Here is a 57,671-nt window from a genome sequence, read left to right on the forward strand (position 1 = left end):
CTTAGGCACCGCGCCCAGCGGAAGCATTTAACTCAAAGTTTTTTTGCTTCGGAAAAAAGATGGTCGCCTTTAGGGCGAAATCTAAAAGATAGCAAGGCAAAGCCTTGCACAAAAAAGGTCTTAGGATTTTCCTAAGACCTTTGGGTTTTAGGTGCAAAGCCCCTGATATTTGTTTCTTTAAAAAGAAATTAGTGAAGCCTTTTACCCCCGAGCCTTGTGAAATCTCTGTAGAATTCTTTGTAGTAGTTTGGCATTGCGGAGGGTACTTTTGCTTTTATGGGGCTTAGTGCCTGCCTTGAAACCGCACACAGTGCAAATATGCTTTCGTGAAGCTTCAAGTCGTTTACAGTACCGCCCTTTAACATTTCCCTTCCTCTTATGATAAGGTCTCCTCCGAAGATGAAGCTGTCGCCTCCGACGGAGTTTATCGCGTGTACCAAGTCATTTGCTGCAAGGGTATCTTTTATGTAGATGTCCTCTACATTTTTAAGCTTGCTGGTGCCGTCGGCAACGCTCGCTATCACTGCAAGATACGGCATTAAATCGGGTACTTTGCTTATGTCTATATTAAAGGCGTTTATCCTGTTCGGTCTTGCTATTATATCTCCTTTGGGGCTTGCCAGTATGTCTATACCTATTACTTTTAAAATATCCAGAAGTTTTTTATTGTCCTGCCTGCTTTTTAGGTTCAAATCCTTAACCATTACCTTATGACCGAGAGCACTTGCTGTTATCCATACACTTGCCATGGTAAAGTCGTTTTCTATTGTTACATTACATGGTTCATATTTTGTATTTATGATATCGAACTCTTTAAAGTTTTTGTTTTTTACGTCTATTTCAAAGTCCTTTAATATTTGAATGGTTCTGTTTATATAAGCCTTATCTTTTATCTCTCCGAGGATAATCACTTTAGAGGCTCTGTAGGCTCTGGGAAGCATTGAGAGAAGTGTGGATAAACATTCCTTTTCGATGTCGGCTCTTATATAAAAAACGGATTTATCAATACTTGTCTTTATTTTTATGGGATATTCACCTTTTTCCATTTGGATTTTTGTAAATCCCTTTTCAAAAAAGAGGCTGTAGAATGAATTTAAAGGATTTTGTATGATAACATTCTTATATTTAAGATTGAATTTAGTCTTGGATATAAGTAAAATGGGCGCAAAAGTCCTAAGCAGATTTAAATTGTTCCTAAGGTCTATTTCTTTTAAATCTATATCAAAAGGATATGAACCTTTTATCCTTAAAGTCTTTCTTTTTCCCTGATATTCGTCTACGGTTATACGTGCCCCCAGCAGACTTAATATATCCAGTATCTCCTTAGTTTCTTTATCGAATAAAACATTGTTTATAATACTTGTTTCGCTCGTGAAAAGGGAACATATCAAATATCTTTTTAAGTCTTCCAAAACCGGTTTAGCGGTAACTTTTCCGTTTAAAATCCTGTTATCAAGTGTTATCTCCATTTTTACCCCATAATCCCATTTTAAGATTTTACTTAATTTTACTATTTTTAAATCAAAATATCAATTATTTAATATATTTTTAATATTTTCTCCATATCGTAATTACTTTATGTTATAATATTTTCGCAGAGTAGATAAGATGCGTTAAGTGTTAAAGGATGGGAAGTTGCCTTTAAACGAAAACGAAAGTTGCGGTATCTTGTCGCGTCCGCTGTATATTTCATTTAAATATGTCATGAATAGCGGAGCTTTGTCTAGTAATACTTAGGAGGTAAGAAGTATGAATAGAGCAAGCTCTAGTTTAGTTAGTACGAGAAAAATCGTTTTCGCGGGACTATTAATTGCAATGGGGATAGTACTGAAGATGTTTGAAATCAGTGTGACACCTAATTTCAGGATCGGATTTACTACCGTTCCAACGATTTTTTCGGGGATACTCCTTGGACCGATTTATGGTTTTGCCATAGGGTTTTTGTCTGATTTTATCCAATTCGTTATAAAGTCGGACGGAGGTGCGTTCCACCTCGGTTTTACCCTCACAAGCGCCCTATACGGACTCATTCCCGGACTTATTGCAATGATGGTAAAAAGGAAAAACATCGAACTTAGCTTAAAACATGTTGTACTTATAGTAGTACTGTGTGAAATAATATGTTCGATAATTTTAAATACCGCATTCCTGATTCAGATGTACGGTTACGCTACGATAGCTATGATACCACAAAGGTTGATAAAAGCCGTAGTCATGATTTTTCTAAACAGTGCAATAATTTATTTTCTATATAATAATACTAAGAACAAAATAAAGGTTTAAGGAGAAGGATTTAAAAATGGGTTACAAAAGTGATATTGAAATTGCTCAGGAAGCAAAGATGGAAGACATCAGAGAAGTGGCAAAGAGAATAGGTTTAAGCGAAGACGATATAGAACTTTACGGAAAATATAAAGCAAAGGTAGACTACAACGTTTTAAAGAGGACTGAAGACAAAAAAGGAAAACTTATCCTTACTACTGCTATCAACCCCACTCCTGCGGGAGAAGGGAAGACCACTACCACCATAGGTGTTGCAGACGCCATAAGAAGGTTGGGGTACAGCACTATAATGGCACTTAGAGAACCTTCTCTCGGACCGGTGTTCGGTATAAAAGGCGGAGCTGCCGGAGGCGGATATGCTCAGGTCGTTCCTATGGAAGACATCAATCTTCATTTTACCGGTGATTTACATGCTCTTACTGCGGCTAACAATCTCCTTGCGGCTATGATAGATAATCATATCCAGCAGGGCAACGAGCTTAATATCGACACGAGAAGGATAGTTTGGAGAAGAGCTATCGACATGAACGACAGACAGCTTAGGAATATCGTCTGCGGTTTAGGCGGAAAAGTAAACGGGACACCTCGTGAAGACGGATTTGATATAACCGTAGCAAGCGAAGTCATGGCTATATTCTGTCTTGCCAATAATATCACAGATTTGAAAGAAAGACTGGGTAACATAGTTGCCGCATATGATATGGAGGGTAAGCCCGTTACAGCGAGAGATCTAAAAGCCAACGGAGCTATGGCGACACTTCTAAAAGACGCTTTAAAACCTAATTTGGTACAGTCTTTGGAAGGAACTCCAGCTTTTATTCACGGAGGACCTTTTGCGAATATCGCTCACGGCTGTAACAGCGTTATCGCTACAAAAATGGCAAGGCATTTTTGTGATTATGTAGTAACGGAAGCAGGTTTCGGGGCAGACCTCGGGGCGGAAAAATTCCTTGATATAAAATGCAGGCTTGCAGACCTTAAACCCGACGCTGTAATAATAGTTGCGACGGTAAAAGCACTTAAATATAACGGTGGAGTAAGCAAGAACGACCTTGGCAAAGAGAACTTGGAAGCTCTCGAAAAGGGACTTCCTAATTTACTCAAACACGTTGATAACATAAAGAATGTGTTCGGACTTCCTTGTGTTGTTGCTATAAATAAATTCGTCAATGATACCGATGAAGAAGTAAAACTCATTGAAGACAAATGCAGTGAGCTCGGCGTAAACGTAGTATTAAGCGAAGTTTGGGAAAAAGGCGGTAAAGGCGGAGAAGACCTTGCAAAAGAAGTTATAAGGCTTTGCGATGAAGAAAATAACTTTAAATTCTCTTATGACACTGATTTAAGCATTAAAGAAAAAATTGAAACGATAGCAAAAAAAGTATACGGAGCAGAGGGCGTTGACTTCCTTCCAAAGGCTAAGAAAGAAATGGATAATTTTGAAAAATTAGGTTTTGGAAATATGCCTATCTGTATAGCTAAAACTCAGTATTCACTTTCAGACGACCCAACAAAACTCGGTAAACCGGAAGGTTTCAGAATAACCATCAAAGATATGACCGTTTCTGCGGGTGCGGGCTTTATAGTAGCACTTGCGGGGGACGTTATGAAAATGCCGGGGCTTGGAAAAGAACCCGCTGCATTTAAAATTGATGTCGACGAAAACGGAAAGATATCGGGATTATTTTAGAAGTATTGTTATAGAAAATAAAACTATATTTAAGACCGTGAAAGCGGTCTTTTTTGTTTATGATTTTAAATAATCGTGTAGTGATATTTAGAATTTAAAAATTCAAGGTTCAAAAAATTAAGCAGGTTTTGTGTTTGGATTTTATGAGAAGCAGAGTGGGATTATATGATTTATCATTAAAGGCTTTAAATATAAAAGGGGCTGAAATATTTAAATTTTAATGGGTAATATTTGATTAGAAAATTATGTTTTAAAGTAATATGGAGTATTATCGGAGGTTTGGGTAAGGTTGATTATTAAAATTGAGTTGATTGGGATTTTAACGTGAATATAGGTTGGTTAGGGGCGCGGAATCTGCCGAAGGCAGGCGTAGTGCCCCGTAAGGTAAATAAAAAAGCTCCCATATGGGAGCTTTTATTTTATCTTATCTGTCCGCTGCCGGTAATAACGTATTTTATTGTAGTAAGTTCATTAAGTCCCATAGGTCCTCTTGGAAGGGTCCTTTGAGTCGCTATACCTATTTCGCTTCCGAAACCGAATTCTTCACCGTCTGTAAATCTTGTTGAAACATTCACATAGACACATGCACTGTCTATTTTGGAAGTAAATAAATTCATGCTTTCGATATTGTTTGTAACTATGCATTCGGAGTGCTTTGTTGAATATTTATTGATATGATTTATCGCTTCCTCTATGTTTTCTACAATTTTTACTGCGATTATATAATCGTTGTATTCTGTCTTGTAATCTTCTTCGGTGGCTTTTTTTGCTTTGCTTCCGAGGATTTTTACAGTCCTTTCATCTCCTCTGAATTCCACATTATGTTCTTTGAGCTTACTATATATAAGAGGAAGGACTTCTTCTGCTTTCTTTTCATGAATTAGAAGTGTCTCCAATGAATTGCATACGCTTGGTCTTTGTGTTTTCCCATTGTCTGTCAAATCAACAGCCATATCGTTATCGGCAAATTCATCTATATATATATGACAGTTTCCCGCTCCCGTTTCGATGAATGGAACAGTTGCGATATCTTTTATAGACCTTATCAGTCCCGCACTTCCTCTTGGGATCAATACATCTATATATTCCGTAAGCTTAGCCATTTCGGATACATATTTTCTGTCCGTGTCGGAAACCAGCTGGATTACATCGTGATTGAGTCCTGCTTTTTTTACGGCACCCCTCATTACTTCTACAAGCCTTGTATTTGTATTTATCGCTTCTTTACCGCCTCTTAGGATACACGCATTACCGGATTTTAGGCATAAACATCCCGCGTCGACCGTAACGTTCGGACGTGATTCGAATATTATACCAACGACTCCGTAAGGGACTCTCTTTATTACTATCTCCATTCCGTTTGGTCTTTTGGACCCTCCGGAAATGATACCGACAGGGTCTTTTAAATTGATGACTTTGTCTATAGAATTTGCTATAGCTTTTATTCTGTCTTCGTCAAGAGTAAGCCTGTCTATCATGGACTCTTTCATCCCATTTGCTTTGGCATTTATAATATCTTCTTTGTTAGCTTTAATGATACTTTTCATGTTGCTTATGAGTTCATTTTTGATGCACTCAAGAGCTTCGTTCTTTTTGTTCGTATTCAAATCGCTTATGCTTCTGCCTGCTATCTTAGCTTTTTTGCCTAAACTGTTCATATTAAACATCTGTATTTCCTCACTTTCTTACTTTAAATAACGTTCCTTTGTTTTCTCCGTCAAAGAGACTGTATAAATCGTTAGGGTCTTTTGATGATAAAATTACCATATCAAAATTATTTTCAAAGGCTATTTGTCCCGCTTTGATCTTGGTTATCATTCCTCCGGTACCGAGGTTATTTACCGCGTCGGAACAGCAGTTTACTATATCGTCGGTTATTTCTTCAACGACTTCTATCCTCTTTGCATCTTTATTCTTACTTGGATTATCTGTGTAAAGTCCGTCTATATCCGTTAGGATAACTAATAGGTCTGCTTTTATGATTGAACTTACTATGGCAGATAATGTGTCGTTATCTCCGAATTCAAGTTCTTCCGTGCTTACCGTATCGTTTTCGTTTACTATCGGTATGACGTTGTATTTAAGCAGTTTATCAAATGTGCTGGTTATTTTAAGGATATCTTCCTTTTCTGAAATTACATCATTGGTAAGAAGGACCTGTGCTACGTTATGGTTGTATTCCGAAAATAATTTATCGTATAAATACATAAGTTCGCACTGTCCTATGGCTGCGAGAGCCTGCTTTTGAGATAAGTCCTTGGGTTTTCTGTCTATCCCGAGCTTACCCATTCCGACCCCTACCGCTCCCGAAGAAACAAGGATTATATCCCTTCCGGAATTTTTAAGGTCTGCAATTATTTTCACCAAATGCTCCACTCTTCTTATATTTATATTTCCCGTCTTATGAGTAAGAGTGGAAGTTCCTATTTTTATGACGATTTTTTTTGCTTTCACTACGTTTTTCATAATCTATCCTTAATTTTAGTTTATTTATTATTATATAATAAAACAAGCAGGATTGTAAAGAAAACTAATGTATAATAATTTAAATATAGATTAAAAAAGAAGTCTAGAAAACTAAACTTCTTTTTATTTATATTTAATTATATGTTATGTAGTTCTTTATCACATTCCCTTCATGATGGTTCATCAATGCTTCTTTTACATTTTCCAGCTTGTATTCGTTATAAAGGAAATCCTTCTCGTCTATGACTTTCATCTTTAATAGTTCAAATGCTTGATTTACATATAAAGGCGTCGTATGATAAAGTCCTTTTATTGTGATTTGAGAATAATGAAGCAGTTTTGTATCTACAGTAAGTTCTTCTCCCGCTTTTGTTCCTCCGTAAAGAAGTGCAAATCCTCCCGGACGGACCATGTTGATAGACATCTGCCATACTTTTACGCTTCCCGCTGCTTCTACGGCAGCGTCGACTCCTCTTTTTCCCGGGGTCAAATCTTTGACAGCCTGAACTTGGTCGTCGACTTCTTCTATATTTATTATATCATGAGCACCGAGCTTCTTAGCTGCTTCAAGTCTCACTTTGCTTTTGTCGCAGGCTATGACTCTTGCCCCTTTTAAATATAAAAGTCTTATAAACATAAGTCCCGACGGACCGCATCCGTTTACAGCTACGTAGTCTCCCTGTTCAACGGGTATCTCAGAAACTCCGTAAGCCGCACACGCAAAAGGTTCGAGAAGTGCCGCCTGTTTAAAGCTCATATCATCAGGGATATGGAACATATTTTGTTTTACTATTATTTCCGGTATGAGCTGATACTCGCTGAAACCTCCGTTTTTGAGCTGATTTGTAATGAGGTTTTCACACATGCAGTGTATTCCTTTTTTGCAGTAGTAACATTCGTTGCACGGAGCCGAATTATGAGCCACCACTCTGTCTCCGACTTTGAATTTAGTAACTCCTTCTCCCACTTCTGCGACTACACCGCTGCATTCGTGACCTATGTTATACGGAGGCGTATGTTTTGCATATCCTCTGATATAACTTTTTACATCTGAACCGCAGGTAAGAGAAACTTCATTTTTTATAAGTACTTCCCCTTTTCCCGCTTTCGGTCTTTCGCATTCTATGAGCCTTAAATCTCCCGGCTCGTATAACATTACCTTTCTCAATTTTTCTACCTCGCTTAATATTTTATTAAGTATAGTTTAGCACTATTTTATTTCTTTGTCATTATTTTATTTCATCATCGGGGCACTGCGCCTCACTTCGTGAGATTCCGCGCCCCGAAGCGAGGAGGATATGAATAATACTATTTTCACGTAATCAATACGATGTTTTGATTTACGGTTGTTTTATGAAATCAAAGAAAACACGGATTTCTTTAATATTGTAAAAAATTATAAAAAAACACATAAAATTGGTATAAATAACATTATATTAATATTATAAGTAAAAATGACTGTAAGGGTTTTAATTGATATTACCTGATTTATAAAAATAAAAGATATCAATGAAAAAATAAAAATATTTCACTTGAAATTTTAATTAGAAAAGAAATAAAGAATTTATTAAATATTATTTTACTTTGGATATCTGTCTGAAACATTAATTTAAAAGATGTATTATTTATGGTATATAAGATTTCTATTTGTGATTAGAATTAAGAAAATTTAAAATATTACTCCGATTTGATATAAATATATCCGAGAATAACAAATTAAACTTAAAAATAAAGACTTATACTATCAGAAAGGCATTATCTTTTGACTTAAATGATTATTCCGAAGAGCAAATGAAGATAGTATTTATCTGTATAATCGGCAGTTTAAGGAAACACCATTACGGAAATGAAATAATATTTCCGGTACATATAAAATATTTTGTCAGGCTTTTTATATTAGGGAATGATATTATGTTGTCAAGGAAGAGGACAGAAAATCAAGATTTGAAGATATACTTTTAGTATTTTTAAATCGGTTATAAAAAGAAAAAAGTTAAAGATATGTAAGATTTTGGGCGTACTAAAAAAATAAAAAAAAGTGAGATAGAAAAAATTTAAGATAAGAATACAGGAAGTAAATTTCAGGGAGTTTATAATAATAAACTTCTTTTTTTATTTTAATTACTTTGATACCTTTGTATAAAATAAAAATTTTTATTAATTATATTGTATTTCATGACATGATTTTTGTATTTTATGCAAAAAATGTAGGATAATATTGGTCTTCTGTTATATTAATGTCAGTAAAAGAAATGGTTTTATATTAAATAAAACATATAAAATTTTTTAGTGAAATAAAACAAAATCAAATTTAAGAAAGGGAGATAATTATGAAAAAAAGAATTACAGCGATGTTGGTTTCTGTTTTAATGTTGTCATCGTTAATTATATCGCCTGTTTGGGCTTCAAATATTGGTGAAGCAAAACAAGAAGTTAAAAATGAAAATGAAGCTGTAACAACTCAAACACAGCCTCAGATAAATGATAATCAAACAAAAACTGCTGAGAATGAAAAAAAGGCAGAGGATAGTATAACTAAATCTTCTGAAGATGTATATGCCAAATCGGTAGGGGATACTTTTACTGACGGAAATTTTGATTTTAAGATTTTAAAAGACGGCACAGTAAGTGTATCTAGACAATCCCGCAGTTTAGGCGGAGATATTGTTATTCCCGCAAATGTGGAGAATAATGGAATTAAATATACCGTTACCGTTATTGAAGAATATGGTTTTACAAAAAACATGTTAATGATGCAGATATAACTTCTGTTGTTATACCTGATACGGTAACAACGATTGGTTCTTTTTCATTTACATCCAGTAAAATAAAAACTATTTATATCCCTGAATCCGTAGTTTTAATGGGACAATATGTATTTTCAACTTCAAGTATTGAGACTGTTTATCACTGGTCTAAAAATTTAACGAGTATACCTAGAGAGACTTTTTCTTCCAGTAAGATAAATAATTTAGATTGGATACCGGATACGGTTACAAAGTTAGATTATGGTGCATTTGCTCGTTGTAATGAATTGAAGGGGAATATTATCATTCCCGAAAGTATAAATACATTAGGAAATTATGCTTTTGCATCATGTATTAATGCTACCTCTTTTACCGGTAATGGGGTTACCAGTGTACAAAACTGGGCTTTTGCACTGGAGTCGATAATTCCAAATGACAGTAGTTTGAAATTTGTGTCATTACCTAATTTGGAAAATATTCCTGATGAACTTATGGCTCCTAATGCTAATCGTTATATAAGTAATTTAATACTGGATAAAATAGAGTTGGCATGTAAAGTTAACGGAGAAACTGATTTGGATAACTATATACCAAATTATTTAAAGGTAATAACCTGTGACGGCAGCAAAGATGATACATATAAAAGTTTAGGTTTGTCTTTAGATGTTATCAAAACACATCTATACTCCGGATGGAAAGAAGTAAAATCTCCGATTATCGTTAAAGACGGAAATAAAAAAGTAAAAGAAGTAACTATGGAAAAAGTGTGTATCAGATGTAAAAAAAAGGAAACTAAAATCATTTATGAAAATATAAACGACAGCGAGGTTGCACCTGATAATGACAGCGGAAAGATAGATAAAAATGATTCAAACGGAGATAGCGGCAATGATAATAAAAATGCTGCAAAAACGAATAATGACGAAAATACCAAGCAAAACACCAAAACTCCGAACACCTCAGACGTCAGTAATTTACCTTTATACGGAGGAATGATCATTATAGCACTGGGCGGTATGGGATTTGTATTAAAGAGAAAATATATCTAAATAAAAATTTACTTTACGGTATAATTATATGCCTCTATTGATACTTTGATCAATAAAAGAATTATATTCTTATTTCCCCGATAAATAAATATGATGTTATCAAAAGTATCTTAGGATATAGAGAAAATCAATATTAAAAAGCTCCTGATTATAAGGGGCTTTTTAATATTGGGGAATTTTGTATATATGATATTTTGACGTTTATTTATCGAATATGATGCGGGGCGCGGTATATACGTGTATTAATATGGTCTTTAAAATAATTTACAGCCATCGACAATTTATCTAATATATACTAAATTTATATTAGATGTGGATATTAAATTAGATAGGATTAAAATCAAATAAAATTTTATAAGAGAAAAGGATGTAACATGTTTATAATGAGAATTTCTTTCATCGGTATGCTGATGTATGCAGTGTAAATGTTTTTAAGAAATAGGATATCTGACTTCCCCCCTGGGATTTATAGAAGGTATAGATATTGCTTTGATGATATTTGGAATTATACACATGATGATAAGTTTTATAAATAAAAGAAATCTATATAACGGAGAAAATATAATGCGTTGCTGAATTAAGATGTCTTTTTTAATTATCAAGAGTTGTAAAGTCTTGAATTAAAAGATATATGTAACATATGTTACGAAGTATTTAAAGGAAAAGCAGTATAATATAAACAGGAAATATATGTAAAAATAGAACTGAATAATTATTAGCTTTGATTTATAAATATAACGTGTTTTTTATAATAATACATAAAAAGTCTTTTAAAATGTCTGTAAATTTAGTATAATATTATGAATATTAAAATGGAACAAGGAGGCAGAAATGAAAAAATTTAAAAGAGTTTTAATCGCAAACCGTGGTGAAATAGCGATCAGAATTATCAGAGCCGTTCAGGAACTGGGCATGAAAGCTATTTGCATCTACTGCGAAGAAGATAAATTATCACTTTTCAGAAGCAAAGCAGACGAGGCGTATCTGATAAAAGGGATAAATTCACCTACGGATGCCTATTTGAATATAGAAGCAATAATCGAACTTGCAAAAGCCAAAAATATCGACGCTATTCATCCCGGATACGGATTTTTATCGGAAAATCCTATTTTCGCGGCTGAATGTGAAAAAGCGGGTATCAAATTTATAGGTCCCTCTTCCGATGTAATAGAACTGCTCGGAAACAAGGTAAATGCTAAGGAAGCAGCTATCGAAGCCGGGGTAAGTGTGCTTGACGGAGTAAAAGTAGAAACTCCCGAAGAAGCTAAAGAAATCAGCTCCAAAATCGGATATCCGGTAATCATAAAAGCCAGTGCAGGCGGCGGCGGCAGAGGTATGAGAGTATGCGAAAGAGAAGATGATTTAAGAAATCAATTCGAGTCTGCCGTGAGAGAAGCCAAGAAAGCCTTCAATAACGGAGAAGTATTTATCGAAAAATATGTAAGGGCTCCGAGACACGTTGAAGCTCAAATATTAGCCGATGAATACGGTCATATAGTGCATTTATTTGAAAGGGACTGTTCTATTCAAAGAAGACATCAAAAGATAATAGAATTCTCTCCTTCACAGTCTATAAGCGAAGAAACCAGAAGAGCTATCTGCGAAGAAAGCGTCAACCTTGCAAAACACGTTGGATATACGAATGCGGGTACTGTAGAATTCTTGGTCGATGAAAATGAAAAGCATTATTTCATGGAAGTAAATCCAAGGATACAAGTAGAGCATACGGTTACTGAACTTGTAACAAACGTTGACCTTGTACAGGCTCAGATACTTATTGCCGAAGGATATAAACTAACGGACGAAGAAATAAACATAAAATCTCAGGAAGATATCAAAATGAGCGGAGCTGCTATAGAGTGCAGGGTGACTACCGAAAACGTACTTAATAACTTCATGCCGGACACAGGTAAGATAGATGTTTACAAGACAGGTTCAGGTCCAGGGGTAAGACTCGACGGAGGAAACGGGTTTGTAGGTTCGGAAATAACTCCTTATTTTGATAGTCTGCTCGTTAAGACGACTACATACGCAAGAGATTTTGATAAGGCAAGAAAGAAGATGATAAGGACTTTAAAGGAACATGAAATAGAAGGTGTTTCTACAAATAAAGACTTCCTTATCAACGTTTTGGAACATGAAGACTTCAAGAAGGGGATATGTAATACGAACTTTATTGAAGATCATCCGGAACTGTTTGATATTTCCGATTTTGATAATCAAACACTTAAACTGCTTGAATATTTGGCTAAGACAACTCTTGCAAAGAATGACAGTTCAAGGGAAATGCTTCCTAAGATAGAAGTCCCTATTTATCAGGATATGCCTAAATTAAGCGGAACAAAGCAGATTTTGGACGAAAAGGGTCCTGACGGGCTTGTTCAGTGGATAAAAGACCAAAAACAGCTTTTATTCATGGATACGACCATGCGTGACGCTCAGCAGTCACTGTTTGCAACGAGAATGAGAACGAATGATTTCCTTAAGATAGCCGAAAGCGTAAGCAGATACGAAAAAGATATATATGCTTTGGAAATGTGGGGAGGAGCTACATTCGATACATCTTATCGTTTCTTAAAAGAATCTCCATGGTCAAGACTTGAACTTCTCAGAGAAATGATACCTAATATCTTATTCCAAATGCTTCTTAGAGGCTCCAATGCGGTTGGATATAAGAATTATCCGGACAATGTAATAAAAGCTTTCATCAAGCAAAGTGCCGAAAGCGGTATAGATGTATTCAGAGTATTCGACTCTCTAAACTGGTTAGACCAAATCAAGCCTTCAGTTGAAGAAGTATTGAAGCTCGGTAAGGTTGCTGAAGTAGCGATTTGTTACTCAGGAGATATCCTCGATAAGAACAAGACAAAATATACTCTTGATTATTATGTCAAGAAAGCTAAAGAAGTCGAAGCGATGGGAGCACATATCTTAGCGATAAAAGATATGTCGGGACTGCTTAAACCTGCCGCTGCAATGAGACTTGCAAAAGCACTTAAAGACGAAATAAGTATCCCTATCCATTTCCATACACACGATACTGCCGGAAACGGTGTATCAAGTATGCTGATGGCAAGTGCCGCGGGAGTTGATATCGTAGATGCAGCCGTTTCATCCATGAGCGGCACCACATCTCAGCCTTCTCTTGATTCCATAGTTGCTGCTATTGAACATACACCGAGAGAAAGCAACATCAATGTGGATGATATCCAAGTAATCAGCGATTACTACGAAAAAGCGAGAAGATATTATACCGGGTTTGAATCCGGGCTTAAGACGGGTACTACTCAGATTTACAAATACGAAGTACCGGGAGGTCAGTATTCCAATCTTAAATCTCAGGTAGAAAGTTTTGGGCTTGGTCACAGATTTACCGATGTTCTTGAAAAATATAAAGAAGCTAACGAACTTCTAAGAGACATTATAAAAGTAACGCCGACTTCAAAGGTAGTAGGTGACTTTGCTATATTCATGCTTCAAAATGATTTGGATAAAGAAAATATCTATGAAAAAGGAAAAGACTTGGCGTTCCCTGACAGCGTCGTGGATTTCTTCAAGGGTATGATAGGTCAGCCTGAATGGGGATTTGACGAAAAACTCAGAGAAGTAGTCCTTAAGGGGGCAGAGTTTGTGAATAAAAGACCGGGACTTCTTCTTCCCGATGAAGATTTTGATAAGATAAAAGCGGAATTCAAAGAAGAATTCAATATGGATCTAAATAACAAACAAGTATTATCCGCCGCTTTATATCCTAAAGTATACAAAGAATATTTAAGATTTAAAGATACTTACGGAGACCTTACTTACATGTCTTCCGACGCATTCTTCAGCGGACTTGCAAAAGGTGAAGAAACTGAAGTATTCTTCGGTGAAGGTAAGTCTCATGTTATCAAGTTGGTAAGGATAGGACGTACTCATGCCGACGGTAACAAACGTATGGTATTCGAAGTTGACGGTTTCAGACGTGCATTATACGTTGAAGACCCTAATGCGATACGTTCTCAGGTAATGAGTCAGGCTGTTGAAATGGCTGACAGCAATAATGATAAACATATCGGCTCTCCTATACCGGGTTCTGTTATCAAAGTAAACGTGGCAATAGGGGATAAAGTAGAGAAAAATCAAGCGGTCTGCGTCGTTGAAGCGATGAAGATGGAAACAGAAGTCGTTTCTCCCGTGGAAGGCGTCATAAAAGATGTTCTCGTACAGGAACTTGACAGCGTAAAAGCGGGACAGTTACTAATAGAACTTGAATAGTAAAAATATAATAGATTAATAAAAACAGCAGAGGATTTTCTTTGCTGTTTTTTAATATATTTGTATATTAATGTAATATTATATATTATTCTTGTATAAGATTAAAAAAAATAATATAATTAATATATACTTTTTAAGAGGGGAATTATATGAAAAATATAACAGAATATTTTCGTAATTCAATAATAGCAAGTTCACAAATTACCATTGATTATAAAAAAGAAAAGTTTTATAAAATTAACATAGATGAATTAAATGCCGGGAATCTTAACGAACAAGCTTCAAACTCTTTATGGTTAAAATATATAAATAATGATAAATTAAAAAAAGAAAAAGAATTTATAGATGTTATTATTGCTTTAAAAACAGTTAAAGCCAAATTTTTGGATTCTTGGAAATTAGAAAATAATATTGATGAGTTAACTTCTATTTTATTTTTGCCTGCAAGAATTGATAAATGCGGTACGTTAATGATTGCAGATGATGGGAAAATGCCTTGGATACCAAGAGAATTTTTAGAGCCAATGATAGAACCCCAATTATCCATAGGCAAGATTTCTACCTATGATTATTTTTTTGAAAGCACTACATTTGAAAGAAATAGTATTAAATCTTGGAAATCTTACTTTATATATGCTAAAAAATTATTTGAACATGTAACCCAAAGTGATTTTTCTTTAGATATAATTGAATATGGAGATAAACTGATAGAAACTGAGGGGAATGTATATATTTTTGAAGATACAACCGTTTCAGCTACTTTTCATATATTAAATTTATATAATCATTTACTTAAAAATAAAAAAGAAAATTTATTATATTCGAAATTAACAAATGGGAAAAGAGAAAGTAAAAAAGAACTGATAAAAAATACTGATATACAAAAAATGATAGAACATTTAGGGCAGATGGGAGGTGAATATGTTTTATCACCATCACAACGTGAGGCGGTCAATCATTTTAATAATATTGGCTACGGTGATATATTAGCAGTCAACGGTCCTCCAGGAACAGGGAAAACAACTCTCTTACAAAGTATTGTTGCAGATATGTATGTAAAAAAAGCAATTGCTGAAGAAAAAGCACCTATTATTGTTGCTTCATCAACAAATAATCAGGCTGTAACAAATATTATAGATTCCTTTGGAAAAATAAATAAACTTGGAATAAAAAATCTTGAAAAGAGATGGATAAAAGGTGTAAGCAGTTTTGCCACTTATTTCCCATCGTCATCAAAAATATCAGATGCAGAAAATAAGGGATATCAATATACAAACGTTAATGGTGAATTTTTTTTCGAAGAAGTAGAAAAAAAAGGTAATAAAGACGCATCATTAAATTTTTTCTTAAAGGAATTTAAGATATATTTTAATATTAATTCAAATCAAATAGATCTTGCATATTGTAAAAATACTATACTTAGAAAATTGAGAAAAATAAATTTAGAGCGAACACATTGCTTATCTTTAATGCGGAGAATTAAAAATATTATTAAAGATGAAAAATATTATGAGTATATAAATAATTTAACTAAAGAAATTTCTAATAATCAACAAGAAATAAATTTGCTTAATCAACAAATTTCTAATATAGATAAATTAACAAATAGATACTTAGAAAGATTATCAAGCTGGCAAAAGTCTTATAAAGAAATTTCCTGGTATATTAAGTTATTAAAATTCATTCCATATTTTAATAACAAGCTTATTTCTTGGACATACTCTTTTATTAATCGAGATGAATTGAGTTTTTTAAATCGTAAGATGTCAATAGACGAAATTGAATGTGCATATTATCAGAAAATTGATGAATTTGATATAAAATCTGTTGAATTAAAATCTAACTTAGATAAAATAAAAAAATATCAAGGTGATTTAACTAAACATAAATTATCATTGCAAAAGATAATGGAAGAATTTAAATATTCATTTGAAGAATTTAATATATATGGTATTGAAATACCTGACAATGAATTTTGGTATGATTTTGATATTTGTGAGATAAATAATTTATTAGATCGGATACGATATGTGGAATTTTGGATGTCGGTTCATTATTATGAATGCAGATGGCTACATGAAAAAAATGATATTACTGTTGGACAAAAACATACAACATTTGAGAATGTTTTAGATATTTTTTATCACAGACTTGCAATGATATCACCGTGTTTTGTCATGACTTTTTATATGCTTCCAAAGCAATTTTTCGCTTATGGTGGCAATAAGGATAATCATTATTATATGTATGACTACATAGATTTACTTATTATAGACGAATCTGGGCAAATATCTCCCGAAATAGCAGCTGCATCATTTTCATTAGCTAAAAAAGCATTGGTTGTCGGTGATGAAAAACAAATACCACCGGTTTGGAATACTACAAAAGCTTTAGATATTGCAATGGCAATTAATAAAAATGTAATTTCAAATAAACTTAAATTTAAATTATTAGAAGAAAATGGGCTTAACTGTTCCGAATCAAGTATTATGAAGGTTGCTGCTTTGTCGTGTGCTTATAATAAATATGATAACGGATTGTTTTTGTGTGAACATCGCAGGTGCTATAATGAAATAATTGAATACTGTAATAAGTTGGTTTATGGCGGGAATTTAGAGCCTTTAAGAGGAAGCTTTTTTGATATTGGTAATAATAATGTATTATATAATTTTCTTCCTCCGATGGGACATAAGCATATTGAAACAGAATTTTCACAAAGGGATGGTTGCAGCAGAAAAAATAATAAAGAAGCCTTATATATCATAGAATGGATAAGAGATAATTATTTAGGAATTATAGAAAAATATCAAAAGAATTATTCCGATCAAAATCTCGATCGTAAAAGTATTTTAGGTATTATTACACCATTTAAGAGTCAAAAAAAACTAATACTAAAATTAATGAAAAAAAAATTGCCTGACTATGAAAAATATATAGATGTAGGGACTGTTCATACTTTTCAAGGAGCAGAAAGAAAAATTATAATTTTTTCAAGTGTTTATGGTAGTAAAGACGGATGTTATTTTATAAATTATAATAAAAGTTTAATGAATGTTGCAGTATCTCGTGCAAAAGATTCTTTTCTTGTTTTTGGTGATAGAAACTGTCTAGTTGGTGATCTCTATTCTGCTGCATCATTGCTAAAAGAATTCACAAAACAAGAAATTTCTATATAATCCAGAGAAAATATATAATAATATAGACAATAAAAAAACCGCATTTCTGCGGTTTTCATTTTTATAACCAAAGAAGTATTATTCCGCCTTTGCCGGAATTTACGACCTTCGTAAGGGTCTTTTGGATTTTCATCTTATTATCATCTTCTATTGATATAAGTTTGTTTTGCATATTGTCGCTTATCATATTTTTCAAATTACGTCCGAAGAATTCACTTTCCCATATCTTATCCTGGTCATTTTTGTATTCATCTATAAGTTTATCATAGAACACTTGACATTCTTCTTCCGAGCCTATTGTAGGGCTTACCGCTGTTTCCACATCAGTGCATATGATATGAAGTGCCGGTGCGGAAGCTTTTATTTTCACTCCGTGACGAGATGACTTACTTATCATTTCCGGTTCTTCCAGCTTATAATCTTCAAATTCCGGCATAACTACTCCGTATCCGCTGCTTCTGGCTAAAGACAGTGCCGATGCGATTTTCTCGTATTCTCTCTTTATTTGCGTCAAATCCGATACGAGACCGAATAGGTCGGATTCTCCCTTTATTTCGATATCGTTCTTTTCGCTGAGCAGATTATAGAATGCGCTGTTTTCGACTTTTACATCTACGTCAACGATACCGCTGCTTAAATCTATATTTGTGACTTCCATATCAAACTCATCAAAGGAAGAATTTTTAACGCCGAAAATCACTTTGTTTAATGTATCGTTATCGTTACTGTTCGATTTAATGAAATCATAAATATCATTATTTATAGGATTTTCTTCTTCTACCAAATCAAGCCATAGAGGAAGAGAATAATTGACTTCTTTTATAGGGAATTCAAATAATACGTCTTTGAGAAGAGACTCTATATCGTCTAAGGTTATATTCATTACATCGAGTACGATGACCTTACACTCATACTTTTCTTCAAGTTCCTTCCCAAGGTCTCTTGTAGCTTTACTGTTAGGTGTAGTAGTATTTAAAATCGTAACAAAAGGTTTATTTATTTCTTTAAGTTCGTTTATCACCTTTTCTTCCGCTTCTATGTAGTTGTTTCTTTCGATACCGCTTATGCTCCCGTCGGTAGTCACAACTATACCTATTGTTGAATGTTTTTCAATTACTTTTTTGGTCCCGATTTCAGCCGCTTTTTTAAAAGGCATAGGACTGTCTGACCAAGGTGTCCTGATCATTCTCTCTTCGTTTTCGTCCATGTCGCCTACGGCGCCCGGGATAACATATCCCACGCAGTCTACGAGCCTTACATTTAAATTTACACCGCTGCCAAGGTTGATATTAGCTGCGGTGTTGGGTACGAACTTCGGTTCGCACGTCATGATCGTTTTGCCGGAGCCGCTTTGAGGTAGTTCATCCACTGCTCTTTCTTTTTTAAATTTATTTTCGATATTAGGTATTACTAAAACGTCCATAAATTTTTTGATAAAAGTGGATTTTCCACTTCTAACCGGTCCCACCACTCCTAGATATATATCACTTCCTGTTCTTTTTGATATATCTTCGTATATTCCTAAATTCATAAGAAAACCTCCAAACTCAAGTATCTTACTTATACTTATTCGCTTGGAGGTGAAAATATCATTAATTTTCTTGTTTTTTTCTATAAATTAATTTTATCGGGCTTCCGAGGAAGGTAAAAGCTTCCCTGATTTTATTTGTAAGGTATCTGGAATATGCGTCCTGTTCCAGTTCCGGTTCGTTTACGAATATTACGAAAGTAGGAGGTGCCGTTGAAACCTGTGAAGAATAAAATATCTTCATTCTCCTCGTTCCCTTTGACGGAGGATTATTCATCATCACCGCATCGCCCATTATTTCGTTTAAAAGTCCCGTCGTTATCCTCTTTCCGTACTCGGTAAGTACTTCTTCTATAAGAGGCATAAGCTTATGAGTCCTTTTCTTTTCCGTTGCACTGATAAATAATATAGGTGCGAAGTCAAGGAAATAAAGTGAACTCCTTACTTTCTTTTCCATGTCTTTCATGGTATTGGTTTCCTTTTCCACCAAGTCCCATTTGTTTATTACTATGATTACCGCTTTATATCTGTCTTTGATAAGTCCGGCTATCTTTACGTCCTGGTCGGTAACTCCTTCCATGGCGTCTATCATTAAAAGGCATATGTCCGCTCTTTCTATGGCACCTATGGCTCTTATGGTAGAATAATGCTCTATATCGTCGTATATCTTCGCTTTTCTTCTTATCCCCGCTGTATCTATAAGGGTATAATTCTTCCCTTCATAATTGAATATGGTATCTATGGCGTCTCTTGTCGTTCCGGAAATATTACTTACTATAACTCTGTTTTCCCCGAGAAGTGTATTGACCAGGCTGGATTTTCCCGCATTCGGTTTTCCCACAACTGCGATCTTTGTTCTCTCTTCTTCTTCGATACCTTTTTTGTTTTCGGGGAAATGTTTTACCACTTCATCCAGAAGATCTCCGAAACCCAGTGCATGCTCCGCACTTATCCCTATAGGCTCACCGAGGGCTAGGTCATAAAATTCGTATCTCAGATAATCTATATCGAAAGAATCGATTTTATTTACCGCAAGGACGCATGGTTTCCCGCTTTTTCTTATCATCGTTGCAACTTCTCTGTCGGAAGCGGTTACTCCCGCTCTTCCGTCCACTACAAGCACTATTACGTCCGCCATATCTATTGCAAGGTTTGCCTGTCTCTTCATTTGTTTTAATATAATATCGTCGCTTTTAGGCTCTATACCGCCGGTGTCTATTAGAAAGAAACTGTTTCCCGACCAAGACGTATCTGTTATTATCCTGTCTCTGGTCACTCCGGGAGTATCCTCTACTATAGAAATCCTTTTTCCGGATATTTTATTGAAAAGCGTTGATTTTCCCGTATTTGGTCTTCCTATTAATGCAACAAAAGGTTCTCTCATTTGTTTTCTCCTTAACTGCTTAGTTTATCTATCATTTTTATATCATTTTCACTCAGCGTTACTTCCACCGTTTCGTTGTTAGTGTATATCACTTTTCCTTCTTTCATCCCGCTGGGTTTCTTTACATATTTGATGTAAGCATAGTCCACGGGAACGTTTGAAGAGTTCTTGGCTTTTGAATAATATACACACAGTTTGCACGCCAGTTCCAATGCTTCATTTGAGTATGTTCCGTTATTTGTCCTTATTATAACATGAGAAGAGGGGATATCCTTGGTATGGACCCATAAATCCGTTTTAAAAGCGAATTTTCTCGTTAAATAATCGTTATCCAGTGAATTTCTTCCCACGTATATTTCATATCTGTCGCTTGTGGTAAATTTAAGCTTCTTAACCTTTTTAAGATTGTGCTTCTTCTTTTTCTTCTTTATATATCCAAGCTCTTCCATGACGCTTTTTATATCCTCTACTTCCGGATATGTCTTGGCTCTTTCCAGATAAAGAGATTGGGATTCGAGGAAATATACATTTTCTTCACCGTCTTTTATAAGTTTTTCAAGGTGTTTCTTTGAATTTTCAAGCTTTGTGTATTTCTTGAAATACTTATTTGCGTTTTCGCTGGGAGAAAGAGCGGGGTTTAGAGATATTGTAATATCTTCGTATGGTTCTTTGAAGAAGTTTTGCACGGTTATGCTTTTATCTCCTTTTTTTATAAGGTGAAGGTTAGAAAGAAGAAGCTGTCCTTTTATATTGTATTTCTCGCTTCCTTCGGCTTTTTCAAGGTCTTTTCTCCTAAGCTCCAGTTTATGCTGTTCTCTTGCAAGAGAACGGTTTATAAGGTTATAAACATCTTTATATACGACTTTTAACCTGTTTAGCCTGTCGATATCGTGATAGTACGTATCTATCATTCTTGACGGTGTATCAAAGGTCATCTTTTCCATGTCCTCGTATGAAGATATATCTATACAGACATAATCTTTATTGTTCCCGTCTTTTCTGTATAAGTTATATTTTAGTCTTTCGTCTAAACCGCTGAAATATTCTCTTATTCTCTTTATTATGTTTTCTATATCTTCTTTACTCAGTTCGTTTACTCCCGCATTATTATCTATATCGGGTACGGAAGTGATTTCGCTGAAGATTATAGGGCTTATGCCGTTGAATGTACTCATTAGCGCACTTTTTAAAGTCCTGTCGGAGTTACTTCTTATATTATCCATAGCGACGAATTCGTTGAAATCAAGAGGGTTCAGTCTGTCTTTTGTGGGATATTCATAGTCTATTTTAGGTATGACTTCTCTCATGAGTGGATTATCGGGTCTTATATGTTTTATTGAATCTATTATTTTCCCGCTTTCGTCGTCAATCAATATGAGGTTGGAATTCCTTCCCATGATTTCGGCTGTGAGCGTCAGGTTTTGATATTCTCCGAGAAGATTTATACTTTCAAAACGGATTTTTATTATCCTGTCGAATTCATATCCCTCTATATTTGTTATTACGGCTCCCGTAAGGTATTTTCTAAGCAGCATACAAAAACCGTAAGGTTCGTTCATGGAAGCGTTGTAATCTTCTATGAAGTGCACCCTGGGAGTAGAGGAACCTGCGTTTATAAGTAACATTTGTTTGTCGCCGTCGAAAGTATGCAGGACTACTTCATACTTTGTGGGCATATATATTTTACTGACTTTACTTCCTTTTAGCTTACTGTTCAATTCTTTTATGATTGCGTAAGTTGTGATAGAATCAAAAGGCATTGTTTTCTCCTTACTTTTAGCATAGTCTAAATTATATATTAAAATTAATTTTATAGCAAACTATATGAAGAAAATAATTGATAAATAATACCTTTTGTTTTATAATTGGAATACTTTGTTTAGGAGAGATTATGGGGATATTAGAATTATCATTGATTGGAATAGGGCTTGCTATGGACGCTTTCGCGGTATCCATATGCAAAGGTCTCAATATGAGAAAAATAAATTACGTTCACGGGCTTATAACTGCGATGTTTTTCGGAGTGTTTCAGGCTGTGATGCCTCTTATAGGCTTCTTCCTCGGAAGGCAATTCAGTACATATATAACCACCGTGGACCACTGGATAACTTTCATACTTCTCGCCTTTATCGGAGGCAAGATGATATACGAAGCACTCAGTGATAATGAAGAATGCGAAACTTGCTCCGCAGGGCTTGATATAAAGGAACTACTTCTTATGGCTGTCGCAACCAGTATAGACGCACTTGCCGTGGGTGTTACATTTGCATTTTTAGACGTATCCATATTTTCATCGGTTTTGATTATAGGCGTTATTACTTTCGTGATTTCTTTTATAGGCGTTATAATCGGGAATATATTCGGGAGCAAATACAAGGAAAAAGCGGAAGTGTTCGGAGGTGTCATACTTATACTAATAGGTCTTAAAATACTCTTGGAAGCTCTCTTTTTTTAGGGGAGCTTTTTTCTTGAAGAAAACCGGGTATTGATATATATCGGCAGTATAAAATCTTATTAATCGAAAGAGGGGAAATCATGAAGAAAAAGTTATTATTGTCGGTATTGGCATTGATGTTTTTACTTGTTTTTGTATCGGGCTGCGGTTCTTCGGATCAGGAAAAGCTTGCTAATGTTGAAAAATACATGAAAGAGGGTAACTATTCTGCTGCAAAGGCTGCAAAAGAAAGAAACTTTGATGATAAAGTCAATTATTATTTGGCGCAAAGTAAGTATTATATGGCACAGAATAAATATGGATATGCACTATATCAGCTTAATAAAGGAACGGAAGATACAAAGATAAAAAATGACGATGAAAAAGTCAAAAAACTGAAAGCGGAAATAAACAGTATTTTAAAAGAACATAAAAGTGAGATAGAAAAAATCAGAAAAGATGAAAGAGAATCCTATATAAAGCTAGTTAAAAAACTTGATAAAATACAAGAAAAAATAGATAAGGGGCTGGATGATTATTATAAGAGAGCTTCATCAAGAGCTAAGCTTTTAAGGCTATATAAAAACTTAAAATATGATATGCCGGGTCACTTCATCAAGTGTGAAGGATATACTGATGAGTATAGAGAAGCTGACAGATATTACAGTTATGTAAAGAAAGAACATAAGTATCTTGAAAAATTTTCTGAAAAGAATTCTTTTTTTGTGGAAGAAAAGCTTCTGAGATATCAGGAGTATGCAAAAGAACACAGAGAAAAATTTGAAGAACTAATAAAAGAAAGTCCGAAGTTATATTAAATACAAAGAACATATCATTTCCAAATAAAAGAAAGATATGTTCTTTTTGATTAGAAAAAATAACTAAATGAAGATTAATAATTGACAAGTAGTTTTAATTTTGTTACATTTATAAATGTAAAGGTTTATAAAGATTTTATTTTTTTAGTTGTGGAGGAAAATATGTACAAAGAACAAAGACAGGAAGCAATTTTGCAGTATGTATATGAAAAAAAGGAAGCAAGCGTAAAAGAATTGTCCGAAATGCTTGATGTTTCGAATGTGACCATAAGAAAAGATTTGATAGAGCTTGCAAAAATGGGAAAGGTCTTAAAGACTCACGGAGGGGCTACTTCCGTTGAAAGTATCCTTTCTACGGAAACTCCACATTATCAAAAAGACAAAACGTTCAGAGAAGAAAAAGAAAGAATAGGCAAAGCCGCAGCCAAACTCGTGGAAGAGGGGAATACCATAATAATAGACAGCGGCTCCACTCCTTATCATGTGGTTCCCAATATTTTGGATAAAGAAGTAATGGTCATCACAAACGATGTAAAAATCGCATACAAACTTGCCCTTGATTCAAAGGCAAAGGTTTTGGTCGCGGGAGGATATATTGAAAAATCGGTATTTTCACTTCTCGGTCCCACTTCGGAAAGCCTGTTTGAAAACACTCATGCCGACCTTGCTTTCATAGGTCTGGACGGAATGGATATAGAGTACGGAGCAAGCGTAAAGTCTTTTACTGAAATGCCGGTAAAACAAGCTATGATAAGGAACGCCGATAAAGTCGCGGCAGTCATGGACTCATCTAAGCTAAAGCAGAAAATGCTGGTTAAATTTGCGGAAGTAGAGGATTTTGACTACATAATAACAAATCAAATGGACGAAGAAGATAAGAAAGCCTATGAAGAAAAAGGCGTTGAGGTTATCATTGCTTAATAAAAGACCTAAAACTAGGTCTTTTTATTTATAATATTTATCGGTTAAATCCTCTAATTTATAAATAAACTTATCTATTGTTTTATTATTTCTATGGTTATACATTCTAAATTCAAGTATTTATTTCTCCGTAAAATCTTCAGTATCAGAGAAATTATAAGAAGGGCTATTTTTATATAACTGTGTCAATATAACAAAAGGTGGATTTAAAATATCTATGTTTCGGCTAATCTGTAAAAATGATTTTAATTTTAATAACTTAATAATTTTTTCAATTAAAGTACTTTTTTATAATAGTCAGTAATTTTATATCAATATTGTTTTAAAAACATTATTGATTTTATTTGATGGGTTTCTTCTTTAAATATTTATATCTTTAAGATTTTTATTTATTATATCCTAGGGGAAGCTTAAAAATAAATGTTATGTTTTACTATTTGATGAAATATCAATATCAAATTTATCATCTTAACTTTTGAGAAAATTTATAAGGTATGATATACTGATTAAAAAGGAGGTTTCTTTATGAAAAAATTTATCAATAAACCTGAGAACGTTGAAAACGAGATGTTAGACGGGATAGCGAAAATGCACCCGGAATATGTAAAGAGACTGGATGGTCTTGATGTGATAGTAAGGAGCGAAAAGAAAAAAGATAAAGTCGCTTTGATAAGTGGAGGAGGAAGCGGACATGAACCCGCACATGCGGGATATGTGGGGTATGGTATGCTCGACGGTGCGGTTGCGGGACCCGTATTCACTTCTCCTACTCCCGACCAAATCTATGAAGCGGTGAAAGCGGTGGATGACGGTAAGGGGACTTTGCTCGTAATAAAGAACTATACCGGAGATATAATGAATTTCGATATGGCGGCTGAAATGGCAGCTATGGAAGGCATAGAAGTGGAACAAGTAGTCGTAAACGACGATGTTGCCGTAAAGGACAGCCTTTATACGACAGGCAGAAGAGGAGTTGCGGGGACAGTATTCGTACATAAAATCGCGGGAGCTGCCGCAGAAGAAGGCAGAAGTTTAAAAGAAGTAAAAGAAGTTGCAGAAAAAGTTATCGCAAATGTAAGGACAATGGGCGTTGCAATCTCTCCTTGTACCGTTCCTGCGGCGGGCAAACCCGGCTTTGAAATAAACGATGATGAAATGGAAGTGGGTATAGGTATCCACGGAGAACCGGGGACACATAAAGAAAAACTTACCACTGCGGACGAAATCACAGCTCATTTGCTTGAGTGCATATTAAAGGATATAGACTTTGAAGGAAGCGAAGTGGCGGTGATGATAAACGATTCGGGAGCTACTCCTTTAATGGAACTATATATAGTAGGAAATAAAGTATCCGATATATTAAAGGAAAAGGGAATAAAGGTATATAAAAACTTTGTAGGACATTATATGACCTCCATAGAAATGGCGGGATTTTCAATAAGCTTACTAAAGCTTGATGATGAACTAAAACAATTATTGGACGCAAAAGCCGATACAGTAGGGTTCAAGACATTATAAGGAGGGTTTTATGACTAAAGAAAAACTAATTAAACTTATAAATGATATTGCGGATAAAATAGAAGAGAATAAAGATTATCTTACCGATTTGGACAGTGCCATAGCCGACGGCGACCATGGGATAAACATGGCGAGAGGATTTTCGGCGGTAAAGGAAAAACTTAGAACTGTTGAAGATAAAGACTGCGGTACTATCCTTAAAACTGTAGGTATGACGTTAGTTTCCACCGTAGGGGGAGCTGCGGGACCTTTATACGGTACGGCTTTCATGAAAGCGGGAATGGCAGTACAGGGAAAAGAAGAAATAAGCGGTGAAGATTTTATCAAGATGATGGAAGAAGCCATAAACGGAGTGAAGATGAGAGGAAAATCGGAAGCGGGAGAAAAGACTATGCTTGATTCTATGATACCTGCTTACGACGCCTTTAAGGAAGGACTTAACGGCGGAGCAAAATCGGCAATGGAAAAAGCTTTGAAAGCTTCAGCTGACGGAGTGGAATACACGAAGACCATAAAAGCCACGAAGGGAAGAGCTTCTTATATAGGAGATCGAAGCATCGGTCATCAGGACCCGGGGGCTACTTCTTTTACTTATATTATGGAATGCATAAATGATATTATTTAAAATGAGACCCCATAGTAAACTATGGGGTTATTTTTTTTGTTTTGGTATATTTTTATGTAAAATTTTATTTATAGCTTAGGTTGTTTTGATTTTTATTTATATATTTTTAATTCGGTAATTGTTCTTATTCTGATATTTGAATTGAAGAAAATAAATCAGATTTTTCTATTCTTAAAAGGATATGATTTCTATTTGGTCGATTTGTTTATAATTTTCATAGTAACGTTTTTTATAATAATAATGTGTTTATGGATATTAACGATTATTTTTATATGAGATTGAATATTATTATGTTTGGTAAGTATTTAACAATTAGGTATTTATGATATAATGATAAAAAATAATTTAGTAAACGGAGAAGAAGATATGTTAGGAATGGTAATAGTATCACACAGCGAAAAGATAGCTGAGGGAGTAAAGGAACTTGCACTTCAGATGGCAAAGGACGTAAATATAGTTCCTGCGGGGGGACTTGGTGACGGGAGTATCGGTACAGACCTTGAAAAGATAATGAATGGGATAAATGAAGCGGACAGCGGAGAGGGTGTTATCGTACTTATGGATCTCGGAAGTGCGGTGATGACGACGGAAATGGCGATAGATATGGTTGAAAATAAAGTAACTATGATAGACGGTCCCGTAGTTGAAGGTAGCATTGCCGCAGCAGTGACTATCATGAGCGGAGGAAGTATCGAAGATATAAAAAAGGCTGTGGATGAATGCAAGACTATAAGTAAGTTTTAGCTTTCTTTAATTTTTAATTTGGGATTTATATTATGATTTGTTATCAAAGACAGAGAAAAATAGAATAAAAAATATAAAGCTTAAAAAAGACCTTATGGTCTTTTTTTTATGTAATTATGCGGGGTAAAAAATAATAAATGCTGTATTGAATGATTAAGATAATGGAGTCTAAAAAGCAAATGTAAAAATTCGGGATTTGTGTCGTTCGTATTTTAATCGCGGTATTTGAGTTAGGGGCGCGGAATCTGCCGAAGGCAGGCGTAGTGCCCCGAGATAGCGGGAAGTATTGTTTTATATTTTTGTTTTAGCATATATGTTTTTTATTGTATATTATATCTAAATTTATAAAAGATGATAATTATATTATATATCGACAATTATCTTGCTTTTCTGTATACAGTATGTTAATATTTTAAAGTAAATTACAATGAAATAGACCTTATTTAGAGCGGTGGAGTGAATAGGCACTATGAAACCCGGCAACCGGCAAAGGTACGGTGCTAATACCTACGGGATTTTTCCGAATGATGAGTATTAAGATAATCTCATGGGAGAACCTATGAGAAATTTTTTTATTTAAGGTCATGGAAAGGATAGAGTAATGAATAAACATTTTTTTACGTCGGAGTCTGTAACAAAAGGACATCCGGACAAGATATGTGACCAAATAAGTGACAGCGTTTTAGACGCTATCATTGCACAGGACCCATATGCCAGGGTAGCCTGTGAGTGTGCGGTGAATACCGGGCTTGTGCTCGTAATGGGAGAGATAACCACAAGCGGTTATGTGGATATACCGAAGATAGTTCGTAAGACCATAAAGGATATCGGGTATACGAGGGCAAAATACGGATTTGACGGGAGTACCTGCGGGATAATAAGCTCCATAGACGAGCAGTCAAGCGATATAGCAATGGGAGTGAATAAGTCTTTGGACTGTGATGATAGTACCGAAGAAGAAAACGGAGCGGGAGACCAAGGGATAATGTTCGGTTTTGCATGTAACGAGACCGAAGAATACATGCCTCTACCGATATCTCTTGCAAACAAGCTTGCATTCAAGCTTACCGAAGTCAGAGAAGACGGCACTCTCGATTATTTGAGACCGGACGGTAAGACTCAGGTGACCGTTGAATACGACGGGGATAAGCCGGTAAGGGTGGATACCATAGTTATATCTACTCAGCATGATGAAAAAGTATCTCTCGATACCATAAAGGAAGATATGATAAAACATGTCGTTAAGGCCGTTATAGATGAAAGTCTCCTCGATGAAAATACAAAGTATTTTATAAATCCTACGGGAAGGTTTGTTATCGGCGGTCCTCAGGGGGACAGCGGACTTACGGGAAGAAAGATAATCGTTGATACATACGGAGGATATGCAAGACACGGCGGCGGAGCATTCTCGGGAAAAGATCCTACAAAGGTAGACAGGAGTGCTTCATATATGGCAAGGTATATCGCAAAGAACATAGTTGCAAGCGGTATATGCGATAAGATAGAAATAGAAGTCGCTTATGCCATAGGTGTGGCAAGACCGGTTTCCATATATGTAAATACGTACGGAACGAGTAAATTGAGCGACGAAAAAATAGTTGAAATAATAAACGAAAACTTTGATTTAAGACCTACAAGGATAATCGAACACCTCGATCTGAGAAGACCTATTTACAGAAAAACAGCAGCTTACGGACATTTTGGCAGGAGCGAATTTCCTTGGGAAAAACTGGATAAAGCCATAGAATTAAAAAAATATTTATAATTTAAAGTAAATGCCAAAAAAAGGTTTATTATTTTAAGCAAATGTAGTAATATGGTTTTAAGGTATCATCATATTACTACAGGAGTTCTTATTATGGATTTGATAGATAAAAAAATATTAGAGAGATTAAACGTTGACGGAAGAATAACCATGAAAAACCTTGCGACCGAGCTTAATCTATCGGCGCCTGCGGTTGCGGAGAGAGTTAAAAGGCTTGAGCAAAAAGGGATTATAACAGCTTACAAAGCTATCATAGACAGAGAAAAGCTGGGGCAGGGCATAACCGTATTTATAACTATAGATATGCCTGCGAGTAAATATGAAGAGTTTAAAGTGTTTGCAAACAAAGCAAGCGAGATAAGCGAATTCTATTATTTGACCGGTCAGTATTCTCTTATTATAAAAGCCTATGTGACAAGCACCACACACCTTGCGGAGCTTCTGGAAGGGGCTCAGCAGTTCGGTACGACGGAGACCTTCGTAGTCATGTATGCTCATGTAAAAGACAATATTTTTTAATGTAAATATATGTAAATCTATGTCAAAAAAAGTCGAAAATTGATGTTTTTCGCCTTTTTTTATTGCTATTTAAAATTTAAAGAATTATAATAAAGAATACTATTTTGGAGGATATAATGGAAACAATTAATAAACTTGGTATAGATATTGGCTCTACGACCGTTAAGGTTGCCATTATGGATACCGATGATAATATACTTTATTCAAAATATGAAAGGCATTTTGCAAACATTCAGGACACCCTTTTATCCATGATAAAGGAAGCCCTTGAAGTAATTGGGGACTGTAAGATATGCCCTGTTATCACAGGCTCGGGAGGCTTAAGTCTTTCATCGTATTTGGATATACCTTTCGTGCAGGAAGTGGTCGCCGTTTCAACTGTACTCAGAAAATTTCACCCCGATACCGACGTAGCTATTGAGATCGGCGGGGAAGATGCGAAGATAATATATTTTGAAGGAACGATAGAGCAGAGGATGAACGGTATCTGTGCGGGCGGTACGGGTTCGTTCATAGACCAAATGGCGTCATTACTAAAGACCGATGCCAACGGACTTAACGAGCTTGCAAATGGATATGAAAATATATATCCCATAGCGGCAAGGTGCGGAGTATTCGCAAAAAGCGATATCCAGCCTCTTATAAACGAAGGAGCCACTAGAGAAAACTTGGCGGCTTCCATATTTCAGGCTGTCGTTAATCAGACTATCAGCGGGCTTGCATGCGGTAAACCAATAAGAGGGAATGTAGCTTTTTTGGGCGGACCGCTTTATTTTATGAGCGAGCTTAAAGAGGCTTTTATAAGAACGCTTGGTTTAAAGGAAGAGAATGTCATCTCTCCGAAAAATCCGCATTTGTTTGCCGCCATAGGTGCTGCTTTAAGCAGTGAAGAAGAGGAAAATATAACTTTGGGTCAGCTTAAAAACAGGCTTGACAGCAAGATAAAATTAAACAGTGAAATAAAGAGGATGGAGCGTCTCTTTGAAGACAGCGAAGATTACAAGAAATTCTCTGAAGAACATGCGGTTCATACCGTTGAAAAGGATAGTTTAAAAGATTATAAGGGGAACTGTTATCTCGGGATAGACGCAGGTTCCACCACGACCAAGCTCGCTTTATGTTCCGAGGACGGGAAACTGTTATATTCTTTCTATTCAAACAACAACGGTTCCGTTTTGGAAACGACCGTAAAAGCATTGAAAGATATATATTCAAAGCTTCCAAAGGAAGCGAAGATAGTATATTCATGTTCCACGGGATATGGAGAAGATTTGGTAAAATCCGCATTTATGCTGGATGAAGGCGAAGTAGAAACCATAGCTCATTACTATGCGGCTTACTTCTTTGACCCTAAAGTCGATTGTATTTTAGATATCGGCGGTCAGGATATGAAATGCATCAAGATAAAAGACGGTTCCGTAGACAATGTACTTCTTAACGAAGCATGTTCTTCGGGGTGCGGATCATTCATAGAGACATTCGCAAAATCTCTCGGTTACAGCGTTGAGGACTTTGCAAAGGAAGCTTTGTTTGCGAAAAATCCTATAGACCTCGGGACGAGGTGTACTGTGTTTATGAACTCCAACGTAAAGCAGGCTCAGAAAGAAGGGGCTCCCGTAAGCGATATATCCGCAGGGCTTGCTTATTCCGTAATAAAGAATGCTTTATATAAGATAATAAAACTTACAAATCCAGATGACCTGGGCAGACACGTAGTCGTGCAGGGCGGAACTTTCTATAACGATGCGGTTCTTAGAGCATTTGAAAAGATTTCAGGACATTCTGCGGTAAGACCCGACATTGCGGGGATAATGGGTGCTTTCGGTGCCGCACTTATTGCCATGGAGAGGTACGAAGAAGGTAAAAAAAGTACTATGCTGGATTTGGAAGGCATAGAAAAACTTACTTATACCACAATGATGACCAGATGTAAGGGGTGTGCGAACAACTGCTATCTTACAATAAACAGTTTTGACGGCGGGAAAAGAAAATTCATAACCGGGAACAGATGTGAAAGAGGAGCGGGAATACATAAAGATAAGTCTCAGGATATAAACCTATTCGATTATAAGAATGAGATAACCTTCGGGTACGAGCCTTTAAGGGAAGAAGATGCGGTAAACGGAGTAATCGGTATACCGAGAGTCCTCAATATGTTTGAAAATTATCCTTTTTGGGCAGTTTTATTTAAAGAACTTAAATTCAGAGTGGAACTTTCACCTGTCTCCACGAGAAAGATATATGAGTACGGGATAGAGTCTATCCCCAGCGAATCGGAATGTTATCCCGCTAAGCTGACCCACGGTCATGTAACATACCTTATAAGGAAGGGGATAAAGACGATATTTTATCCTTGTATCCCTTATGAAAGGAATGAAACTCCCGATGCGGGAAATCACTATAACTGTCCGATAGTCACTTCTTATGCGGAAAACATCAAGAACAATGTGGAAGATATACATACAGAAGGTGTTAAATTCTTAAATCCTTTCCTTGCGTTTACGAATAAGGAAACCGCAAAAGAGGGTATCATAAGGGAATTTACAAAAGGCGGAGAAACCGGATTTGACTTGGATAAGAACGAAGTAGCAAAAGCCGTGGATAAAGCTTGGGATGAGCTTATTGATGTCAGACATAAGATAGCAAGAAAAGGTGAAGAAGTAGTTAAGTATCTCGACGAAACGGGTAAAAGAGGTATAGTCCTTGCGGGAAGACCTTATCATATAGACCCTGAAGTAAATCACGGTATAGATAAGATGATAAATTCATACGGGATAGCAGTCCTCACCGAAGACAGCGTATCTCACCTTGGTAAGGTTGAAAGACCTCTTATCGTAACGGACCAATGGATGTATCATTCAAGGCTTTATAAGGCGGCTAGCTTTGTAAAGACAAAGGATAATATAGATTTGGTACAGCTGAATTCCTTCGGCTGCGGGCTTGACGCGGTGACCGTAGACGGAGTAAGGGATATCTTAAATTCTGCGGGTAAGATACACACCGTCCTTAAGATAGACGAAGTAAACAATCTCGGAGCTGCCAGGATAAGGATACGTTCGCTCCTTGCGACGCTGAAGATAAGACATAGAAAGAAAATAAAGAGAAAAGTAAAAAATTCCGGTTATCAGAGAGTGGAATTTACAAAAGAGATGAAGAAGGATTATACGATTTTATCTCCTCAAATGTCTCCTATACATTTTTCTTTGTTTGAAGCAGCACTTAATTCCTGCGGTTATAAATACGAAGCACTTAAAGATGACAGCAAACATGCGGTGGATATAGGGCTTAAATATGTAAATAACGACGCTTGCTATCCTTCGCTCATAGTCGTGGGACAAATCATGGAGGCTCTCAACTCCGGTAAATACGATACCGACAAAGTAGCAATAATGATAACTCAAACAGGGGGAGGCTGCAGAGCGACTAATTACATAGGTTTTATAAGAAGGGCGCTTGAAAATGCTGGAATGGGACATATACCCGTGGTATCTCTTAATGCCAACGGTATTGAAACCAACGAAGGATTTAAGATAACTCCGAAACTTTTAAATAAAGCGCTTCAGGCCGTAGTGTACGGAGATTTGTTCATGAGGGTTTTATATAGAATGAGACCTTACGAAGTCGTTAAAGGCTCTGCGGATATGCTCCACAGAAAATGGGAAACAAAGTGTATAGCGGATCTATCAAGACCTAGGTCATCGAAGAAAGTATTTAACGATAATATCAGGAACATAATAAGGGAATTCGATGAACTTCCTATAACGAATGAGGTAAAACCAAAGGTAGGGATAGTCGGAGAGATACTCGTTAAATTTCTTCCGGGAGCAAACAATCACCTTGTTGATTTAATTGAAAAAGAAGGTGCGGAAGCCGTAATGCCGGATTTACTCGACTTCCTGTTATACTGCTTCTTCAACAACAACTTTAAATCCGAAAAGCTTGGAATGAAGAAGATGAGTGCGACCATATCAAATATAGGGATAAACTTTATAGAAACCTACAGAAAGGTATATAAAGATGAATGTCAAAAGAGCGTTCACTTTACTTCTCCAAATGAGATAAATAAACTTGCTTATTATGCAAGCGATGTCGTTTCCGTAGGCAATCAGACCGGAGAGGGCTGGTTCCTTACTGGAGAGATACTGGAACTTATCAAGACGGGAGTAAATAACATAGTATGTGCTCAGCCTTTCGGCTGTCTTCCGAACCACGTCGTGGGTAAGGGCGTAATAAAGAAGATAAGGGAGATGTATCCTATGAGCAACATCGTGGCTATAGACTACGACCCCGGAGCAAGTGAAGTAAATCAGCTCAACAGGATAAAGCTTATGCTTTCTCAGGCGAATATGAACTTGAAGGAAATCCCCGAACTTATGGAACCGGAAATGGTATAGATATAAGTAATAAAAAAGACACCTTACTTGGTGTCTTTTTTTGTATATATGATGTCAACTTTTTTATTCTTTAAATATTCTTTATTTATACTAATGAAGTATCCTCTGAATTTTAAATCCATGGTCATTTTTCCCGTTGGGATAGTTTCTTTTATATTTATGATTATTTCACTGTCATTTATAATAGGCTCTTCTATATCGTGCTTTATGGACGAGGAGGTAAACTTGAATGTTATAAAGAGTGTGTTATCTTTAAAATAATCCTCAGAGAACTTTTTAAGATAATAGTTATCTATATTATTGTTATTTACAAAATCTTTGAATTCATCGAAAGCCGTGAACTTTAGATATCCTCCGTTTTTATCCATTTGTTCCATTAATCCGTTGTCGTAATCGATAAAAGGGTCGGGGATATTCTGGACCGTTAATTTGTCATTCATATCGGTTTTCTCTTCTTTATTTGTACTGTTGCTGGAACAGCTTGAAAAAGCTGTAAGCATGATTACCACTAAGCATAATATTATATTTCTTTTCATTTCTACACCGCTATTACGAATGCCAGAGCATATTCGTCTTCGTGAGATATGGATATTTTAAAGTCTCTCAGTCCGAGAGTTTCCATGTAATCTCCGGCTTTCCCCGAAAGCTTAATATAAGGCTTGTTGTCTTTCGTTTTTAGTATGGTGATATCTCTGAAGCTGAGCTTATCCATGCCTTTGCCCAGTGTTTTCATGATAGCTTCTTTTGCTGCGAAGTATCCCGAAACGCTTTTGGGGTTATAATTATTATGCTCAAAATAAAGTATCTCTTCTTTATTGAATATTTTTCTTAAAAACAGATCTTTATGGGTACTGCCCAGTATTTTTTTTATTCTCTTTACTTTTACTATGTCCACTCCGTTGGAGAGTACTTTTTCATCTACCATATCAATATATTTCCTTTTTATACTACAAAAAGACCTTACCGGTTATAGGAAGGCCTTAAATAGTCTATATAATCATACTAACCTAAAGCATTTACTTTTTTAGCTAATTGTGCTTTTTTTCTGTCAGCAGCATTCTTATGAATGATACCTTTGCTTGCAGCCATGTCGAATTTCTTGCTTGCAACTTTGCATGCTTCCTGAGCTTTTTCTACGTCGTTAGATAAAATAGCTTGGTCGAATTCTTTTTGAGCTGTCTTTAAATTAGTCTTAATAGCTTTATTTCTAAGTCTGCTTTTTTCGTTTGTGATTGCTCTTTTCTTTGCAGATTTAATGTTTGCCACTTGCTACACCTCCACTTTAATAGTCTCGCGAATGATATTATATCATTTTAGTATATTAAATGCAAGCATTTTTTTCCTTTATTTTACGGTGTTTCGGCAAAATATATAAGAAAAATAAGTCCTGCTATACTGCGTATTGTTCTTTGTTTAAAACTACGCTGGGTTTTTTATTTAAGCTTACCGCTTTTTCCTCAGCCAATGCTTTTTGATATGCAATCAGTCCTTTATCCAAGATGTTTACCGCTTTTATAAGGTCTTCTTCTTTTAGTACATATGCTATCCTTACTTCATCAACTCCGAGTTCTTTTGTAGCGTAGAATTCGTTTGCGGGACAAAGCATTACTGTCTCGCCTTTATGGTCGTATTTTTCAAGGAGCCATTTTGAAAATTCATGTGCATTTTCAACCGGGAGTTTTACTATCATATAAAATGCTCCCGCAGGTTTCTTTACTTCTATGCCTTTTACTTTTTTAAGCCTGTTATAAATCGTGTCTCTTCTGTTTTTATATTCCTTTTTCACTGCGCTTATGTAGTCTTTGCTTGTGTTTTTGAGTACAGCGGCAGCTCCCACTTGGTCGAGGTATGGTGCACAAAGTCTTGCCTGAGCAAGCTTTAATACATGAGCCATGAATTCTTCGTTCTTTGAAGCGAGAAGTCCTATCCTTGCTCCGCATGCGGAAAATCTTTTTGAGATACTGTCTATTATTATAACTCTGTCTTCAATTCCTTTTACGCTTGAAAAGCTGATGAATTCTCCGTCGTATACGAATTCTCTGTATACTTCGTCCACTATTATGAATAGGTCATGTTCTTTGGCTATTTCGCAAAGTAAATCTATTTCGTCCCTTGTGTAAACTCTGCCCGTTGGGTTTGAAGGGTTTGTGATACAAAAAGCTCTCGTTTTATCGGTTATCTTAGCTTCGATTTCTTTCTTTTTAGGAAGTCTGAAGTTTTCTTCGGGTTTTGTCGTTATGGAAACCATGTTTACTCCCGCCTGAGTTGCAAAGATATTGTAGTTTGTATAGTAAGGTTCGAATGCTATTATCTCATCATTTTCGTTGCACAGAGTTAAAAATGCAAATGAAATAGCTTCGCTCCCGCCGTTTGTAACTATCATATCTTCTTTGGTTAAATCGGTACCGATTTCTTTATAATAATCTTCAAAAGCTTCCAAAAGAGAGGGTATACCTTTTGAATTGGTATAAGCAAGTATACTTTCATCGAAGTTATTTACCGCAGAAAAAAATTCCTTCGGGGTCACTATATCCGGCTGACCGATATTGAGCTGATAAACCTTCGTTCCTTCTTCTATTCTTTTTTCCTGAATCGGGGCAAATTCTCTGATTGGAGATTGTCCTATAGATGTTACTTTGTTTGAAAACATAACCTTCTCCTTGACTGTCTTTGATTTACTAGATATATACTATCATAAAATAAGGTATAATGCAAGTATTTATTTAGTAAATTAACTATAATTTATTACTTACATTATTATAATATGTAAAAATAAAAAATATGTTAATAAAATAAATAATAATAAAGTTATACCGATATATCCTTAAAATAATAAAGTAAATCATAAAAAAAATTTTATTTTAATCTGTTTATTGAAAAAGATTACAACAGATGATATACTATGTTAGTTAAAACTAACCTAAGTAAAATGTCTTAAATATTGAAATTTTGCTTTGATTGGTATAAAATAGTAATATTTTAAAAAGAAAGAAGGGTATATATGACAAACGTAGATATCATTTCAGGATTTTTGGGTGCAGGAAAGACGACCTTTATAAAAAAACTTATAAATGAAGTTTTTAAGGGTGAAAAAATCGTACTTATAGAAAATGAATTCGGAGAGATAGGCATAGACGGAGGTTTCCTAAAGGATGCTGGCATAGAGATAACGGAGATGAACTCCGGATGTATCTGCTGTTCTTTGGTAGGGGACTTCAGCAAGTCTTTAAAAGAAGTAATAGAGAAATTTTCTCCCGACAGGATAATCATAGAACCGTCGGGGGTAGGTAAATTATCCGACGTGGAAAAGGCTATTTTGGACGTGAAAGATGAGCTTGATATAGTCCTTGACAGCAAGATAACCGTAGTGGACGGAAAGAAAGCAAAGATGTATATGAAGAATTTCGGAGAGTTCTTCAACAATCAGGTTGAGAGTGCAAATGTCATAGTAATGAGCAGGACTCAGGATATAACGAAAGAAAAGATAGAGGAATGTCTTGAGCTGTTAAAGGAACATAATAAGGAAGCTAACATTATAACCACACCTTGGGACGAGCTTGAAAAGGACGCGGTATTAAATGCGGTGACAAAGTTTAACGAAGAAAACGAACTTTTGGAAGAAGTTTTAAAATCACAACATGAGCATGAACATCATCATAAGCATGAAGAAGAGTGTGATTGCGGACATGAATATCACCACGAACATGGGGAAAACTGCGAATGCGAACACGAACACCACCACGAACATCATCATGAACATGAAGAAGAATGTGAATGTGGACATCATCACGATGAACATCATAAACATAAACACGATGAAACCTGCGAGTGCGGACATCGCCACAATGATGAGCATAGAGAACATGAAAAACATGAACATCATCATCACCACGAGCATGAGTGTGAATTGGGACATCGCCACCATAAGCATGATAAAGAATGCGAATGCGGTCATGAACATTATCACGAAGAACATAAACACCCCCATGACCATGAACATCACCATGAACACGGTGAAGGGTGCAGCTGCGGGTGCGGGCACGACCACGGTCATGACCACGACGCAGACGAAGTATTTACAAGCTTCGGCATTGAGACGGTTCATAAATTCAATAAAAGAGATTTAGAAGAGGTACTTGAAATCTTATCCGACGGCAGTAAGTACGGAGCGGTACTTAGAGCCAAGGGTGTAGTCGAAGGAGAAGATGATAAATGGTACGAATTCGATTTGGTTCCCGGAGAATACGAAATAAGGGAAAGAAAAGCGGATTATACCGGAAAAGTTTGTGTCATAGGCACAGAACTTAAAAAAGATAAACTGGAAAAAATATTTAAATAAGAGGTGAGATGATGAAGACTCCTGTATTTGTTATATCGGGACTTTTGGAAAGCGGGAAGACCACACTGATAAAGAACATGTTTCTTTCTCCCGAATTTAAAGCGGGCGGACCTACTCTTTTGATACTCTGCGAAGAGGGTGAAGAAGAATACGAAAGAGAGTTTTTAATAAAGGCTAATATAACCAAAGTCGTGGTAGAGGGAAGAGAAAAATTCACTCCTTCTTTACTAAAGAATTACGAGGCATTATATCACCCAAGACAGGTAGTGATAGAGTATAACGGTACATGGGAGATGAGTGTGCTTTTAGATACCGAGCCTCCGTCTAACTGGGAACTTGCGAGTATTTATTCTCTCGTCAATTCAAAGACGGCAGAACTTTATTTGACGAATATGAGGTCTATGTTCATGGAGCAGATATCGCTCTCAAGCCTTATCATATTCAACAGGTGTGATGATAATGTGAACAGAGGAATGCTCAGAAGAAACATAAAGGCACTGAATATGGGTGCACAGATAGTCTTTGAAAGGGAAGACGGGAGCATTGTGGAAGAGACTATAGAAGACCTTCCTTTTGATGTAAGTAAGAATGTGATAGAGATATCCGACGAAGACTACGGCGTATGGTTCATAGATACTCTTGACAACCCGGAAAACTACTCGGGAAAGAAAGTTAAGTTCAAGGCTCAGGTATTTTTGGACCCAAATCTTCCGAAGAAGACTTTTGTTCCGGGAAGATTTGCAATGACTTGCTGTGCGGACGATATCCAGTTTCTGGGTCACGACTGCAGATATGAAATGAAGAAGCTTGGTTTTAAGACGAAAGACTGGGTGGACGTGGAAGCGAGGATAGAGTATGAATTCAGCGCGGAATACGGAGAGGACGTACCTATACTTTGCCTTGAAAACATTAAAAAGGCGATGAAAGCAAAGGACGAAATAGTATATTTTATGTAAAGATAAAGGTATATATAAGAAAATTATATGTCCTTTTTTAGTGATTTCCCTTGTCGAAATTATGATAAATTTCTTAAAAGAGGGTTAAAAATGTTGAGTTATTTCACAATACAAGATATAATTTAGTATATGTTAAAAGGAGAGGGCATATGGAGAAAAAGAAAAGAGCAGTAAAAGTAAAAAAGAGTATGAAAAAACCTACTATAAAAAAGACCAAAGTAAAGGAAGAAAAAAGCCCCAAAGATAATAAAATGAAGGTAAGGAACAATAAAAAGAAGAATTTGTTCATGATTATAGGAGGGGTAGTCGTTGTACTCATAGCGGGTATGATACTTACTTATAATATAATGCTGGGAGCCGTGGATAAGGCTAACGGACAGACGAAGGAATTTTTGATAGAAGAGGGATCTTCACTTAGCGGTATAACCGATGCACTTAAGGAAAATAACCTTATAAAGAACGAGACCGCATTTAAGATATATGTTAAACTGACAGGTAAATCAAACGATTTGAAGGCGGGATATTATTCCCTTTCTCAAAAGCTTCCCGCAAGTGAGATAGTTAAATCTCTCGTTAAGGGCGGGACCAGCAAGACTACCTCTATAACGATAAAAGAGGGTCTTGACCTTAACAGGATAGGAAACGAATTCGAGAAAAAGGGTATATTCACGAAAGTCGAATTTCTTAAGGAGATAAAGGACAATGCGGATTACTACAGAAAAAATTACGATTTCTTAAATAGTGTACCTAAGGACAGAGAGTATATCCTAGAGGGATATTTATTTGCGGATACATATAATGTATACGTAAAAGCGGTGCCAAGGGATATAATAACGAAGATGTTAGACAGGTTCGATCAGGAGTATACAGACGCGTACAAACAAAGGACAAAGGAAATGGGCAAGACCATTGATGAAATAGTCACAATGGCGTCTGTAGTGGAAAGGGAAGGCATTTTAGATTCGGAACTTCCTACCATTGCGGGAGTATTCTATAACAGACTTGATAAAGGTATGATGTTACAGTCATGTGCAACGCTTCAGTATATATATAAGGATTATCAGTTCTCTTTCACGGAGTCACAGAAGAACATAGATTCTCCTTATAATACTTATAAGTACACGGGACTTCCTGCGGGACCTATATCCAACTTCAGAGCTTCTGCTCTAAAGGCTGCGTTATATCCGGAAAAGACGAAATATATATACTTCTGTACAAAGAATGACGGAACGGGAGCCAGTGCATTTGCAGAGACTTTGGCTCAGCATGAAAAGAATATTCAAAAATACAGCGGGAACTGGGATTAAAAATGATAGACGAAATAACTAAAGAATATTTGAATGGTTTACTTCACTTAAAGGGTGAAGTAAGCCTTTTGTCAGGTTTCAGAAAAGAAGCAAAAGAAAACAGGATACCTATAATAACGGAAGATGTAGAGAGGCTCATTGAAATAATATTAAAATCTCACGGAGCGAAGAAGCTCTTTGAAGTCGGTGCGGCGGTTGGTTATTCCGCCTGTGTCTTTGCGGATATAATGGGTGAAGGAAGCTTCGTAAAGACTGTTGAAAGAGACGAGATAAGATATATAGAGGCAAAGAACAACATAAAGAAGTATGGTTACGATGATAATATAAAGCTTATCATGGACGATGCGGGGGAAGTATTAAAAAGAGAAGAATATATGTACGACGTGGTATTCCTTGACGGCAACAAAGGACATTATATCCATATGCTTGAAGACTGTAAGAGGATACTGAAACCCGGCGGGCTTTTGATATGCGATAACGTACTCTTCAGAGGCATGATAGATAAAAGTTCTCCTCTTATCAGGAGAAAGATAACCATAGTAAAAAGGCTTAGGATGTTTTTGGACGCAATAAGCGAAGACAGCGAACTTACTACCTCCGTTCTGCCTATAGGGGACGGGTTAAGCATAAGTATAAAAAAATAATATTTTATTAAAATTTTACTAGTAATTTATTAATCTTATGTTATAATTGAGTTAATATTGATAAAGATAAAAATTAGGAGGAACTATATAATGTATTCAAAAAATGTAACAATTACAAATCCTACAGGACTTCACGCAAGACCAGCATCTCAATTCGTTCAAACTGCTGCTAAATTCGCATCTGAAATTCTTTTAGTAAAGAACGGTAACGAAATCAACGCTAAATCAATAATGGGCGTTATGGCAGGCGGATTATCTCAAGGAACAGAAATCGAAATCAGAGCTAACGGTGCTGACGAACAAGAAGCTGTAGATACATTAGCTGCATTGATCGAAAACGGATTTGGTGAATAATTAAGTTTTACTTATATAAAAAAGACACATTAGTGTCTTTTTTTATTGTTTATTTACTGATATTTTTATAATGTTTGATGAAAATTTATATGACCGTAGCTTTTAATATAATAAAAGTATAATTAAATACATTATTATTTATTAACGAACATTCTGATTTGATTATTGCAGGTAATAAATATTTATATTTGGATTTATACCAAATGAAACAGCGATTTTTGTTTATTTTAAGTTTTAATGATTACACTTTTTTATTTATTCAAATACCTTTTTGTATACTGATTTTTTAATTTTTTTTATCATAGACTTTTAATTATCATTTAGAAGTCTATTGATACTATATACTTAAATTCAACGAGGAATGTCTGTACATTTGTTTTAAAAGGTTATCACATTAAAATAGGTATGCGTAAATATCCTTTTTTAATGTGCTGATATCAGAAAAAGAAATATCAGTATTTATATTCCTTTATATAGTGTTCAAGCTGTTCTATATATTTTTTCGCGGGGATACTAAGGCTCACATTCTTATGTTTTATATATCCCAGCCTTATCACTTCGTCACTTTCCAGAGGTATGGAAACCAGATTGCTCCCGTTCAGTTCGACGCTTAGTATACCCGTGGTTATGGTATAGCCGTGAAGTCCGATGAGTAAATTTGAAAGAGTAGCTCTGTCGCTTACAAGGAGATTTTTCTTATGAGATAGGGTACTGAGTATCTCTTCGGAAAAGTAAAAAGAGTTGTAAGTCCCCTGTTCAAAGGATACTCTCGGATATGGTTCCAAGTCTTCTATTTTGATAGATTTTTTCTTTGCAAGGGGATTATCTATACTCAAAAATATATGAGGTCTTGCATCGAAGAGATGAGTAAAAGTCAGTTCGTTGTCTTTTAGTATCTTGTTGATGACCTTTTCGTTAAAATCGTTGAGGTAGATTACCCCCACTTCACTCCTAAGGTTCTTGACGTCTTCAATGATTTCGTGGGTCTTCGTTTCTCTGAGGGCGAATTCGTACTCGTCCTGATCGAATTCTTTGACGAGATTTACAAAGGCATTTACTGAAAAGGCGTAGTGCTGAGTGGAAACGGAAAAGAGCCTTTTTGAAGGAGTCTTATTTAAGTATCTTTGTTCCAAAAGTTCCGACTGCTCGACTACCTGTCTCGCGTATCCGAGAAACTCCGCACCGTCTGCGCTGAGGGATATACCTCTGTTTGAACGTATGAATATTTCTATACCAAGTTCGTTTTCAAGCTCCTTTACGGATTTTGAAAGGCTGGGTTGAGTTATGAATAGCCTGCTTGCTGCTTCGTTTATGGAACCGCAGTTTACTATTTCTATTATGTATTTTAGCTGCTGAAGTGTCATGATTTCTTTACCTTTATTTTACGTATTTTTAATTTGTATCTAATAAGTTTATTTTATATTATAACATATTACTCAAAATTTGAAGATAAAATATATTTGGGAAATGTTTATAAATAGGGAGAAGATTATTGGAAGAAAGTTTGATAGGAATAATAAATGCGTACGGTTATCTGGGGATAATGTTTTTGATACTCATAGAAAATGTATTCCCGCCCATACCCTCGGAAGTCGTTTTGCTCTTTGGGGGATATTTGACTGCAAAGGCAGGCATGAACCTCATACTAGTGATACTCGCGGCTACGATAGGAGCAATGCTCGGTGCGGTGATCTTATATTCTTTGGGTTATATTTTAAAGAGAGAAAAGTTAAGGAGTCTGTTTTCGGGAAAGTTCGGCAGGGTAATGCATTTGAAACCTGAATATATAGATTTAAGCTATAAGTGGTTTTTAAGGTATGAAAAGAAAGCGGTTCTGATTTGCAGGTGTATACCCGTAGCAAGGAGCCTTATTTCAATACCTGCTGGGATATCTAAAATGAAGTTTTCTTCATTTATAGTACTGAGTATCATAGGTACTCTCGTATGGAACAGCCTGCTGGTAAGTCTTGGGAACATCATGGGGGAAGCATGGGAAGCCTGCCTTCCGTACTTAAAAGGTTACTCCGAGATTGTTATTATCGGAGGGATAATAATAGGTGCGGTATATGTGACGATGTATATGAGAAGGAGAAAAAGAAGAGAAAAAAAGGTCAGTGATACAAGTGTGCATAATGGGAATGAAGATGTAAATGATGAGTATGATGATGATATTTCTTTTATAGAAAAAATATAGAAGATACTGATATGGAGGATTGAAGAACAGAAATTTAAGATATTTAATTAAGGGGAAATATCATATATGTAAGAAATTTATTTTAAAATACTCATAAAAACATAAAAAAGCATTATTTAAATTGATTGAATATTCAGTAATCTTGACAAATTTCTCGATTTAATATAAAATATTTAAAAGGTACTATAAGTAGATATAGTACCTTGATTTTTATATGTAAGTATTTTAAGGAATTACATTTATATATTAAGGAGAAATTGTTATGGAAACCAATCAAATCGGCATTTTGCTGGTAATAATCATTTACCTCTTGGGAATGATCGTTATAGGCGCGATGTTTTCAAAGAAAAATGAAACTGCAAATGATTTTTATCTTGGGGGCAGAAGGCTCGGACCTTTTGTGACCGCAATGAGTGCGGAAGCTTCGGATATGAGCAGTTATTTACTTATGGGTATACCGGGTCTTGCTTATATTTCGGGTATCGCGGATGCGGGTTGGACGGCTATAGGTCTTGCTATAGGTACATATGTAAACTGGCTTTTGGTCGCTAAAAGGATAAGGATATACACGGCAGTGTGCAAGGATTCCTTTACTCTTCCTGCGTTCTTTTCAAACAGATACAGGGATAACAAGAATTTATTGATGCTTCTGGCTTCCTTGGTCATTATCATTTTCTTTATCCCTTATACAGGTTCGGGATTTGCCGCATGCGGAAAATTATTCTCCAGTCTTTTCGGAGTGGATTATACTTTGGCTATGGTGGTAAGTGCGGTGATAATCATTTTATATACGGCTCTGGGAGGTTTCCTCGCTGCCAGTACCACGGACTTTATTCAAAGTATAATAATGTCGATTGCGCTGATCGTTATATTTGTCTTCGGTATCGGTGCCGCAGGGGGTATGGATGCGGTAATAGACAATGCGAAAGCTCTTCAGGGTTATTTGAGCATGTCTGCCACACATGATATGGCAAGCGGAGCATCCTCGCCTTACGGATTTTTAAGTATCTTTTCTACTCTTGCTTGGGGGCTTGGATATTTCGGTATGCCTCATATACTCCTTCGTTTTATGGCTATCGAAGACGAACAAAAATTAAAAATATCGAGAAGGATAGCTTCGGTTTGGGTAGTTATATCAATGGGTATTGCGGTATTCATAGGTATAATCGGTTACGGTATGTCAAAAGCAGGAGTGATACCAATGCTTGAAGGGGCAAATTCAGAGACCGTCATCGTACAGATATCACATTATTTAAGTACGCACGGATTTATATTCGCTGTCCTTGCGGGGATAGTGCTCTCGGGTATCATCGCGTCGACCATGTCTACCGCTGATTCACAGCTCCTTGCTGCGTCTTCCAGCGTTTCCGAAAATATAATAGGCGGATTTTTTGGCAAAGAGCTTGATGATAAAAAGAGGATGATAGTTGCGAGAAGCTGTCTTGTTATAATTGCACTTATCGGTATGTTCATTGCAAGAGACCCTAACAGTTCCGTGTTCGGGATAGTATCCTTTGCCTGGGCAGGCTTCGGTGCGGCTTTCGGTCCTGTTGTACTGTTCGCACTTTTCTGGAGAAGAAGTAATAAGTACGGAGCCCTTGCTTCCATGTTATCAGGGGGAGTAATGGTATTTGTATGGAAATATTTGGTAAGACCTCTGGGCGGAGCATTCAATATTTATGAACTTCTTCCCGCTTTTATAGTGGCTTGTGTATTTATGGTAGTGGTAAGCCTCATTACCGAAAAGCCCGATAAAGAAATCACGGATGAGTTTGATGAAGTTCAGAGGCTTTTAAAATAACATAGTAAAATAAAAAAGACCCTTTAGGGTCTTTTTTTGTTGACGGGGCGCGGAATCTGCCGAAGGCAGGCGTAGTGCCCCGTGATGTTTATTATATGTAGTTGTTTTTTTATTTCTTTATGCCCGGACATTAAAATATTTATATTATGAGTGATATAAGCTTTTTTTATCTTAAACGGATATTGATTTCTACCGCTAGGGGCACTACGCCTGCCTTCGGCAGATTCCGCGCCCCTGTTTATTATTTAATACAATTATTAAATTTTGAATATCTTTCTTTATGTTTAAGCCAAAAGTCTCTTACTAAGAAAGTCTTTATCAGTTAAAATTTTTAAGAAATTGTCAAAAAAGGTATAATTTTTGTGACAAATGTGGTATATTAAAACTAATGCGGTATATTTAAGAAAAAAACAAGAAATATATCATAATAAATAATAATATGTATTAATTTATCTTATAATTAAATCTTTTTTTATTGTTACACAAGGTATAGTATTTGTTTATGATAAGGAAGAGGAAAATAATCCGATAAATCCAACTCCGGTAAATCCTACGAGACCAACTACACCTCAATCCACACCTCCTTCTTCAGGAACAACGACCACAAATACAACTACAGTTAATGGCGGAGGAACACCGATAGCAGCTCCTGCTGTTAATGCACCTGCAGCTAATAATCCTGCTACAACGATAGATGACGCTGTAACTCCTCTTGATAACGGAGGGACTGTAGATATTCCTGATGATAAAATTCCTTTGGCAGAAGGGAACTCAAGCTGGGCATTGATCAATCTGTTATGTACTATTTTCTCAGTGTTATCAGGATTAATGCTTCTAATATTTGCAAGAAAGAAAAAAGAAGAATACTACGCAGAAGAATATTATGAAGCAGAATATGCTGATGCAGACGAATATTTACAAGAAAATAAGAAGAGAAGATTCTTTACAAAGATACTTGCAGCGATTGACGGAGTGATAGCACTTATCGTATTTATCTTAACGGAAGATATGAGTTTGCCTATGGCTCTAATAGATAAGTGGACTATATTTATGGTTGTATTTGCATTGATATCTTCAGTGACATTATTAATGGGATATAAAAATGCAAATGACGAAGCGGAAGAAGAAACAGTCGAAGCTTAAGTGTAAATAATAAAGCATTGATAATAAAAAAAGACCTTGATTTTAAGGTCTTTTTTTATTAGAATTATAAATAACAAACAAAACTCTCCAATTGTAACTGGTGTGTAACTGAGTTATGATATTATACTAATATAAAAGAAGTAATTCTAAGAAAGAGGGTTTTTGATATGGCACTAACACCTACAAAATTTATTCCCAACGAAATGAAAACAAGCATTGTTAAAATATATGCTTATGATAATAATAATCTTATTGGAACTTTATATAATCCATATTTAAAGGTTGAAAAAAAGTTTTTGTCTACCTTTAACTTATTAAACCTTATAGAAGAAACTATGGATGATATGGATTATCCTCAAGCTATCAATGAATGCAGAACATTTGTAGATAATAAAGAAAACAAAGAAGAACTGTCTATAGAAGAGATTAAGGAAAAAGAAATTTTGGCTACATTTAATATAAAAGTTTTATTTAGACAAAATGCTACATGGCAAGGTTCTATTGTATGGGTCGAAGATAATACGGTGAGTCAGTTCAGAAGTGTTTTTGAACTATTGGTATTGATGGATAGTGTACTTAAATAATAAACTTAAATCAAAATTTTATAATTTTTAAAGAAAAAACCTATGAGGTATTTTACTTGATAGGTTTTTTCCTTATCGGGGAAGGAAATAAAATGGAGAATTCATTAAGCTTATTGCCTGTCGGCGTTTTAAAAGTTGCGATTTTAGATGAAAATACTATAAAATTTGAAGAAGGAAACGATAATTTTTATGATATTGTATCTATAAATAAAGAGGCAATAAATAATACAGAGATAAAAAATATTATATTTGAATTATGCGGAAAAGAAATATTTAATAAAGAAAAAGCTAATATTTTTAAGGCTCTCAAATTAAATCAAGAGTATTCCAGCGAATTTGAAGTCAAATTAAAAGTGAATAATGATAAATGGGTTTTAGTAAGACTAAAGCTGGCATATGAAGAAAGTGGTTCCAAGATTATTTTTGTTTTGGTAGATATAAATAAACAAAAGCAAGTAGTCAATAGACTTGTATCTAAAATAGAAACAGCAAAATTGATCGATTCTATTTCTAAAGATGTACAATTTGAATATGATTGTTTTTTTGATACTATTACTATTCCTTTTGATGAAGCCGGAGAAAAAGATATTCCTGCTGTTACTTCCGATTTCATAAAATATAATATAGATAGACATGTTCATCCCGATTATATACATAAATTCAAAGAAATTTTCGAAGGCAAAAGCAAAAATGATAAGGGAAGTTTTGAATATAGAGGAAGCAGATTAAATAGTTCTGAATTCTTTTGGCTGAAAATTAGTTATTTTTATTTAAGAGATAGTAATGGTAATTTAAACAAGATTATAGGTAGATTTTCGGTTATAGAAAGTGAAAAGCAAGCTAGGATAAAACTTGAAAAGCAATTAAGCCTTGATCCGCTAACAGGTTTACTAAATAAAGTTGCCAGTGAAGCAATTATCAAAGAACTTATTGAAAATTCAAGTGAAAAAGAAAATAAACATGGATTATTGGTTATAGATGTAGATGACTTTAAAAATATCAATGATTCTTACGGACATAAAAAAGGAGACAGCGTAATAACTCTGATTGCCAAAACACTTGATAATACTTTTCGTTCTACAGATATCATTGGAAGAATAGGCGGGGATGAGTTTATTGTTTTTTTGAAGAATGTAGATAACGATATTATAATAAGAAAAGGCAACGAATTAAAAGATAAATTATTGAACAATCCTTTCCCTGTAAGTGTCAGTATTGGAATAAGTATATATCCTGATGACGGCAAAGACTATATAGCTTTGTTTTCTAAAGCAGATATCGCAATGTATCAGGCTAAACTTAATAAAAATGAAAAGGTGATTTGTTATAGCGGAAATGAGCCTAAGAGAGAAGAAAATATAGAGAAAATAAAAAAAGAAATTAAAAAGAGAGAAAGTATCTTAATTGTTGATGACGAAGAGTTAAACAGAGAAATACTAAGAACTGCTCTCGAAGATGAATATAATATATTAATGGCTTCTAACGGAGAAGAGGCATTAAAAGTATTTGATAAGAATAAAAATAAAGTAGTTCTTATTTTACTTGACATAGTTATGCCAAAAATGGATGGCGTTCAATTTCTAACAATACTTCGTAATGAGCTCAATGAAAAAGATATCCCTGTTATCGTTATTTCAGCAGGTGTGTCGGAAAATATGAATGATATGATTTATCAAATAGGTGTTGAGGATATAATGAGAAAGCCTTTTGATAATTTTGAAGTCAAGAATAGAGCTAAGAATTTAATAGATTTATTTAAATATCGTAATCATTTGGTAAATTTAGTTGACGAGCAAAAAGAAAAAATAGATAGGCAGATGAAATCTCTTCAGGAAAGTCAGTCAAGGATATTATCCAATTTAAGTACTTTAATTGAATTTAGAAGTTTAAAGAGCGGCGGACATGTAAATAGAATAAAAAAATATGTTAATATTTTATTAAAAGCACTTGTAAAAATAAACAATTCAAAGTACGATATAAGTAAAGAAGAAATAGATGTAATAACAGAAGCTGCGGCACTTCATGATTTGGGCAAAATAGCAGTACCTGACAACATAATTAAAAAGGGTTCAATTTTAAATTATGAAGAAAATGAGATAATGAAGACACATACTATTCAAGGTGCTAAATTTTTATCTAAAATTTTAGAGATAAAAGATGAATATTATATAGCAAGCAGAGATATAGCTTTATATCATCATGAAAGATATGACGGCAAAGGTTACCCTTATGGTTTAAAAGGAGATAACATTCCTGTGTCTGCTCAAGTGGTTGGTTTGATAGATGTTTATGACGCACTTACTATGGGAACTCCTAACGGAAATCCTATTTCTCATTCGAAAGCTTCTGAACTGATAATAAACGGAGAATGCGGGGCTTTTTCTGATGATTTGATATCAGCATTCATTGCAGTATTGGAACAATTTGAAAAAGTAGACAAAAGTAAAAGTTAAGCGAGAGGATGTATAAGTTATGAATGGTGTTTTAAATGAATTGAATGAATATGGCGTAGATATAAAATCTGTAATTGAAAGATTTGCCGGAAATGAAGAACTATGTACAAAGTTTATTCTTAAATTTGTGGATGATAAGAGTTTTAATGAGGCAAAAGAAGCTTTAATAGAAAAGGATTTTGAGCAAGTATTGGTCGGTGTACATACATTAAAAGGTGTAAGTGCTAATTTAGGTATGACTGATTTATATAAAGAATGCGATAATGTTGTAATAAAAATCAGAGCAAACGATTATGAAATAGAGCCTGACATGCAAAAGATAGAAGATGAATATAACAGGATCGTAAATATAATAAAAAAATATAAATAAAAAAGACCATTAGGTCTTTTTTGTTTCGGGGCACTACGCCTCACTTCGTGAGATTCCGCGCCCCGAATATCCTAAGTATCTGCTTACTTATAATCACCATTTAATATTTCAATTGCTTTTTTATATCTTTCATTTCTTTTTATATCTTTATTTGTTATTTTTTCGAGTCTCGTTAAATCCATATTATGTTTTAAATCAAGTAACTTGATTTTTCGTGCAAGATCATTTTTCTTTACTTTGTAAATATAATCAAAATAATCGTCTTGCTTTTTTGTTAAAGTATCAATAGCTTCGATTATATCAGTACTGAACCCTTCATTCAGTAAATCTTCTTTTGTAAGATTGCTGTCCTCCAGTGTGTCGTGTAAAAGTGCGGTAATGATTTCATCCTCTTCATTTAGTTTACTTTCTATATAAAAAGGATGCATTATATATGCCATGCCGCCTTTATCTGTTTGTCCTTCATGTGCATTAAAAGCAAGATTAATAGCCTTTTTTATCATAGGTGAATTTATATCCATAGATTTTTCTTCCAATATAATTTTTTTTATTATATCATATTATTACTTTAAATCGTAATAAAGTATATATGTTGACAAGATCCTAACATTATATTTTTAATTGCATATAATAAACAGATGTGATAGACTTTTCTTTGGTTATCACATTATATTTTATAGCAAGTATCAAACTAGGAGGAATATTAATGAAATTTGCAAAAAGAATGGATATGTTCACAGAAGGGATTTTTTCTAAACTTGCTAATTTAAAAGAAGAAAAAATAAAAGAAGGGATACATGTAGTTGACTTGAGCGTGGGTACGCCCAATATACCTCCGGCAGCTCATATTATTGATGCTTTGACCAAACAAGCTAAGGATTTGAACAGCTATTTGTATCCGTTAAACGATAAAGAGGATTTAAAAGCGGCAGTGGCAATATGGTATAAAAATCGTTACGGCGTTGATTTAGACCCCGATACAGAAGTCCAGTCTTTGCTTGGGTCTCAGGAAGGGCTTGCTCATATAGCGCTTTCCGTCATTGATCCCGGGGATATCGTATTGGTTCCCGACCCTTGTTACCCTGTCTTTGCCGACGGTCCGAAACTTGCAGGGGCAGAACTTTATTATATGCCTCAAAGAGAAGAGAATGGTTATGTAATAGACCTTGATGAAATACCGGAAGATATAAGACAAAAAGCTAAATTTATGATAGTTTCCTATCCAAACAATCCTACAACAGCAATGGCACCAGACAGCTTTTACAAGGATTTGATAGACTTTGCCAAGAAATATGATATTATCGTACTTCACGATAATGCGTACAGCGATTTGGTATTTGACGGCAAAAAATGCGGAAGTTTTCTTAGGTTTGAAGGTGCTAAAGATGTCGGGGTAGAATTCAACTCCTTATCTAAGACTTACGGGCTGGCAGGTGCAAGAGTAGGTTTTTGTGTGGGAAATAAAGATGTGGTAAGTAATCTGAATAAATTAAAATCAAATATGGATTATGGTATGTTTCTTCCCGTTCAAAAAGCTGCCATAGCCGCCATAACAGGAGATCAGTCATGTGTCGAGGTTACGAGAAAGGCTTATGAAAAGAGAAGAAATATCCTTTGTGACGGACTTAACAGTATAGGCTGGGATATTAAAAGATGTTCATCAACAATGTTTGTTTGGGCAAAAATCCCTAAAAAGTATTCTTCTTCAGAGAAATTCTGCTTTGACCTTTTAGATAAAACCGGAGTATTGGTTACACCCGGAAGTGCTTTTGGTCCTTCGGGAGAAGGGCATGTAAGGATGGCGCTTGTTCAGGATGAAGAAGAAATATTAAAAGCTATTGATAGTATAGATAAATCAAATATTTTAAAATAAATAAGGCTCGGTTTTACCGAGCTTTTTTGATTTGAACAAATGCTTATTTATATTAAAAGAATATTAAATTATTTTAAAACCCGAGTTTTGGTGGTATAATAAAAAATATTTTATATGGAGGCATTATGTATAATAGCGGACTTATATTGGAAGGCGGCGGGATGAGAGGGATTTATACTGCCGGTGTACTTGATTTTTTTATTGATAAAGATATTTATTTTGAAAACAATTATGGCGTTTCGGCAGGGATATGTCATGCTTGTTCTTATATTTCAAAACAAAGAGACAGAGCTTACAGAGTGAATGTAGATTATCTTGATGATAAGAGATATGCAAGTTTTTATAGCTTAGTCACTACCGGGGATTATTTCGGTGCTGATATGTTATATAATAAAATTCCAAATGAATTATATCCTTTTGATTTTAAAACTTATGATGAATTTAAAGGAAATTTATATGCGGTCATTACCAATATAGAAACCGGAAAAGCAGAATACATTAAGCTTAATGATATGAATGAAGATATTATATATGTTAGAGCTTCCAGCTCACTTCCTCTTTTATCAAGGAATGTACTTATTAACAAAAAAGAATATCTTGACGGAGGCATTACCGACTCTATCCCGATTAGGAAATCTATTGAAGACGGTAATAAAAAAAATGTAGTAGTTCTTACGCAGCCTGAAGGCTATCAAAAAAGTAAAAATAAACTCCTTCCTATGATAAAAATAAAATATAGAAAGTATCCCGAATTTGTAAATGCTACTGCTAACAGACATATCAACTATAATGAATCCCTTAATGTTATAGATAAAGAAGTAAATAACGGCAACGCTTTTGTTATAAGACCCAGCAAAAATATGAATATAGGAAGGTTGGAGAAAGACAGGGATAAACTGAAAGCACTGTATGATTTGGGTTATAAAGACGCGAAAAACAGTTATGATGATTTGATTGGTTTCTTATCAAATTAGGTTATTTATCGAAATGAGCCGGTTAAAGGGACTTTTATTTATTTTAATAGATTGTTAATTATTATTAATACATAATTAAAAGCTGTTAATAAATAAAAAATTATTTTTAATATTATCTTAAACGGGGCTTCAAGATTAAATTGAATAAAAAATATATAATAATATCAAATTTAGTAGTTAATATTAAATTTGATATTTTTTTATAAATAAAATCTTTGCAAAGTATTTAATTTAGTTTTAAAAATAATTTTTAGGAAGTGATAAAATGAGAAAATCAGTATTGGTAATTTTCGGAGGTAATTCACCTGAGTACGATGTATCTCTTAAATCTGCATACTCTGTAATTAGATCTATAAATAAAGATTTATATGAAATTAAACTAATCGGGATTAGCCGAAGTGGGGATTTTTATTTATATGAAGGTGATATTGAAAAGATAAATAATGATACTTGGCATTTAGATGAGAATTGTTTTGATGCTATGATATCGGGAAATAAGTCAGAGCATGGTATTGTTGTTATTAAAAACGGTGAAGTAATAAAAATACATATAGATGCTGCTTTTCCTATATTACATGGGAAAAACGGAGAAGACGGGACTATACAAGGTCTGTTCGAGCTAGTAAGTATACCTATAATTGGCTGCGGGATATTGTCTTCGGCTTTATGTATGGATAAATACAGAGCTCATAAATTAGTTGAAAGCATGGGTATTAAAGTACCTAAATCTGTTTTGATTGATAAAAATATAAAGGATCTCAGTAAGCACATTAAATATTTAGGACTACCGATATTTGTAAAACCATTAAAAGCAGGTTCATCTTTTGGCATTACTAAAGTTGAAGATAAAAAAGACTTATTTAAAGCGGTCGATAAGGCTTTTGAATACGATGATAAAGTAATACTGGAAGAAAATATCGATGGATTTGAAGTCGGATGTGCGGTGATTGGTAATGACAACCCGATAATCGGCGAAGTAGATGAAATAGAACTTTCCAAGGGCTTTTTTGATTATATTGAAAAGTATAATTTAAAAACTTCTAAGATACACATGCCTGCAAGGATAACCAAAGAAGAATCAAACACTATAAAGGAAACCGCTGTAAAAATTTATAAGATTTTAAACTGCAAAGATTTTGCCAGAGTGGATATGTTTATAACTGAGAACAGAGAAATAGTATTCAATGAAGTAAATACTATACCGGGATTTACAGAGCACAGCAGATTTCCCAATATGCTTAAAGGTATAGGAATGGATTTTGAGGATATCGTAAATACATTGATTTCTTTGGCGGTGTAATCATGAAAAGATTGTGTTTAGATAAAAATCAGGTATATAGCGGGGAACTGATATTGGTAAATGGGGATAATCCTATTAAAAAAATGATATCTAATAAAAATATAAGTTTAGTAGATAAAAAAAGTAATGTTTATTTAAATAAAACTGTCGATTATATGTTAAAAGAATTGCTATTCGAAATTGGCAGCAGAGATGAGATCGTATATGTAAGCGGATATAGGACACTTGGGGAACAAATAAAAATATATAATGATTCTATTGTTAAAAATGGTGAGTTTTTTACTGATAAATATGTTGCTCTTCCAAATCATAGTGAACATCAAACCGGGTTAGCTATTGATTTGGCGAAAAATGATGTAAATATTGATTTTATCCGACCCGATTTTCCACTTGACGGAATATATAAAGAGTTCAGAGAAAAAGCTCCCCATTATGGTTTTATAGAAAGATACTTAAAAGATAAAGAAAATATAACAAAAATATCAGCGGAACCTTGGCACTTTAGATATGTAGGCTTTCCTCATTCTGAGATAATCTCCCGAAATAACTTTGTTTTGGAAGAATATATAGAATATATAAAGGATTTTAAATATAGCAAAAAGCCGCTTACTGTTAAAGATAAAAATTTAAATATTGAAATATCATATATATGCTGTGAAAATGAAAAAATTGGGTAGACATTCCGGATAATGCTCCATATGTTGTTTCAGGAAATAATGTAGACGGTTATATATTGACGTTATGGAGGACTTGACATGAAAGTCTTTAAATATAATGGTATAGATTATTTTAGAATGATAGCCGCATTTTTAATCATTGCCATACACATAGGACCTCTTAGCAGTATAAATATTACATTGGATTTTGGTTTTACATATGTTTTATGCAGGATAGCTGTTCCTTTCTTTTTGATGACTACGGGATACTTTGTTTTGTATCCCGTAGTCATCAATAATGATGATACCTTAAATTTATTTAAATTTTTGAAGAAGACATTATTTTTATATCTTATTGCCATAATAATATATCTTCCGATCAATATTTATGCGGGAGAATTTTATTCGAATATTGGTATTATAGGTATTATAAGAATAATATTTTTAGACGGTACATTTTATCATTTATGGTATCTTCCGGCTGTAATCGTGGGATGTATATTTGTATTTTTATTAAGTAAAAAGTTTAGTATCAAAAAGATATTCATTATTTCTTTATTGTTATATATATTTGGTTTAATGGGAGATAGTTATTACGGACTTATAAAGAATATTTATTTTATAAATGAATTTTATGATGTTATTTTTAAATTGACTTCTTTTACACGAAACGGTATTTTTTATGCTCCGATATTTTTGATTATGGGGGTACTTATTAGAAAAATATCATTCAAAGCTGAAGCAAAAGAAGATATGATTTATTTTGTTATTTCAATGGTATGTATGCTTATTGAAGGTTTGATACTTCATCATTTTGATATCCAAAGACATACCAGTATGTATATATTTTTACTGCCTTCAATGTTTTTCTTCTTTCAAATTCTTTTGAGTATTAAAGGGGAACAAAATAAAGGTTTTAGAAATATTTCAATGTATATTTATATAATCCACCCAATATTTATATTGGCTGTACGAATGGCTGTGAAAGTATTTGATTTTATGAGTATTTTTACTGAGAATTCTGTTTTAAATTATATAACTGTCAGTATTTTATCTTATACATGTGCAGTATTAATAAATATTTTCTTTATTAAATATAAGGAGAATAAAAATGTATGATAAAGGCAGGGCTTGGATAGAACTGGATATAGATAATTTGAAACATAATGTGAATGAGTTTAAAAGAGTACTGCCTAAGGGATGTGAATTAATGCCTGCAGTAAAAGCTAATGCTTACGGACATGGTGATGTAGAAATTGCGAAAGCTTTAAATGAAATGGGTGTTTTATATTTTTGTGTGGCAACGGTATTTGAAGGTATAAAGCTTAGAAAATCAGGGATAAGGGGAGAAATACTTATACTGGGGTACACTCATTTAAAAAATATATACTTAATCAAAGATTACGACTTGACTCAAACAATAATTAATTATGAGTATGCAAGTTTAATAAATGAATGTGGTTTAAATATAAAGGTTCATATAAAAATAGATACGGGAATGCATAGGCTGGGAGAACATTTTGAAAATATAACAAAAATAATAAGGATATTGAGTTTTAAAAATATAGATGTCAATGGGGTATTTAGTCATTTATGTGTAAGTGACAGTTTGGATAAAAATGATATAGAGTTTACAAAACTTCAAATAAATCATTTTAATAATATAGTAAAAGTACTAAAAGAAAACGGTTATTTAAATTTAAAATTTCATCTTCAGGGAAGTTATGGAGTTCTCAATTACCCCGATTTAAAATATGATTACGTTAGAGTAGGTATCGCACTTTATGGTGTATTAAGCAATAAAAATGATATAACTGTGCTTGATTTAACATTAAAACCCGTTTTGTCATTAAAGGCGAGGGTAGAGGTAGTAAGGACGCTTTTAAAAGATGAAGCTATAGGTTACGGACTGGATTTTAAAGCGAAGAAAAAAAGTAAGATAGCTGTTGTATCCATTGGGTATGCCGATGGTATTTCAAGAAGGCTATCAAATAAAAAGGGAAGTGTATTGATAAAAGGTATTAAAGTTCCCATAATCGCAAGGATATGTATGGACCAATTATTTATAGATGTCACAAACGTTGAAGATGTAAAAAGAGATGACGAAGTCATATTTATAGGAAAATCAGGGAATAGGGAAATCAGCGTAGCGGATATGGCTTGTAGCATTGATACTATAACCAATGAAGTACTAAGCAGGCTGGGTGAAAGGCTTGAGAGGGTATATAAATAATGATTATGGTTTATTTATTTCACTCAATTTGTACTAAAAATCAATATTAAATGTATAAAAATAAGCATAATGGTGCTATAATGTATAGAAAATGTATATTTTTATAATTAAAGAGGTATTGATATGAGTGAATGTTCACATGATTGTTCAACATGTTCTGCTAATTGTTCTT

Annotated in this window: 47 protein-coding genes and 2 riboswitches (1 of these 49 running past the window's edge); of the genes, 33 read left to right on the plus strand and 14 right to left on the minus strand. The window is 34.7% G+C overall.

The features are described from left to right. Positions 1–188: 188 nt before the first annotated feature. Entirely contained in the window at positions 189–1,469 is a 1,281-nt protein-coding gene (locus NSA01_RS05915) for a hypothetical protein (RefSeq protein ID WP_257480574.1), read from the minus strand. 124 nt (positions 1,470–1,593) lie between these two features. Next, a riboswitch (THF riboswitch) is annotated at positions 1,594–1,685 on the plus strand. Between the two features lie 64 nt (positions 1,686–1,749). Between NSA01_RS05915 and NSA01_RS05920 the strand changes: the two genes are divergently transcribed. Continuing rightward, entirely contained in the window at positions 1,750–2,283 is a 534-nt protein-coding gene (locus tag NSA01_RS05920; RefSeq protein WP_257480575.1) for a folate family ECF transporter S component, read from the plus strand. Between the two features lie 16 nt (positions 2,284–2,299). Next, positions 2,300–3,973: a formate--tetrahydrofolate ligase gene (locus tag NSA01_RS05925; RefSeq protein ID WP_257480576.1), complete on the plus strand. Its 1,674-nt coding sequence runs from the start codon at positions 2,300–2,302 to the stop codon at positions 3,971–3,973. A gap of 419 nt (positions 3,974–4,392) precedes the next feature. Here NSA01_RS05925 and NSA01_RS05930 read toward each other — a convergent pair whose 3' ends face one another. The 3 genes from NSA01_RS05930 to NSA01_RS05940 form a co-directional block, all read right to left on the minus strand. Next, a complete protein-coding gene (locus NSA01_RS05930; RefSeq protein ID WP_257480577.1) occupies positions 4,393–5,640 on the minus strand; it encodes a glutamate-5-semialdehyde dehydrogenase in 1,248 nt (415 codons plus the stop codon). Positions 5,641–5,650: 10 nt separating this feature from the next. Continuing rightward, on the minus strand, positions 5,651–6,439 hold the full coding sequence (gene proB / locus NSA01_RS05935; RefSeq protein WP_257480578.1) for a glutamate 5-kinase: 789 nt from the start codon (positions 6,437–6,439) through the stop codon (positions 5,651–5,653). Positions 6,440–6,572: 133 nt separating this feature from the next. Further along, entirely contained in the window at positions 6,573–7,595 is a 1,023-nt protein-coding gene (locus NSA01_RS05940) for an alcohol dehydrogenase catalytic domain-containing protein (protein ID WP_257480660.1), read from the minus strand. A gap of 1,174 nt (positions 7,596–8,769) precedes the next feature. Here NSA01_RS05940 and NSA01_RS05945 point away from each other — a divergent pair. The 4 genes from NSA01_RS05945 to NSA01_RS05960 all read left to right on the plus strand — a co-directional run bounded on the left by NSA01_RS05945 (position 8,770) and on the right by NSA01_RS05960 (position 17,668). Continuing rightward, complete coding sequence (locus NSA01_RS05945) at positions 8,770–9,204, plus strand: hypothetical protein (RefSeq protein ID WP_257480579.1); 435 nt, start codon at positions 8,770–8,772, stop codon at positions 9,202–9,204. A gap of 32 nt (positions 9,205–9,236) precedes the next feature. Next, positions 9,237–10,235, plus strand: a complete 999-nt coding sequence (locus NSA01_RS05950) for a leucine-rich repeat domain-containing protein (protein ID WP_257480661.1) — start codon at positions 9,237–9,239, stop codon at positions 10,233–10,235. Positions 10,236–11,066: 831 nt separating this feature from the next. Next, complete coding sequence (locus NSA01_RS05955) at positions 11,067–14,492, plus strand: pyruvate carboxylase (protein ID WP_257480580.1); 3,426 nt, start codon at positions 11,067–11,069, stop codon at positions 14,490–14,492. Positions 14,493–14,641: 149 nt separating this feature from the next. After that, entirely contained in the window at positions 14,642–17,668 is a 3,027-nt protein-coding gene (locus tag NSA01_RS05960) for a DEAD/DEAH box helicase (protein WP_257480581.1), read from the plus strand. A 61-nt stretch (positions 17,669–17,729) separates the two neighbouring features. Here the strand turns inward: NSA01_RS05960 and spoIVA are convergent, their stop codons facing one another. The 3 genes from spoIVA to NSA01_RS05975 all read right to left on the minus strand — a co-directional run bounded on the left by spoIVA (position 17,730) and on the right by NSA01_RS05975 (position 22,340). Continuing rightward, positions 17,730–19,199 (minus strand): stage IV sporulation protein A, encoded by a 1,470-nt coding sequence (gene spoIVA / locus NSA01_RS05965; protein WP_257480582.1) that lies wholly within the window; start codon positions 19,197–19,199, stop codon positions 17,730–17,732. A gap of 61 nt (positions 19,200–19,260) precedes the next feature. Beyond that, complete coding sequence (der, locus tag NSA01_RS05970; protein WP_257480583.1) at positions 19,261–20,580, minus strand: ribosome biogenesis GTPase Der; 1,320 nt, start codon at positions 20,578–20,580, stop codon at positions 19,261–19,263. 11 nt (positions 20,581–20,591) lie between these two features. Continuing rightward, complete coding sequence (locus tag NSA01_RS05975; protein WP_257480584.1) at positions 20,592–22,340, minus strand: Rqc2 family fibronectin-binding protein; 1,749 nt, start codon at positions 22,338–22,340, stop codon at positions 20,592–20,594. Between the two features lie 131 nt (positions 22,341–22,471). On the opposite strand from NSA01_RS05975, the gene NSA01_RS05980 reads away from it, so the two are divergent. From NSA01_RS05980 to NSA01_RS06020, 9 genes are all read left to right on the plus strand, one after another. Then, positions 22,472–23,035 (plus strand): manganese efflux pump MntP, encoded by a 564-nt coding sequence (locus NSA01_RS05980; protein ID WP_257480585.1) that lies wholly within the window; start codon positions 22,472–22,474, stop codon positions 23,033–23,035. An 80-nt stretch (positions 23,036–23,115) separates the two neighbouring features. Further along, positions 23,116–23,832: a hypothetical protein gene (locus NSA01_RS05985; RefSeq protein ID WP_257480586.1), complete on the plus strand. Its 717-nt coding sequence runs from the start codon at positions 23,116–23,118 to the stop codon at positions 23,830–23,832. Positions 23,833–23,994: 162 nt separating this feature from the next. Next, on the plus strand, positions 23,995–24,753 hold the full coding sequence (locus tag NSA01_RS05990; protein ID WP_257480587.1) for a DeoR/GlpR family DNA-binding transcription regulator: 759 nt from the start codon (positions 23,995–23,997) through the stop codon (positions 24,751–24,753). Between the two features lie 525 nt (positions 24,754–25,278). Next, positions 25,279–26,271, plus strand: a complete 993-nt coding sequence (gene dhaK, locus NSA01_RS05995; RefSeq protein WP_257480588.1) for a dihydroxyacetone kinase subunit DhaK — start codon at positions 25,279–25,281, stop codon at positions 26,269–26,271. 10 nt (positions 26,272–26,281) lie between these two features. Next, positions 26,282–26,896 (plus strand): dihydroxyacetone kinase subunit DhaL, encoded by a 615-nt coding sequence (gene dhaL, locus NSA01_RS06000; protein WP_257480589.1) that lies wholly within the window; start codon positions 26,282–26,284, stop codon positions 26,894–26,896. A gap of 366 nt (positions 26,897–27,262) precedes the next feature. Then, positions 27,263–27,640, plus strand: coding sequence for a dihydroxyacetone kinase phosphoryl donor subunit DhaM (gene dhaM / locus NSA01_RS06005; protein WP_257480663.1), 378 nt, complete (start codon positions 27,263–27,265; stop codon positions 27,638–27,640). Between the two features lie 436 nt (positions 27,641–28,076). Then, a riboswitch (SAM riboswitch) is annotated at positions 28,077–28,174 on the plus strand. Positions 28,175–28,241: 67 nt separating this feature from the next. Further along, entirely contained in the window at positions 28,242–29,405 is a 1,164-nt protein-coding gene (gene metK / locus NSA01_RS06010) for a methionine adenosyltransferase (protein WP_257480590.1), read from the plus strand. Between the two features lie 93 nt (positions 29,406–29,498). Then, positions 29,499–29,924, plus strand: coding sequence for an Lrp/AsnC family transcriptional regulator (locus NSA01_RS06015; protein ID WP_257480591.1), 426 nt, complete (start codon positions 29,499–29,501; stop codon positions 29,922–29,924). 116 nt (positions 29,925–30,040) lie between these two features. After that, positions 30,041–34,318: a 2-hydroxyacyl-CoA dehydratase gene (locus NSA01_RS06020; RefSeq protein ID WP_257480592.1), complete on the plus strand. Its 4,278-nt coding sequence runs from the start codon at positions 30,041–30,043 to the stop codon at positions 34,316–34,318. Between the two features lie 23 nt (positions 34,319–34,341). Here NSA01_RS06020 and NSA01_RS06025 read toward each other — a convergent pair whose 3' ends face one another. The 4 genes from NSA01_RS06025 to NSA01_RS06040 form a co-directional block, all read right to left on the minus strand. Next, positions 34,342–34,854, minus strand: coding sequence for a hypothetical protein (locus tag NSA01_RS06025; RefSeq protein WP_257480593.1), 513 nt, complete (start codon positions 34,852–34,854; stop codon positions 34,342–34,344). A 2-nt stretch (positions 34,855–34,856) separates the two neighbouring features. Beyond that, the gene (acpS, locus tag NSA01_RS06030; protein ID WP_257480595.1) at positions 34,857–35,243 is read right to left on the minus strand and encodes a holo-ACP synthase; all 387 of its coding nucleotides are present in this window, start codon (positions 35,241–35,243) and stop codon (positions 34,857–34,859) included. A gap of 77 nt (positions 35,244–35,320) precedes the next feature. After that, the gene (gene rpsT, locus NSA01_RS06035) at positions 35,321–35,584 is read right to left on the minus strand and encodes a 30S ribosomal protein S20 (protein WP_007049942.1); all 264 of its coding nucleotides are present in this window, start codon (positions 35,582–35,584) and stop codon (positions 35,321–35,323) included. 124 nt (positions 35,585–35,708) lie between these two features. Next, entirely contained in the window at positions 35,709–36,968 is a 1,260-nt protein-coding gene (locus tag NSA01_RS06040; RefSeq protein ID WP_257480596.1) for a pyridoxal phosphate-dependent aminotransferase, read from the minus strand. Positions 36,969–37,319: 351 nt separating this feature from the next. Between NSA01_RS06040 and NSA01_RS06045 the strand changes: the two genes are divergently transcribed. From NSA01_RS06045 to NSA01_RS06065, 5 genes are all read left to right on the plus strand, one after another. After that, positions 37,320–38,657, plus strand: a complete 1,338-nt coding sequence (locus NSA01_RS06045) for a CobW family GTP-binding protein (RefSeq protein WP_257480597.1) — start codon at positions 37,320–37,322, stop codon at positions 38,655–38,657. Positions 38,658–38,665: 8 nt separating this feature from the next. After that, complete coding sequence (locus NSA01_RS06050) at positions 38,666–39,613, plus strand: TIGR03943 family putative permease subunit (RefSeq protein ID WP_257480599.1); 948 nt, start codon at positions 38,666–38,668, stop codon at positions 39,611–39,613. A gap of 149 nt (positions 39,614–39,762) precedes the next feature. Next, positions 39,763–40,920, plus strand: a complete 1,158-nt coding sequence (gene mltG, locus NSA01_RS06055; protein ID WP_257480600.1) for an endolytic transglycosylase MltG — start codon at positions 39,763–39,765, stop codon at positions 40,918–40,920. A gap of 2 nt (positions 40,921–40,922) precedes the next feature. Then, the gene (locus NSA01_RS06060; protein ID WP_257480602.1) at positions 40,923–41,564 is read left to right on the plus strand and encodes an O-methyltransferase; all 642 of its coding nucleotides are present in this window, start codon (positions 40,923–40,925) and stop codon (positions 41,562–41,564) included. Positions 41,565–41,654: 90 nt separating this feature from the next. Then, entirely contained in the window at positions 41,655–41,918 is a 264-nt protein-coding gene (locus NSA01_RS06065; RefSeq protein WP_007049934.1) for an HPr family phosphocarrier protein, read from the plus strand. Positions 41,919–42,370: 452 nt separating this feature from the next. Here the strand turns inward: NSA01_RS06065 and NSA01_RS06070 are convergent, their stop codons facing one another. Next, positions 42,371–43,282 carry a LysR family transcriptional regulator gene (locus tag NSA01_RS06070; protein WP_257480603.1) on the minus strand — a complete coding sequence of 304 codons (912 nt, stop codon included), beginning with the start codon at positions 43,280–43,282 and terminating at the stop codon, positions 42,371–42,373. A 128-nt stretch (positions 43,283–43,410) separates the two neighbouring features. Between NSA01_RS06070 and NSA01_RS06075 the strand changes: the two genes are divergently transcribed. Next, entirely contained in the window at positions 43,411–44,112 is a 702-nt protein-coding gene (locus NSA01_RS06075; RefSeq protein WP_257480604.1) for a DedA family protein, read from the plus strand. 262 nt (positions 44,113–44,374) lie between these two features. Continuing rightward, on the plus strand, positions 44,375–45,913 hold the full coding sequence (locus NSA01_RS06080; protein ID WP_257480605.1) for a sodium/proline symporter: 1,539 nt from the start codon (positions 44,375–44,377) through the stop codon (positions 45,911–45,913). 569 nt (positions 45,914–46,482) lie between these two features. Here the strand turns inward: NSA01_RS06080 and NSA01_RS06085 are convergent. Further along, positions 46,483–46,704 (minus strand): hypothetical protein, encoded by a 222-nt coding sequence (locus NSA01_RS06085; protein ID WP_257480606.1) that lies wholly within the window; start codon positions 46,702–46,704, stop codon positions 46,483–46,485. Between the two features lie 37 nt (positions 46,705–46,741). Here NSA01_RS06085 and NSA01_RS06090 point away from each other — a divergent pair, with 37 nt between their 5' ends. The 4 genes from NSA01_RS06090 (at position 46,742) to NSA01_RS06105 (ending at position 50,463) form a co-directional block, all read left to right on the plus strand. Then, a complete protein-coding gene (locus NSA01_RS06090; protein ID WP_257480607.1) occupies positions 46,742–47,056 on the plus strand; it encodes a hypothetical protein in 315 nt (104 codons plus the stop codon). A gap of 167 nt (positions 47,057–47,223) precedes the next feature. Beyond that, positions 47,224–47,640, plus strand: coding sequence for a hypothetical protein (locus NSA01_RS06095; RefSeq protein WP_257480608.1), 417 nt, complete (start codon positions 47,224–47,226; stop codon positions 47,638–47,640). Between the two features lie 92 nt (positions 47,641–47,732). Continuing rightward, positions 47,733–50,093, plus strand: a complete 2,361-nt coding sequence (locus NSA01_RS06100) for a bifunctional diguanylate cyclase/phosphohydrolase (RefSeq protein WP_257480609.1) — start codon at positions 47,733–47,735, stop codon at positions 50,091–50,093. 19 nt (positions 50,094–50,112) lie between these two features. After that, the gene (locus NSA01_RS06105; protein ID WP_257480610.1) at positions 50,113–50,463 is read left to right on the plus strand and encodes an Hpt domain-containing protein; all 351 of its coding nucleotides are present in this window, start codon (positions 50,113–50,115) and stop codon (positions 50,461–50,463) included. Positions 50,464–50,546: 83 nt separating this feature from the next. Here NSA01_RS06105 and NSA01_RS06110 read toward each other — a convergent pair whose 3' ends face one another. Then, complete coding sequence (locus NSA01_RS06110) at positions 50,547–50,984, minus strand: GTP pyrophosphokinase (RefSeq protein ID WP_257480611.1); 438 nt, start codon at positions 50,982–50,984, stop codon at positions 50,547–50,549. Between the two features lie 185 nt (positions 50,985–51,169). Here NSA01_RS06110 and NSA01_RS06115 point away from each other — a divergent pair, with 185 nt between their 5' ends. The 7 genes from NSA01_RS06115 to NSA01_RS06145 form a co-directional block, all read left to right on the plus strand. Next, positions 51,170–52,336 (plus strand): aminotransferase class I/II-fold pyridoxal phosphate-dependent enzyme, encoded by a 1,167-nt coding sequence (locus tag NSA01_RS06115; RefSeq protein WP_257480612.1) that lies wholly within the window; start codon positions 51,170–51,172, stop codon positions 52,334–52,336. A gap of 125 nt (positions 52,337–52,461) precedes the next feature. After that, positions 52,462–53,310, plus strand: a complete 849-nt coding sequence (locus NSA01_RS06120; protein ID WP_257480613.1) for a patatin-like phospholipase family protein — start codon at positions 52,462–52,464, stop codon at positions 53,308–53,310. Positions 53,311–53,575: 265 nt separating this feature from the next. Next, a complete protein-coding gene (gene vanG, locus NSA01_RS06125; protein WP_257480614.1) occupies positions 53,576–54,610 on the plus strand; it encodes a D-alanine--D-serine ligase VanG in 1,035 nt (344 codons plus the stop codon). Positions 54,611–54,612: 2 nt separating this feature from the next. Further along, positions 54,613–55,287, plus strand: a complete 675-nt coding sequence (locus NSA01_RS06130) for a M15 family metallopeptidase (RefSeq protein WP_257480615.1) — start codon at positions 54,613–54,615, stop codon at positions 55,285–55,287. Between the two features lie 78 nt (positions 55,288–55,365). Beyond that, positions 55,366–56,385, plus strand: a complete 1,020-nt coding sequence (locus NSA01_RS06135; RefSeq protein WP_257480616.1) for an acyltransferase family protein — start codon at positions 55,366–55,368, stop codon at positions 56,383–56,385. Beyond that, positions 56,378–57,499, plus strand: coding sequence for a serine racemase VanT catalytic subunit (vanT, locus tag NSA01_RS06140; RefSeq protein ID WP_257480617.1), 1,122 nt, complete (start codon positions 56,378–56,380; stop codon positions 57,497–57,499). Before NSA01_RS06135 ends, vanT begins: the two co-directional genes overlap by 8 nt. Before the next feature lie 123 nt (positions 57,500–57,622). Then, positions 57,623–57,671, plus strand: the 5' end (the start) of a protein-coding gene (locus tag NSA01_RS06145) for an Mrp/NBP35 family ATP-binding protein (RefSeq protein WP_257480618.1). It continues 779 nt past the right edge of the window; the window shows 49 of its 828 coding nt (coding positions 1–49); the start codon lies at positions 57,623–57,625; the stop codon falls past the right edge of the window.

It is taken from the genome of Anaerofustis stercorihominis, from assembly GCF_024623185.1.
GTDB lineage: Bacteria > Bacillota > Clostridia > Eubacteriales > Anaerofustaceae > Anaerofustis.

Coding starts and splice junctions, on each gene's coding strand:
- NSA01_RS05915 (WP_257480574.1), bottom strand. CDS start 1,469: ATGGAGATAACACTTGATAACAGGATTTTAAACGGAAAAGTTACCGCT.
- NSA01_RS05920 (WP_257480575.1), top strand. CDS start 1,750: ATGAATAGAGCAAGCTCTAGTTTAGTTAGTACGAGAAAAATCGTTTTC.
- NSA01_RS05925 (WP_257480576.1), top strand. CDS start 2,300: ATGGGTTACAAAAGTGATATTGAAATTGCTCAGGAAGCAAAGATGGAA.
- NSA01_RS05930 (WP_257480577.1), bottom strand. CDS start 5,640: ATGTTTAATATGAACAGTTTAGGCAAAAAAGCTAAGATAGCAGGCAGA.
- proB (WP_257480578.1), bottom strand. CDS start 6,439: ATGAAAAACGTAGTGAAAGCAAAAAAAATCGTCATAAAAATAGGAACT.
- NSA01_RS05940 (WP_257480660.1), bottom strand. CDS start 7,595: ATGTTATACGAGCCGGGAGATTTAAGGCTCATAGAATGCGAAAGACCG.
- NSA01_RS05945 (WP_257480579.1), top strand. CDS start 8,770: ATGAAAAAAAGAATTACAGCGATGTTGGTTTCTGTTTTAATGTTGTCA.
- NSA01_RS05955 (WP_257480580.1), top strand. CDS start 11,067: ATGAAAAAATTTAAAAGAGTTTTAATCGCAAACCGTGGTGAAATAGCG.
- NSA01_RS05960 (WP_257480581.1), top strand. CDS start 14,642: ATGAAAAATATAACAGAATATTTTCGTAATTCAATAATAGCAAGTTCA.
- spoIVA (WP_257480582.1), bottom strand. CDS start 19,199: ATGAATTTAGGAATATACGAAGATATATCAAAAAGAACAGGAAGTGAT.
- der (WP_257480583.1), bottom strand. CDS start 20,580: ATGAGAGAACCTTTTGTTGCATTAATAGGAAGACCAAATACGGGAAAA.
- NSA01_RS05975 (WP_257480584.1), bottom strand. CDS start 22,340: ATGCCTTTTGATTCTATCACAACTTACGCAATCATAAAAGAATTGAAC.
- NSA01_RS05980 (WP_257480585.1), top strand. CDS start 22,472: ATGGGGATATTAGAATTATCATTGATTGGAATAGGGCTTGCTATGGAC.
- NSA01_RS05985 (WP_257480586.1), top strand. CDS start 23,116: ATGAAGAAAAAGTTATTATTGTCGGTATTGGCATTGATGTTTTTACTT.
- NSA01_RS05990 (WP_257480587.1), top strand. CDS start 23,995: ATGTACAAAGAACAAAGACAGGAAGCAATTTTGCAGTATGTATATGAA.
- dhaK (WP_257480588.1), top strand. CDS start 25,279: ATGAAAAAATTTATCAATAAACCTGAGAACGTTGAAAACGAGATGTTA.
- dhaL (WP_257480589.1), top strand. CDS start 26,282: ATGACTAAAGAAAAACTAATTAAACTTATAAATGATATTGCGGATAAA.
- dhaM (WP_257480663.1), top strand. CDS start 27,263: ATGTTAGGAATGGTAATAGTATCACACAGCGAAAAGATAGCTGAGGGA.
- metK (WP_257480590.1), top strand. CDS start 28,242: ATGAATAAACATTTTTTTACGTCGGAGTCTGTAACAAAAGGACATCCG.
- NSA01_RS06015 (WP_257480591.1), top strand. CDS start 29,499: ATGGATTTGATAGATAAAAAAATATTAGAGAGATTAAACGTTGACGGA.
- NSA01_RS06020 (WP_257480592.1), top strand. CDS start 30,041: ATGGAAACAATTAATAAACTTGGTATAGATATTGGCTCTACGACCGTT.
- NSA01_RS06025 (WP_257480593.1), bottom strand. CDS start 34,854: ATGAAAAGAAATATAATATTATGCTTAGTGGTAATCATGCTTACAGCT.
- acpS (WP_257480595.1), bottom strand. CDS start 35,243: ATGGTAGATGAAAAAGTACTCTCCAACGGAGTGGACATAGTAAAAGTA.
- NSA01_RS06040 (WP_257480596.1), bottom strand. CDS start 36,968: ATGTTTTCAAACAAAGTAACATCTATAGGACAATCTCCAATCAGAGAA.
- NSA01_RS06045 (WP_257480597.1), top strand. CDS start 37,320: ATGACAAACGTAGATATCATTTCAGGATTTTTGGGTGCAGGAAAGACG.
- NSA01_RS06050 (WP_257480599.1), top strand. CDS start 38,666: ATGATGAAGACTCCTGTATTTGTTATATCGGGACTTTTGGAAAGCGGG.
- mltG (WP_257480600.1), top strand. CDS start 39,763: ATGGAGAAAAAGAAAAGAGCAGTAAAAGTAAAAAAGAGTATGAAAAAA.
- NSA01_RS06060 (WP_257480602.1), top strand. CDS start 40,923: ATGATAGACGAAATAACTAAAGAATATTTGAATGGTTTACTTCACTTA.
- NSA01_RS06065 (WP_007049934.1), top strand. CDS start 41,655: ATGTATTCAAAAAATGTAACAATTACAAATCCTACAGGACTTCACGCA.
- NSA01_RS06070 (WP_257480603.1), bottom strand. CDS start 43,282: ATGACACTTCAGCAGCTAAAATACATAATAGAAATAGTAAACTGCGGT.
- NSA01_RS06080 (WP_257480605.1), top strand. CDS start 44,375: ATGGAAACCAATCAAATCGGCATTTTGCTGGTAATAATCATTTACCTC.
- NSA01_RS06090 (WP_257480607.1), top strand. CDS start 46,742: ATGCTTCTAATATTTGCAAGAAAGAAAAAAGAAGAATACTACGCAGAA.
- NSA01_RS06095 (WP_257480608.1), top strand. CDS start 47,224: ATGGCACTAACACCTACAAAATTTATTCCCAACGAAATGAAAACAAGC.
- NSA01_RS06100 (WP_257480609.1), top strand. CDS start 47,733: ATGGAGAATTCATTAAGCTTATTGCCTGTCGGCGTTTTAAAAGTTGCG.
- NSA01_RS06105 (WP_257480610.1), top strand. CDS start 50,113: ATGAATGGTGTTTTAAATGAATTGAATGAATATGGCGTAGATATAAAA.
- NSA01_RS06110 (WP_257480611.1), bottom strand. CDS start 50,984: ATGGATATAAATTCACCTATGATAAAAAAGGCTATTAATCTTGCTTTT.
- NSA01_RS06115 (WP_257480612.1), top strand. CDS start 51,170: ATGAAATTTGCAAAAAGAATGGATATGTTCACAGAAGGGATTTTTTCT.
- NSA01_RS06120 (WP_257480613.1), top strand. CDS start 52,462: ATGTATAATAGCGGACTTATATTGGAAGGCGGCGGGATGAGAGGGATT.
- vanG (WP_257480614.1), top strand. CDS start 53,576: ATGAGAAAATCAGTATTGGTAATTTTCGGAGGTAATTCACCTGAGTAC.
- NSA01_RS06130 (WP_257480615.1), top strand. CDS start 54,613: ATGAAAAGATTGTGTTTAGATAAAAATCAGGTATATAGCGGGGAACTG.
- NSA01_RS06135 (WP_257480616.1), top strand. CDS start 55,366: ATGAAAGTCTTTAAATATAATGGTATAGATTATTTTAGAATGATAGCC.
- vanT (WP_257480617.1), top strand. CDS start 56,378: ATGTATGATAAAGGCAGGGCTTGGATAGAACTGGATATAGATAATTTG.